Origin of the sequence: Roseimaritima multifibrata (assembly GCF_007741495.1) — a bacterium.
Lineage (GTDB): Bacteria > Planctomycetota > Planctomycetia > Pirellulales > Pirellulaceae > Roseimaritima > Roseimaritima multifibrata.
The window spans coordinates 5421114-5478784 of the sequence record NZ_CP036262.1; the positions used below are offsets into that span (position 1 = coordinate 5421114).

A 57671-nucleotide genomic window follows, 5' to 3' on the forward strand; every position below is an offset into this window, starting at 1 on the left:
GGAGCTTTTACAGGGGCAACGGACCGCAAACGGGGAAAATTCGAAGCGGCCGACGGGGGGACATTAATGCTGGATGAAGTGGGCGAAATGAGCCCCGAAATCCAAGCAAAATTCCTGCGCGTCCTCGAGGGACACCCGTTCGAAAGAGTCGGCGGCAATCAACCGATTAACGCAGACGTCCGCGTTGTTGCCGCGACAAACCGTGACTTGGAACAAGCCGTGCGCGACAAAAAATTTCGCGCCGACCTTTATTTTCGCCTCCACGTCGTCGATATCGTCGTCCCCCCGCTACGAGTGCGAGGCACGGACATTATCAAGCTTGCCGATTTCTTCCTCACACGATTTACCCACCAAATGGGACGCCGCGTCGATGGATTTACCAAAGCGGCCCAGCAACGTTTGGCACAATACGCCTGGCCTGGGAACGTTCGCGAACTGAAAAATGTGATCGAACGGGCGGTCGTCCTCTCGGCCGATACCGAAATCGATGCCCACGATCTGCTGCTGACCAACATCGAACTAACCCCATCGGACGATCCCTCCGAAACCTCTCCACCCCACTTCACCGAGGGAAGCCTGGACTCCCTTGAAGAGTTAGAGAAAAAGCACATCGTTCGAGTCCTCCAGTCGACCGGCGGCAACAAAAGCCGGGCCTCAGCGATTCTTGGAATCGAGCGGAGCACTTTGGATCGTAAGATTCGGCGGCATGAATTGACGCCGGAGCGGTGGATGGGGTGAGGCGGAGTGGCGGAGACACGGAGACACGGAGACACGGAGACACGGAGACACGGAGACACGGAGACACGGAGTGAAGGAGTGAAGGAGTGAAGGAGTGAAGGAGTGTGGGAGTGTGGTGGGGGGGCGAAATTGGGGTTTTTGGCTTTGATCGTGGAGTGATCAGATCCCTAAGTGGGGGTTCTACGGAGGCTGTGACAATTTTACCGGCTACGGACGCTATCCCCTAAGCCTTAAGATTCCTACAATTTCATTAACCTCTTACCATCGAATTATTCGATAGAACCCCTACAGATACCCCTTTAGCCCTCAGCGATCGTCGCTGTGCTGCTTTTAGGTTCCCCGAAATTCCTGCGGATCACTTTGCTGTGGATAGCTCAACCGAATCGCCTAATCACACGATCGAACAAGTCTCAGGTATCACCGTGCGTTTGGCTGGTGACTCCGGCGACGGTATGCAATTGCTTGGAACTCAACTAACCAACACCAGTGCCTTGGCAGGGAACGACGTGGCAACGTTCCCCGATTTCCCTGCTGAAATCAGGGCCCCGCGAGGGACCCGAGCCGGTGTGAGTGGTTTCCAAGTTCAATTCGCCTCTGAAGAGATTTTTACTCCGGGCGATACGCTTGACTGTTTGGTGGTGATGAACCCGGCAGCCCTTGTGACCAACCTAGGAGACCTTCGCAAAGGAGGAATCCTGGTCGTCAATGAGGACGGTTTCATCGAGAAAGAGTTCAAACTCGCCAAACTGGACAAAAACCCACTCGAGGATGAAATCCTCGAATCGACTTACCGGGTCGTGAAGGTCTCGATGACCAAACTGACCCGTGCGGCGGTAGCGGAACATGGGCTAAGCGTCAAACTGGCCGACCGTTGCAAGAACTTTTTTGCGATGGGACTCGTCTACTGGCTGTTCGGCCGATCACTGGAACCGACGCTGCGGTTTATCGAAGCCAAATTTGGCCGGTTGCCCGAAGTTGCTCAAGCGAACGAATCGGCGCTCCGCGCCGGCTGGGCGTTTGGGGAAACGACCGAAGCCTTCGGAATCAGCTACCGCGTCGACGCGGCTGAACTGAATCCTGGAACCTACAAGAACGTGATGGGCAACCAAGCCATGGCTTGGGGACTGTTGGCCGCCGCCGAACTGAGCGGCAAAGAGATGTTTTACGGCAGCTATCCGATCACGCCTGCCAGTGACATCCTGCATGAACTAACGAAATTCAAGAATTTCGGGGTTCGCACGTTCCAGGCAGAAGACGAAATCGCAGCCGTTTGTGCGACCATCGGTGCCGCCTTCGGCGGAACGATGGGCGTGACCGCCAGCAGTGGCCCCGGGATTGCCCTCAAGGCCGAAGCGATGGGGCTGGGGATGATCATGGAATTACCGATGTTGGTCGTTAACGTCCAACGCGGTGGTCCCAGTACCGGATTGCCAACGAAAACCGAACAGAGCGACCTGCTGCAGGTGATGTTTGGCCGCAACGGCGAATCACCGCTACCGATCCTCGCTCCGCAAAGCCCCGGTGACTGCTTTGCGGTCGCCGTGGAGGCATGGCGTCTGGCCGTCGAGTGCATGACCCCTGTGGTAATCCTTTCCGATGGCTACATCGCCAACGGTAGCGAGCCCTGGAAAATCCCCGATGTCGCTTCGATCGAACCGATCGTGGTCAAACATCCGGAAGGTCAGTCGGCGGACGGTGATCCGTTCATGCCATACCAGCGTGACGAGAACTTGGCTCGCCCATGGGCGATCCCCGGCACCGAAGGATTGATGCACCGCATCGGTGGTTTGGAAAAAGAAGATGGAACAGGGAACGTCAGTTACGACCCTGCCAACCATCAACACATGACCGACACCCGTGCCCAAAAAGTGGCGATGATCGCCGACCGTGTCCCCGAACAAGAACTGTTCGGCGCAGAGAGCGGCGACGTTTTGGTGGTCAGCTGGGGAGGCACCTATGGCGCCTGTCACACCGCCGTCCAACGCTGTCAGCAAGCAGGCCTATCGGTTAGCCACGCGCACGTCCGGTACCTCAACCCGCTCCCACGAAACTTGGGCACGATGCTCAAACAGTTCAAGACCGTGTTGGTCCCTGAATTGAATATGGGTCAATTGCGGATGCTGCTTCGGCACCACTATTTGGTCGACTGCATCGGAGTCAATAAAGTTCAAGGAAAACCGTTTACCGTTACCGAACTTGTCGAAGCGATTCGCGATCAGGCATGCGTCGGTAAAGATTGTACGGTGGTCGACAAGATCCTAAAAATTCGTGTCGGCTAGAACTTTTCCGCGTCGGTCAAACTCCTTTCGATTACAACGTTCCTTTGTGTAGTGGTTCACTATGAATCTTCCGGTCTTAAAAGCAGCCGATTTCGCCAGCGATCAAGACGTCCGATGGTGCCCTGGATGTGGTGATTATTCGATCCTGGCTCAGATGAAAAAAGTTCTCCCGGAACTGGGCTTTCCGCGCGAGAAAACCGTCTTCATTAGCGGAATCGGATGTAGCAGTCGTTTCCCTTACTACATGAACACCTATGGAATGCATAGCATCCATGGTCGTGCCCCAACCTTCGCGACCGGTCTAAAAACGACCCGTCCCGATTTGATGGTCTGGGTGATCACCGGTGACGGCGATGCCCTTTCGATCGGTGGCAATCACTTCATCCATGCCCTCCGGCGAAACCTGGACATCAACATTGTGTTGTTCAACAACCGGATCTATGGATTGACCAAAGGTCAGTACAGCCCCACCAGCACCGAAGGGCAGGTGACCAAGAGCACGCCGATGGGTTCGATCGATCACCCGTTGAACCCGCTAAGTGTTGCGATCGCAGCCGAAGCAACGTTTGTCGCTCGCAGCATCGATGCCCACGTCAAACACCTTGAAATGACGCTCAAGCGAGCGGCCAACCACAAGGGCGTTTCCCTGGTCGAGGTTTACCAGAACTGCAACGTCTTTAATGACGGAGCGATGTCGTACGCTCAGGACCGGAAACAACGTCCCGAGAACACGATCGAACTGGAACATGGCAAACCTCTGATCTTCGGAACCGAAAGGGACAAAGGGATTCAGATGATCGGCAACCGTTTAGAGATCGTCAAAACGGCGGACGTTGCTGTCGACGACCTCTTGATCCACGACGAAAAGACTCCCGATCCGGCATTGCACTTCATGCTTTCCAGGATGCGATACCCTGAATTCCCCGAACCGATTGGCGTCTTCCGTGACGTCCAGGGGATCCCGACCTACGATGATCAAATCAACGATCAAATCGTTCAGGCTCGAGAGAAAAAAGGGCAGGGTGACCTCCAGGCGTTGCTCAATGCTGGCGATACTTGGGAAGTCGCATAGTTCGCCGTGCAATCTCTACTAATTCATCTCTAGCGAAGGAACGAATCCATGTCACGAGGCAAAACCTACTCCAGCGTCACTCGCGCCATCGGCGATACGCCGATGATCCAAATCAATCGTTTGGCGGCCGATGTGGATGCGACTATTTTTGCCAAATGTGAATTCTTTCAGCCGCTAAACAGCGTCAAAGACCGAATCGGTGTGGCGATGATCGAAGCGGGTGAAGCGGACGGCAAGATCAATGCCGATACGCATATCATCGAACCGACCAGCGGAAATACCGGAATCGCTCTAGCTTTTGTTTGTGCCGCCAAAGGTTACAAACTGACGCTGACGATGCCCGAATCGATGTCGGTCGAACGGCGTGCATTGCTGCGAGCCCTCGGGGCAAACTTGGTTCTGACTCCGGCAGCCGAAGGGATGAACGGAGCGATCAAGACCGCTGGCGAATTGGTCGCAAGCACCGACAATGCCTTCATGCCTCAACAGTTTGAAAACCCGGCAAACCCCAGCATCCATCAAGCGACCACCGGCCCCGAAATCTGGGAAGACAGTGGACAGAACATCGATGTTTTGGTTGCAGGTGTCGGAACCGGTGGCACCCTAACCGGTGTCGCCCGGTACCTAAAAGAACGGAATCCCGATTTCAAAGCGATCGCTGTCGAACCGAAGCATTCGCCAGTCATCAGTGGTGGTTCGCCAGGCAAACACCGCATCCAAGGAATCGGTGCTGGATTCGTTCCTAAAAATCTAGACACCACGCTTGTCGATGATGTTGTCTTGGTCGAAGACGAAGATGCCTTCGAGTACGGACGCCTGCTGGCCAAGCAGGAAGGGATCATGGCGGGCATCAGTAGCGGCGCCAACATGTACGCCGCTCTGGAAATCGCCAAACGCCCTGAATACAAAGGCAAACGGATCGTCACCGTGATGTGCAGCTTGGGCGAACGCTACCTCAGCACACCGCTGTTTGGCGATCTGGGCATTTAGCGTTTGCGGAAGATTTTCATTCGGGATCAACAATCCCGAATGTGACCTCCACAGCGGACCGCGTGGGGCTTATCTTGAAGGGCTGGATTCTATGGTTAAACATCCCATCCGCTTCTTCAGAAGGCCCCTCAGATGCTGCAATCGTCTACGATACTGCTCGGCTCGCTACTCTCGATCATGGCGGTCTCCACGGTCGTTCGTGGAGACGAAGGCATGTGGCTATTCAACGCCCTCCCGCTAAAGCATCTTGAACAAAACCACCAGTTCTCGCCAACGACCGAATGGGCAGACCATCTGCGGCTCTCTTCGGTCCGCTTCAATTCAGGCGGTTCGGGCTCGTTTGTCTCCAGCGACGGTTTGGTCTTAACCAATCACCATGTCGCCAGCGACACCCTGCATAAGCTAAGCACGCCGGAACGCAACATCATTGATGCGGGGTTCCTGGCGAAACAGCCTTCGGAAGAACTCCCTGCCCCCGACTTGGAACTGAACCAGTTGGTTTCGATCGAGAACGTGACCGAGCGCGTCAATGCAGCGGTCGCCGCCGACCTCAACAGTGACGAAGCGTCCAAGGCTAGGCGGGCAATTATTTCGACGATCGAAAAAGAGTCGTTGGATTCCACCGGACTTCGCAGCGATGTGGTAACGCTGTACGGAGGCGCTCAGTACCACCTTTATCGCTACAAGAAATATACCGACGTCCGATTGGTTTGGGCTCCTGAAACCAAAGCCGCTTTCTTCGGTGGTGATGCGGACAATTTTGAGTACCCACGGTACTGCCTAGACGCCTCATTGATGCGAGTCTACGAAGACGGAAAACCAGCGAAGATCGACAATCACCTGGGCTGGAGCGACCAACCGGTTGCCAATGGGGATCTGGTCTTCGTTTCGGGAAACCCCGGACGCACACAGCGGATCTTCACCACGGCCGCGTTCAAGTTCCTGCGTGACGAACGCCTGCCATACGTGCTCGATTTCCTCCGACGTAAAGAAATCATGTTGCAGCAGTATGGGCTGGAAGGGATCGAACAAAAACGTCAGGCCCGCGACGAACTGTTCGGAATCCAGAACGCCCGGAAAGCCTACACAGGCATGCTTGCCGGCTTGCAGTCGCCTCAAACCATCCAAACCAAGCAAGCCGCAGAAGATCAACTTCTAAGTGCAGCGGCAAAGGACGAAGGCCTAAAACCGTTGACGTCGGCTTGGCAACAGATCGCCGACATCCAAATTGAAAAAGCAAAACTGCTGGGACAAAGTACCGGATTCCAGTCGCGTCTTTACGACATCGCCGAAACACTTGTGCTGATGTCGGCCGAAGACCAAAAACCGAACTCCGAACGACTCCGTGAATATGGAGAGGCCGGTCGCGAATCCCTCCTGCAGGACCTGCTCAGCGAAGCTCCGATCTATCCCGATTTGGAACGCGCCAAACTGGCCGACGAACTTGCACGATTTGTCGAACAGCGTGGCGGCGACGATCCGTTGGTTCAGCATGTCCTTAACGGGCAAAGCCCACAGGAACGTGCCAGCGAACTAATCGCCGGAACAAAACTAGCCGATGTCGCCGCGCGACAAACGTTGGTCGATGGTGACCGCACACACGTCCTGGCCAGCGACGACGCATTGATCAGTCTAGCGCTGTTGATGGAACCCGAATACCGCGCCCATCGGACACGCCGCGAAGAACTGGAAGAACAGGAGCGTCAGGCTTACACAAAGGTCAGCGAAGTAACCGCCGCAATCGATGGGACCGATACTTATCCCGATGCAACCTTCACCTTGCGACTGGCGTTTGGCACGGTCAAAGGATACCAAGAAAATGGACAAACCGTCCAACCTTGGACCGTCCTTAACGGAGCCTTCGAACATGCCGCCGAACACGAAGGGCAAGAAGATTTTGACTTGCCTGAAAGCTGGCTGGCTGCCAAGGAAAAAATCGACGGGCATACGCAACTGAATTTCATTTGCACCGCCGACATCATTGGTGGCAATAGCGGTAGCCCCGTCGTCAACCGCGAAGGTGATCTGGTCGGATTGATCTTTGACGGAAACATCCAAAGTTTGACCAGCGATTACCTCTACAGCGACGAACAAGCGCGTGCGGTCTCCGTGTCAGCCGCTGCGATTCGCGAAGTGATCCGCAACGTTTACCAGGCACCTGAACTAGCCGATTCCTTAGGCAAGTAGGCAGGTCAGAGGGCAACCTTCAAGCAATGCCTCGCGGCCCGTTCATCGTGACGCGCCGCGGGCAATCAAAAAGCTGGCACACCGTTTGCTTCTATGGTCCTTTCAGTTTTCACACGATTCGAGTGCAAGTCACCGAATCGATAGAACCTCAAAAACTGGAGTATCTAAGATGTATATTGGTGGCGGAATTCTAGGAACGGTATTGGTCATCCTGCTGATCGTTTTTCTTGCTCGTCGCGTCTAAGCGAAGGGCAGGGGCGACAACAAGGTTGGAACGTCCCAACCCGATGCGTCGGTGAGAGATAACAGACCGCTTAAGTTATCGCTTGATGACGCGTCGAGTTAGTGCTTGTCGCCTTTGGATCGGGACGCGAGAGAACGCGCCCGTCAGTCGACTTGCACGGAGTGAAAGGCGGCAATCTGCACTCCGCTTGCGACGCCATCCACGACTGGTGATTCGCCGGGTTGGTGATTCGCTGAGCTGGTAATTCGCTGAGCTGGGATTCAAGATTCGACCGCTCACTTTTACCTGTAACGAACGGCTAACGTTTGGGACGGGGGACTTTTCGTGGCGCCCCTTTTAGGCCTCGGCTTTCGGCCCGCTTGCGTCCCTTTTTCTGACGGCCGATCGTCTGGCTTGACGCTTCGACTTCCACCTCCTTCAGCGGCCGTCCGATCGCTTCTTTTAACTGCAGGACTCGGTCCCGCAATTGAGCCGCACGCTCGAAATCCAATCCTTCCGCAGCCTGCAGCATCTCTTGCTCCAGCTGTTCAACGTACTCGATGGTCACATATCGACCATCACTTTCCGCTTGAGCCTTTGCAGTTGCGACACGACGTTTGGCGGCATCTTTCTCGATCCCTGCATGAATTTTCCGCCGCACCGTTTCCGGCGTAATCCCATGTTTCTTATTGTAGGCTTGTTGGATAGCGCGTCTTCGTTCGGTTTCATCGATCGCCGCTCTCATCGAATCGGTGATCTTATCGGCATACAAGTTAACGCGTGCATTCACATTTCTTGCTGCCCGCCCGATGGTCTGCACCAAACTGGTTTCGCTGCGTAAGAATCCTTCTTTATCCGCGTCCAAGATCGCGACCAAAGAAACTTCGGGTAAATCCAACCCTTCTCGAAGCAGATTGACCCCGATCAATGCATCGAACTTGCCTTCACGCAGCTCCTGAAGCAATTCAACGCGTTCGAAGGCATTCAGTTCGCTGTGCAACCAACGGCAGCGAACGTTTTGTTCCTGCATGAATGTCGCCAAATCCTCCGCCAAACGCTTGGTCAGAGCGGTGACCAGAACACGTTCATCCTTGGCGGCTCGATCACGGATCTCTGCCAACAGGTGATTGACTTGGCCTTTCGCTGAAACGACTTCGACAATGGGATCCAATAGCCCGGTCGGTCGAATGATCTGTTCAACCACCTCGCCGCCAGCGCGTTCCAATTCATAATTCGAAGGGGTCGCTGAAACGAACACGACTTGCCCGACGCGATTCTCCCATTCCTCAAACTGCATTGGACGATTATCGAGCGCGCTGGGCAGGCGGAACCCATGATCGACCAGCGTTAGCTTTCGCGATCGGTCACCGGCGTACATGGCTCGAACCTGGGGGATCGTGACATGCGATTCATCGACCATCGTGAGAAAGTCATCGGGAAAATAGTCGTACAGCGTGTCGGGTGCCGAACCTGGTGGTTTTCCCGAAAGCGGGCGACTGTAATTTTCGATCCCCGGGCAATGTCCAACCTCCTGCATCATTTCGATATCGAAACGAGTCCTAGCGGCCAAGCGTTGGGCTTCCAGCAGTTTCCCTCGTGACTGAAACAGTTCCAGTTGCTCAGCCAGTTCCTGTTTGATCATGCCGATCGCCGCGGCGATCCGATCTTCGCTCATCACAAAGTGCTTGGCCGGATAGATGTAGACTTCATCGCAGGTATCGAAGACCTCTCCCGAAGTCGGGTTGATCATCGAAATCTGTTCGATTTCATCTCCCCACATTTCGATACGGTAGGCGAATTCTTCGTAACTAGGCCACAATTCAACACAGTCCCCACGGACGCGGAATCGGCCTCGTTCAAAAGCGACATCGTTTCGGTCGTATTGGATTTCGACCAATTTCATCAGCAACCGATCCCGCCGGGTCTGCACTCCTTTGCGGACATGGACCACCAAATCTTTGTAGTCCTGCGGGGAACCCAAACCATAAATACTACTAACCGACGCGACGATCAGCACATCGCGGCGACTGACCAACGAACTGGTGGTCGCCAACCGCAAACGATCGATCTCTTCATTGATGGAAGCATCTTTTTCGATGTAGACGTCGCGTTGGGGGATGTAGGCTTCTGGCTGATAGTAGTCGTAATAACTAACAAAATAGTGGACAGCATTCTGCGGAAAGAACTCTTTGAATTCCGAATAAAGCTGAGCCGCCAGCGTTTTGTTATGGCTAAGGATCAAGGTCGGGCGGCCCATCTGTGCGACCACATTTGCCATCGTGTACGTTTTTCCCGTACCGGTAGCCCCCAGCAGCACCTGCACCCGCTTCTTTTCCTTTAACCCACGCACCAGGGCCTTGATCGCCGCAGGCTGATCCCCCGCAGGAGGAAAGGGGCTAGCCAGGTGAAATTCTGCAGGTGGTAATTCGATTTTGGGCATACAACGCGACATTTTCGAAAAGGCATGGGGCCGAGAACCCAAATTTTAGCCCCAATCACTATATCTAGCACCCGCAACCCGCAAGACATTGACGGATTATGCAGTACAAAGCGGCTGAAATCGCGTTCGACCAGTAGGCTATTAATTTCCCTTCCTATTTATTCATCGAATAGAATGGAAAGGAAAACCAGATGGAAACGCCCCGATCTGCCTCTTTTCACTCCCTTCTGCTTAAATCGACTATGCCTTTTCTCAAGTATTGCTGCCTGGTCCTGCTGCTAACGCTGGTCTCTGCGGCTTCCAGCGAAGCGGAAATGACATCCCGAGAAAAACTATCGGTGATGCGAATCGCGACCGCCGTGAAGGAAGCAGGGGCTAGCTACCAAGCTGGCGAATACGAAACCTGTGGCGAAAAGATCACCGCCGCAGTGACCCTGATCGAAAAGGCGATGGAAACGGCCGACCAAGAGGTCTACGAAGCCTTACTGCCGCAATTCTCGAGGATTTCCCGAGCCTCCGCGTTGTTGGAACTAGAGGGGATTCGCGTCGCTTTCAAACGGCCAGAAGCCCCTTCGATGAAACCGAAGGACAAACCTGCCGCTCCCAGCACTCCCACGCCAAAACCTCCGACGCCCCCCAAACCGGCCGAGGGCGAAGTTAGTTTCGCGAACGATGTCGCCCCGATCTTGGTCCAACAATGTGGACGTTGCCACATCAATGGTTCGAAGGGAAATTTCACGCTGACCTCGTTTGCCGCACTGATGAAGGGGCCGCCCGAAGGGGTGGTTGTGTTTGCAGGCGATGTCGTGGGAAGCCGTTTGATTGAGGTAATCGAAACCGGCGACATGCCTCGAGGCAACAAAATGCCTCCTAAACAGCTGGAAACGCTAAAAGAATGGGTTCTGGCAGGCGCCAAGTTCGATGGCCCGGCGCCCGAGGCCCCACTGATGGCTTACGCCGGCAAAGCCGATCCAGCCGCAGCGGCACCCATGACCCCGAAACTGGAAACCAAACGGAGCACTGGCAGTGAAACGGTCAGTTTCGCCAACGATGTCGCCCCTCTACTGGTTGCCAACTGCAACGGGTGTCATTTGGATGCGATGCAAACCCGTGGCGGATTGCGGCTGGATACCTTCGCGCAATTGCTTCGCGGCGGAGACAGCGGATCGATCGTTACCCCGGGCAACGGCGCCAGCAGCCTGCTTGTCCAGAAACTACGCGGTGAGGTCGGAGACATCATGCCCGCGGGCGGACGTCCAAAACTGTCCGATGAATCGATTCAACTGATCAGCACCTGGATCGATGAAGGGGCCACGCTGGACGGGCTGAACGAAGACCAACCGATTCGCACGATGGCAAACTTGGCCTGGGCTAAAAATGCGACCCATGAAGAACTGATGCAGCGTCGCCAGGAGCTAGCTCAAAAAGCGTGGAACCTAGGGGCGACCCCGGCCGCACGTCAGAATACCAATGACTTCTCCTCCCCCAATTTCTACGTCCTGGGAAGCGGATCGAAAGAAACGATGGAAGAGATCGCCAAAAGTGCGGAAGCGACTTTAAAAAGCGTGAAAACCGTCGTGGATGCAACCGATGCCGGCCCCATGTACAAGGGCAAGGCAACGATTTTCGTTCTTCCCAAACGGTACGAGTATGCTGAATTTGCGAAGATGGTTGAACGCCGATCGATCCCTTCCACGTGGACCGAACACTGGCAATACAACATCATCGATGCCTACGTCCCCATGGTCGTCAATCCTGACGAGGATCCCGAAACCCTTTCCGCACGTCTGATCGCTCCACTGACCAGCCTGGCGGTCGCCTCCCAAGGGGGTGATGTCCCGCGATGGCTGGCCGAAGGAATCGGTCGAGCCAACGCAGCCAAGCTAGGAGGCCGCGACAACCCGCAAGCGGACAAGTGGCGAGAAGAGCTTCCCGAGGCGCTTGCGGTGATCGAAAAACCGGACGATTTTCTCAAAGGGCGACTCACCCCCGAAAGAACCGACCTGGTCGCCTTTGGACTGGGAAATCAAATGCTAGAACGTAACGGACGACGTCAGTTCGACCAACTGATCCGAGCTCTGAAAGAAGGAAAGCCGTTCGCGGCAGCCTTCACGGGCGCGTTTGGGGGCCCTCCCCAAGCCTACGTCGACGCCTGGCTAAGAATGCAAGCCAATTCGCCTCAACGACGCGGCCGCTATTAATCAGGACGTTCGTAATCGAATGCCGACGGAGAGATCCCCAACGGAACAGTTTGCGGCGGCTCTTCCAAGGCAGCTGGATTTAGACGCACCCCAGGACACCTAAGCAGCATGCGATGCCGCGGCAATTTCATGCTTGCGTTTTGGTGGCGCACTCACTTCACCCTCCTTTTAACGAGGGCTGAGCAATTTTGACGAGGGCTGAGCCGGCTACGACGGGCATGCCCGGCCACGAAATTGGCGCGCGGGTGACTGAAATTGCAAAAGTTAAATTGCAAGATGGCGGTCCCTACTGACGATGTTGCACCTTGCAATCCTCGTTTTTCCATTGGCGGCCTCTCATGCGGTGGGCGAAATCTCGTACGGAAATCTCGTGCCACGCAACGCAATCAAGAGAAGCCTTTGCGTCAAGCCAGCCTCGGTCTCTCGCCCCCTCCAAAACATTGAATCGCGGTCGATTACGTTAGATAACGAACCGTCGATCCAATGCCAAACTTGATATGAAGCGGGCTTGTTCCAAGAGAGAGGGAAGCCAGATTCTTTTCGCTTATTCGTTCGCCCCTTCGAGCGAGCGTGAAGTTCGGTTTCCGAATCCTACAGTTCGCGGAAGCGGATATCTTTGAATTCGACCCACATTGGTTTGCCAGCGTGCAACTGGAGGGCCAACTTGCCGTCCAGCAATGCCAGTTCGGGGCTGTCGGTGAAATCCATCGTCAGGCGGCCATTCATGAAGTGTTGCAGGTGACGCCCTTTGGCGATGATCACCACTTCATTCCAGCCGTCCAAGTTAAACAGTTCTTTAAAGCCTTCCTCGTCGATCAATGGAGTCTTGTCGACTTGCTTTCCGTCCGCAGTGACAACGGCTTTTTCGCCCACTAGGCAGACACGTCCGCGGCCCAAACCTTCGCCATAGATGAACCCCGAAACGTTTGGCAACTTGTTTTCGTTGCGAATTTCATGCTGGTAGCCACGCATCACCCACGGGTTCGGTGGGTTTCCTTCGGTGATGTGCTCCGAACGGTACTGAATTCCAGAGTTATTCGTTGCGTTACAGCGATAGCTCAATCGAAGTTCAAAATCCTTCGTCGAACCATCCTGCCAGATCAGGAACGTATTGCGATTCGCTTTGTTCTCTTCGGTCGTTTCTCCGCGAATGACTCCGTCGCGAACCGACCATAGACGCGGGTCGCCGTCCCAACCACTCAGGTCCTTGCCGTTAAACAAAGATTTCATATTTTCGGATTCTGCCGGGGCTTTTTGGACAGCATCTTCAGCGGTTGCCAGCCCGGCAACGGCACACGCAAGGGCACAGGAAAACAAGAAACGTTGAGCATTCAAAAGCATGGATATCTCCAGGTGAAACGGCTTCATAAAAACGTCACTCCGGTGGCTATCTGAGGTGACAAGGCAAACCGGGCGCAGTAACCACTGGATTATGATCTAACGCGCATCACAACTCAAACCCTGCCGTCCCAGGAAACCCCGATTTGCTGCCCGAGCGAAAGACAGGCGATTTGGCGGGAGGGCAAAACCGATAGTGAGCTCCCCGCTAAGCCATGTAGGCCGGATCGAGGAGCAATAGCGACGAAGCTCCGGCGAGCAAGAAGCCGGAAACAATGCGCCGGAGCGGCATCGCTATCGCTCTTTGATCCGGCCTACTTTCTACTTTCTAAAACCCTGCCGTCCCAGGAAACCCCGATTTGCTGCCCGAGCGAAAGACAGGCGATTTGGCGGGAGGGCAAAACCGATAGTGATATTCCCACTAAGCCATGTAGGCCGGATCGAGGAGCCATAGCGACGAAGCTCCGGCGAGCAAGAAGCCGGAAACAATGCGCCGGAAACAATAAGCCGGAGCGGCATCGCTATCGCTCTTTGATCCGGCCTACTTTCAAGCCGACGGCGATACCCAAGCTACGAAACTTTGGGAGCGGCCGGAACACGCATTTCAATGGTGGTTCCTTTGCCGACAGCCGATTCAATCTGCAGCTGACCGCCCACATCTTCCGCTCGAGCCTGCAAACTTCGCAGCCCAAAACGGCTCTGATTTTTCTCTGCGGACGTGTCAAAACCACACCCATCATCTTCGATGGTCAATAGGACGCCGCCGGGATCCTGCTTTGCGGTCACCAAAATTCGCTTGGCTTTCGCGTGCCGGATCGCGTTGCGGATCGCTTCTTGAGAAACCCGATAGAGGGCCAAAGCCAAATCCTTCTGCAGGTTGCCCGCGGCCGGCATCTGGTCAAAATCGAAATCGATGACGACCTGATGAGGCGGCAAGCCCTGTCGCACATAGTGCTGCAAAGCAGCTGTCCAACCAATTTCAGCCAATTCAGGCGGATGGCTTTCGACAATCAAGCGGCGTCCTTCCGAGGACGCCTGCGAAACGTGCTCTAGAATGGCTCGCAGTTCATCTCGCACCCCCTCCGATTCGTCTCTAGCGATCAGGCTTTCCAGACGCATCCGAGCGGCAAACAGAAAGGGGAGCAGCGCATCGTGGAGCTCGTGCGAAAACCGCTGTTCCTGTTGCTCCAACAGCGGGATCAACCGAACCAACCTTTTTTGCCAAATCCAGCAATCGCTTTTTCTTCCGTCTCGGCAATGTCGAACAAGCGGTTCAGACGAGTGATTTTGAAGACTTCCATGACATTTGGCGAAACGTCACAGAACTTCAAAGCAATTTCTTTGGACTTGCAGGTTTTGTTCAGCATGACCAATTTCGTGATCATCGCTGAAGACATGAAAGAGACCCCGCGGAAATTCAACAGCAAACGTTTGTGCGTCGCCTGAGGAACCGCTTCCTGAAGCTCTAACCCAACCTGTTCAATCCGTTGGCTGTCGAGGATTTTTCCGTCCGTAAAATAGACGACAAGGACCTCGTCCTTGGACTCAATGGTGATTGCCGACATGCGGGTCGTCTCTTCGAAAGTTACGAACCAAACCAAAGGGGTTTGGTTTCAGGAAGAATCTACAATCCCCCTAAGATAGCAACCGACGACCGGTCAAGCAATTCAATCACGCCCTTTCGATCCGGTTTAGAAATCCAAATCGTTCAAATCAGCGACCAAGCGGTCCAGATCGGTATCCGAGGTGTTCTGCTGGCCTGAATCCCCCGTCAGTTCTTTCTTAACGGAAGGCTGCGAAGCGGGGGCGGGCGGGGCAGGGGAGTCCTGGCGAGTGGCGGCAGCCGGCGGCGTTTCGGAAGTCGGCACGGACGCTTTTTTTACGGTTCCTGGAAACTGAATCGGAACCGCGACCACCTGAGCCCCCTGATGAAGCTGCACCAGAGCCTGCTCAAGGATTTCACTGTCGCTGAAATCGCTCCAACGGAAGCAGTAGATTCTCCGTCCTTCCCCGGCCGACGCTTCCTGATCATACGGGTGCGCCGCCCGTCGTCCGCCGATTCCCATCGCCTGCAATTCATCGATGGCATCGTCGGCTGAGTGGTGCGAAACCAAAACGAAATCGCGTTCTTGAGACTCAAAGACCAACCGATCCGTCCCGGAAAGGCTGCCTGAATCGAGTGGGCCAACCAAGCTGACATCAATTCCCGGAGCGGTGATCAACCGCATGACGGCATCCGCTTCCAAAGACTGACGTGCGGTCGATCCGCCCGACGATTGAGCAAGGACAACAGGTAAGCGAACGGCCATAAAACCAAAGCAACAAGTTACGAGGGGAACGATCTGGCGGGCGGAATCTAGAAGCTAAAAAACGAAAGAGTTCACCCAGCCGGTTCAGCGGATCCAACAGCCCTACGAGGCGACGAATCTTTTATTGTCGCCTTTCGCTTCGCGAAAGTTGTGCTTGCGGACGTTCTTTCGCGGAACGAAAGGCGACACTTTTCACAGCCTCAATCAGACGCTTTCAGAAACGAGCAATTCAACCGTTTTTAATTGTAACGAAGCCTCTCCTAGGCACGTACCCCTTCGCCACAGTGCCTACAGAGCGACCGATTCTACTCCTCCGACAATTCGAATTCCAACACGCCCGACTGGCCTGGGCGAAGGGTCTTTCCCTCGGTATCGATATCGACCCAGATCAGACAGTCACGATTCACCGGGTTCAGTTCAGGACTAACAAAAGAGACCTTTCCTTCCACCGCCTGCACGTCATCCCCTGTTTGAATCCGGAAGATCGCGGGGGCTCCAACGTTCAAATGCTCCAAATTCTCTTCGGGTACAAAACCGACCACACGTAACCGAGCGGCATCGACAACCCGGACCACGGGCGTCCCCGCTTCGACCCATTCGCCGACCTGCACCAACACCTCGGCGACCTGACCTTGCCGCGGCGACCGAACGGTGCGTCGTTCCAATTCCATCTCGGCAACTTTCAGTTCCTGAGCTCGTAACGACTCCGTCAATCGATCGATATTCAATTGATGCTCCGCTTGTTCGACCGATAGAACGGCTTGCTCCACTTCTAGTCGCATTTGCTCTAACTCCGATTCACTGACGGAATTTGCGACGCGCTGAACGGCTCCGACTCCGCGATCCAATTGGTTCTGAGACACACTGACGGACTTTTGAGCGAAGCGAAGATCGACATGATTCTGGCCTTCGGCTTGAGCTATTCGCCAGCGTTGAACCGCCTCGCCAAGCTTCACGTCATGCAACTGGCGGTCCAGAATGACCAGAGGCTCTCCCTGATCGACCACTTGGTTCGGCACTGCGATGACCTCCGTAACGACTCCCGAATCGAGACTGGAGACCGCGACATCGTGAATAAAGATTACCTGGGCGTTGGGGACGGATAGCGGTTCGGCTGCCAACAGCAGCCCACTCCAGCCGGTCACCGCCAGAAAACCGAAAACCGCAAAAGCAAATCGCATGGCCTGTAGCACCCGCTGGAACAACAAAAGAGAAGAAAGAGAGAATCGGCAACCTCGCAAAAACGGCACCTAGCCATCGTCACTAAGTGGCTGCTTTGCAAGGGTTTAGGAATCCAAACCAACGATTCCAAATAGCCCCACGCCATCCGCGGCGTCTCTCCCCCGGCGCCGTCCTAGCTTAGCCCGAATTGCTTGCCGTTCAAATTTTGATCCGCTCGTAGTCATCGTAAAGAGCGAACCAAGTATCCCGCAGGTTGGGCCGATGCTGCTGCCAGCGAACCTCGAACAAGGCCAACAGTTCGGCTCGCTCCGCCGGATGCTTGCAGAGCAGTTGTTCCGTAAGCCGACGCGCCAGCGAGTGCTCGACCTGCCCGGCCCACAATTCAGGCAGCCCGCAGACGCGTTGATGTGAAGTCACCAACAACCCAGCGCCACGCCAGCGAACGAATCCGACCAACGCCCAGCGAACCGGCACGGGCAGTTGCTCAAACCCATCGATCACCAGCAAAGAACCAGGGGCGGTTTGAAACGCTGCCGCGATCGACGGGGGGGATTCCCCAGCGTGCAGGGACCAGGAATCGATCGGCGAAAAGCGATCGTGCAGGCCTGCCACCAATTCTTTCAGCAGAGTCGATTTGCCGCTGCCATGGGGCCCCACAATTGCGGCTTGAGGAGATCGCTGTTGGCAGAATTTTTGCAGCAAATCAGAAGAATCCGGTCGTTCAGCCGCCGCATAAAAGGGGAGGGCACCGGGTCGAATAAAGCAGGTCGAAAAAGGATTGCTGTCGAATATTGGCTTCCGTGCTCCGCCCGTGCTAGAAATCGCCACAGGGAGGCGCCACTAACTGAAACGGATGCTGAGCCACCACTTCGCTGCCGCTGGCCGCAAAAATCCGCAACCGTACGCACCAGCGAATCCGAAGCAACTGCCCTTCGTAGCTGAGAGGGCTGTAGGGAAGCTTTGTCGAAAGAACCTGTTCGGAGCACAAATCCATCTGAGCCACATCTTGATGGGCATAGCGACGGAAATAATGAACCTTAAAATCCTCGTCCCCTTTTCCTTCGGTATACCACATCACCGAAATTTCAATTTCTTCGATCGGATCCGAGGTAGACACTTCCGCCGCCGCGGCAGACCCCTTCCAACGAGGGGGATGAATGCGCCAACGACACTCCAAGGTATCTCCCCCCACATATTGGTGGTCGTCCTTACATAGCGTCAGATTCACCGCGGGTTCCGTTTCGGAGGGTGTGCGGCTGGTTGAACGACGACGGGAAAACTTTGGCAGAACGATGGCCACGGGCGTGCTTCTCCACTAACGATCACCTTCCAGTGCACGGCGTTGTGCGAACTCCGAAAGGAGTGCATTGCAGTAGCAGGGATCTTGAGTTCGAATTCTTGTTCCCAAGGGCGTCCCAGGTCAATGGTCAGATCGTATTGATCGAGAATAATTTCCGAAAGAACTCGATTTCGGTCGACTCGGATGTCGGTTCCCTGCCGGAAAGTCGACTCTTCTTCGCAAATCAGTTCAATCTGTATTTTCCGCAACTTCATCCTACCCAGCTGAGCCGCGTACGCGCGATAGGTTCCGCCAGGCTGCAGAGGATGTTCATCGATCTCGACAATGGTCGCTCCGACCCCGGAGGTCCGCTTCAAACATTTGGCGTAATAGCGAAGCACCCAGATGCCAATCATCGCCAATGGGAAGAGCAAACCGGCCAACACCCAACGCGGCCGGTCCGACCAAAACCCCGCGATCACGACAACCAGCAGAACCATCCAAACCGCGTTCCACATCAACGCCAACGCGGCGGCGGCGGCAAGTCGTTTTCCGGGCCAGCTGGTCGTCGGCAGCCGAAAATTCAACTGCATTCCTGGGCTGTCGGTCATCCGCATCCCCGTTGGGACCGCAGGAAATTCGGCAACCGGACGCCCAATCAATTCCAGTTCTTCGGCTCGCTGCGCCAGCACACTGCGGCGTTCACTACTGGCTCCGATCTGCAAAACGCCCAGAATCAGAGCGGCACCGCCGACAACGATCATGGCGGTTGCCAAAGCCACAAAGATCCAAAACCCCAAACCGGTTGCCAGCGGAGGCCAAGGGCCTGCGACAAACCGTTGAGCCAGAGTGAGGGAAAGGATGAAAACGCCGACCAGAAACAGCGTGGCAAAAAAGGCAGCCTCCCCAACCGTGGCGGCTAAACCGCGGCCCGTCAGACGACTGCCGCGTTTTTTACTCCAAGGCTTGGGAAATCGCACTGCGTCAAATACCTAAGCGTCAGCCGGTTTTCGGCCAGGTCGATAAAAACCTAGCTCTTCCAGCGAACTATAAACCTCTTCCAAGGTCTTTTCGCCAAAGTTAGAAATCGAGAGCAGCTTTTTAGGAGTCGCTTGCAGCAAATCCTGGACGGTAAAGATGCCTGTTTCCTCTAGGCAATTTGTCGTCCGTACGGTCAACTTCATCTCGGCGATGCTCATCTGCAAACGCTCGCTGCGAAGTCGACTCAACTCTTCCGCTCGACTAAGGGGAATCCGGGTCATGGCAATTTCCTCCTGTGTTTTGCTAATACCCTGTGATCGAACCCGTTCCTCAGTGGGCAACAGACAGCCGGTTCAATCACAAGCGGAAATCATAGGCGAACCGGACCGCCTTCGCAAAGCCACTAACAGCTGACATCCGCAGAAATCGCACACGAGCTAAATCGCAGCAATGCTAGCAATTGCAAAAGGTTAATGGCGGCGAACGCGTTGGATCAACAACAGGCCAACGCCCAGCAACACGACGTTCCCTAACCAAACGGCATAGGGCGGAAGATTCCCATCCTTTGCTTCATCCAATCCAAAGATGAACAACGGATAATAGAGCAGCAGGATCGGCAGGAAGCACATCCCAAAGGTCGTCCAGTAGTCGGCTGTACGAGCGATCATCCCCAACGGGGCTCCCACGATCACAAAACAAAGGCAACTGAACCCGCCCGCCCAACGCCGCCAGGGTTCGGTCCGCAGCCGGATCAAGCGATAGCTGCCTCCGTGAATCCGCCCTTCAAGCGGCTGCACAGGATCGCGAGCAATTTCATCCCATCGAGACGTCAACAGCGAGAAACCGACCTGCGCGGCCAATTTGCCGCGGTCCTCTTCAACCTGTTTTTCGGTTTTGATCGCCTCTTTGCGCATTCGGTTCAGCGGTAGGTGGCTGGGACTGGCGTCACTGCCCCCTTCCTTTAGGACAGCGCCATCCAGAGAGATCTCGATGACATCCTCCCCTTCAAATTCGCCGCGAAAAGAATTGCCACCGATCAGCTGGCTATCAGTGACGCGCAGAATCAGCGCCATCCGCTCGGGGTCTAGTTCCAGTTGCCCTTCACGGGCCATGATTTGCGTGGGGGCACTCGATCCGCTGCCATACAGCGTGACGGTGGGACCTTCCAGGATTTTGCCATTCACGCCACAAACGGAAATCGAAAAGACTTTGTCGCGGGTGTAGGAATGCTCCGCATTCAAAACCCGGTAGGTGATTTCCTCCAGCGAATGCAAAGCGACTCGCCGCACCCCAGGTTCTCCCCAGGAAACCGCCACATCGCCAAGCCAAACCGCAGCGGGACTTAGTAAAGCCGCAAAGATAAAGGCTGGTTTCATTAACTGAACGGGAGAGACACCGATCGCTTTGACGGTCGACACTTCGCCATCGGCTGCCATCTTCCCATAGACACAACAGACCGCAAATAAGGCGGTCGCAGGGAGGGCGAACTGCAGACTGATCGGCAACACGTAAGGAAGCAGCTCCAGAACCGCCATCGGTCCCATTCCCTCACGAATCAGCTGACGCGCAACGCCGATCACCAGGATCAACATCGTCAGCGCTACCAGCGCCACGCTGAAAATCCGGATAATTTCAAACAGGATGTACCGCGTCAGACGCGTCGGCATACCAAGGTCATTCAAACGAGTCAAAAAAAGACCGAATAAGAAGCGGACACTAACAACCCAGTCCAACCGAACGCAATGGGAATTGAGCTGCCCTGTTCACAGAAAGCAAGTCTGCTGCTTCCACTTCCAGCAACCGAAACGGGGCAGCCTAGGAAGACAGGGCAACCTCATTCGCAAGCAGCAACTTGCTAGCATGCCCCAACAGTTGACTTATTCGCCCTCGGACAGACAACGTGGTTCGCATCCACCAAAACCCAAAAAGAACGGCACGTAAACCAGCGTTACCACCCCACGCGGCCGCTCAGCTTAAAACTCTGTTCAACGAGTGCGTCACCGACTCCCCCCAGAGAGAAAACAAGCGGCATTCGGCTTGGACGCGACCGGGGCGCGAGGATCGCTAGAAGTGTCAACCTATCGCGACAAAAAAACAGGCTAAAAAGAATTCCGCACCAAGTCGTCTCTCCCCTAAAAAAGACAGGTACATTCGCTCACTTTGCACGTTCCTCTAAGTACGATAAGGAACGCGAAGCAGAAGTGTTGGCTACGTTCACGTAGCAATTTCATTGTTTGGATTCCTTCGAATCCCGTCCTCCCCTATAGATACCTCTCCACCTGAACTAGAGCTTCCCCGCAAGAATGTTTAGATTCGCCCCCCCACGCTTAGTAAATTATGGATTGCGATCTTGTCTCGCCCTCTCGATTACCTACCTCCTTACGGCAAACGTGCAGGCAGGAATCCTTACGTTTGATCAAGCTCCCAACGGCTCGACTCCCACGGACAATTCAGGCTTAGGAATAAACGACGCGTACCACATCAACGGAGTCGAAGTGACCTTCGGTTTTGACACGATAGCTGACGGAACCTGGACGGCAGATACGCCTGCCATTTTCGAACAGGTCGGCGATTCAGATTCAGGCAACGGCTTTCAAAGCTACTACGCAGGAGGGGGGCACGACGTAGCACGTCCAGGAGCGTCAAGTTCACTTGGGGATTTCTTCCTTCGGCAACCAAATGCAATCGGAGCATTCCCAGAAGCGTTAGTGATCGATTACGACCAGAACATCTCCGCGCTGAGCGGTGAAATCTGGGACATCGACACCGGGTCCTTTCCGAGCTATGAACAATGGTTAGTTTCTGCATACACCGCAAGCGGAGCATTGGTTGACTCCACTCTCAGTCCGCAGGGGCTCCGTCAAACGGATATCAATTCGCTGGACGGCTTACCATGGACTTTTTCCCTTTCAGGAAACGGCATTCGTAAAGTTACGATTGAGTTTGTCGGAACCACGAGCATTGTTGGCTTGGCGTTCGACAACTTTAATCCCACTGCCGCATCAGCCGTTCCAGAACCGACTTCCTTTGCGATTCTCGGCCTAGGTGCGCTATCGCTTGTTGCTCTACGACGTCGTCGCATGGGCGTCTCATCAGGCACACCACAAGCCTCATAGAGATCGCAAACAACGAAGTTCACGTGGTCCGATACCGACCGTCATTCAGTCATCACAACAGGCTGACGCACGCATCGCGAAGAGAAATAACACCGAGGACGGAACCCAAAACAAGGGCTCTACCATGTGTTGGCACTCACTTCTTCGCGAGCGGAACATGCACGGAACAACGCCAATTGAAAGCCTGGGACGCAAGTCCCAGGAACTTGCCCCTGGCAGAACCCGCACTGGGAAGTGAAAACGTCTCGTCAGCCCCCGACTTTTCTGGCTGCCAAGATCCGCCTTCTCAAAGATTTCCATTTCCGGGATTGGCCCGGAAATAAGCAGGGCCCGCAGACCGCCGAAATCCCGATCGAAAAAGAGTTCAGTTCGTCTCTTCTTCGTCACTGGCGACAGGTAGATCTGCGTCGACTGGCGAATCGGGATTTATTTCGGCCTCGGCATCTGGTTGCTCAGGTTCCGCCAGAGCGTCGAAGAACGGCGCGGCTGGTGACAGGGTAGCATCTTGCATTTTCCCGCCGCCCTCCACGCCAACGCGGGTCTGAATGCTGGTGGATTCTTGCGGCGAAATGCGGCTAGCTGGCGACGCTTCATCGGTCAGCTGCTCTTCCGGCCCGAATGACATCGGGGGACGGGGAATCGCCACCATGGAAGACGTCGCCCGGTCCGGCGTGGGAGTTCGAGCGGAACTTGCCGGATTCCTTTCAAAGGTTTGCGGAGGTCGAGAACCAGGGCCTGGTCCTGATCGTTGCCATGACTGTGGGGCCGTGCCAGGAACCGCTGGCGATGGTGCTCCTCCGTAAGGGTCAAATGTTGGAACTGGATTCGGATTACGGGTCGTCACTGGATTGGGGTACCCGTACTGCGATTGAGCTGCACCAGGAGGCAGCATCGGGCTGAGTGGATTATATTCCCAATCAAGCGAGTCCCTTTCTCCCAGCAGCGATCGATAATGACGGTCGATGATCTTATCGCGTTGGGCCTTGCGTTCCTTCAAGACGGCGTCCGCTTCTTCTGCCGCCCGCAGGATGACTTCCAGTTGATCGAATTGCTTGGCAAGGCGTTCGTCAAATTCGACCTCCAATGCCTTCTTAAATTCCGCCAGATCTTCCGGAGCCCGCTGGTTCGCTGGCGTATTCTGGATCTTCTGTTGTAATCGCAGACGCTCCTGCTGATGTTGAAGATGATCCGAGGCTGGAACAGGCACCGTCCCAAATGGACCTGGCTGCACCATGCCACGATTCTTCCCGTCCCCCGAGGGCACCGCCAGACTGCCACTGAAAGCCCCCCCCCGATCCGCCCCTATGTTGCTGGGCGATTGGATGTTGCGTTGTACAGCAGCGTTGGCGCGATCGGCGGCCACTTGCATCGGAACAACAGTCGTTTTCGGGGTGGGTGCATAGGCACCTGCCGGGGCAACCGATTGGCCAAATCTCGAATCGTCATCCGAAGAAAACGAGTTGCTAGAACGTGTCGTTGCTGGAATGGCAACATATTGATGAGCCTGACGATTCTGGTTGTCTACCACGGAACTTTGGTAACGAACGCTCGGCTGAAGGACGCCCGACGCCAAGCCTCCCACCGCGACACCTGTCCCGAGAAGTGTCAACGCGACACAGAAAAGGCTTAATCGGCGCCATTTTTTGCGAGGCACTGCCTGATGATCCATTTTAATAATCCTTTTCCCATATTCCTAAAGAGACATTAATAACCAGATTGAAAACGATCCCCTGAGGAATCGTTTGTATCGGATACTGGCAAGCCAAGTTCAGCTCGCAGCATCGAAAGCCCTCTTTCGATTTCATTTAAATCTCTCGCAAGCAGTTTGCCGTCCCAGTCGAAATAGGAATCAAAGCTCGCCGGCGACAGATTCTCCACTTCATTTGCTTCCTGCGGCCGGCTTGCTGAATCCGTGGGTTGGACGGCCCTCATTGCATCACTCGGATCCCGCTCGACAACAGCCGAACGTCCGGAATCGCCAGCGAACCGGGCGAAACCTCCCCACACCAAAGCGAGCAGCAGAGAACTGATTGCTAACACGCTCGCTCCGGCCAACCAACGCCCTCGCGCAACCCCCTTCCGCCCACGCTGCAACCCAGCGGGCAATGACACCTGATACGGAGCCCGCGTATGGGCTAAGCAGGATCGCAGCAACTGCACCACTTCATCGGCTGTGGAAACTCGCTGATCAACGTGTGCTGCCATCAAGCGGTCGACCAATCGATCGAACCACTCGGGATAGCGTTCATTAATCTGTTGCACCGGAGCCCGCGAACCATCGCCGATAGAGTTCAGAATCTCCAGCGTCGAATCGCCGCGCACCGGTGGCCGCCCCGTGGCAAGTGAATAGAGTACCCCGCCAAGCGAATAAAGATCACTGCGATGATCAATCACGCCACCACGCGCCTGTTCGGGGCTCATGTACTGCGGAGTTCCCGCAAGCATCCCGCTGCCGGTCAACGTGGCATCATCTAAGGCTCGAGCCAAACCGAAGTCGGTGATCAGAACTCGAAAGCCCCCTTCATCCAACATCAAATTGGCCGGTTTGATGTCTCGGTGCACGATCCCTTGCAGGTGAGCGGCCGACAACCCTTCAGCGACTTGCAGTCCAATTGAAAGGACACGCTCCAGTGACAGCGGCCCCTCCGCATCGAGGTACTGCTGCAAATTCCCACCAGCGATGTAGGGCATCACCAGATAAGGGAGACTACGTTCTGCGGAGATCGCATAAATCGGGACGATATTAGGATGCACGACCGCCGCCGCGGCTTGAGCTTCACGAAAAAAGCGTTGCCGCGCCGCTCCGGTGGTCGCCAACATGGGAGAGAGCAGTTTGATTGCGAGGCTTCGTTGCAGTTGCCGATCCCGCCCCTTCAACACCACCCCCATGCCTCCTTGCCCGACGACTTGGCTGATCGGAATATCATCCAGTTCACCCAATGCCGCTTCGCCCGGGACCGCGTTACCTTCGGTTGGCTTTTGCAGCAGCGCGAGCACCCAGTGCTGCTCCTGCGGAAGCCGACCGTCCGACGGATCGGGAAGGCTTTGCGGAATCGATGTACCAGCCTTCGCGTCATCGGTTCCGTCATCCGGCCCCGTCTCCGCAATCGTTTCGCTTAACTGCGACAACACCTCCCGTGTATCGTTCCACCAATCCTGACTGCCAGCCAGTTGCTCAAGTTGGACACGACATTGACGGCAACCGGTTAGATGATCCGCGACCCGCTGTTGCTCCAGGTTGCCCAGTCGATCCTGTAGCAGGTCGACCAACCGTGTTGGATCGCAATTGAACCCACAAGCGATCATTGAGCATTCTCCCGATACGGTTCGATCAGCCGTTTGATTTTTGCCAAGGTACGGCAGCGGGCAACATAGACCGCCCCGACAGAAAGGCCCAATTCCTCAGCAACCAGTTCAGCCGCTTGCTCCTCGACAGCCGTTCGCCAGAAGGCAAGCCAAGTCGATTCGGCTACCCCTTGGCGAACCTGCTCGGACGCCCAGCGAAATTGCTCGCGTCGGGATTCAAAATCAAACAACTGCGATTCTTCGTTTCCCGAGAACCGTTCTAGCTGCAAAGATGGATCGGAGACCGCATCCGTAACGCCAGCGGAGTCCAAAGGAGAAACCCCATGTGCCTTTGCGGTTTGATGCTTGCGATTTTTCCGCAGCAGGTCGATGGTCGCGTTGCGAGCAATGGTCGATAGCCACGAGCGAAATTTCGCATTGCCATCCGGATCAAAATCCTGGATCCGGCGGCTAAGGATCAGCAAAACCTCTTGCGAAACCTCACGTGCATCTGCGTCTTGCAGCCCATATTTTGTGGCGATCACATAAATCGCACGTTCATAGATCGCACAAAATTCCGTCCACGCGGTCATATCCCGACCGTCATGCAGTCGTTGCAACAAGCTGACGCGAGTGTCGGGAAGAGGCATAAAACCAAGTGGGCAGTGAAAAGGCAGCGTCGAAGGATGGGTCCTAAAACAAGAGCTCCACTACTATTCACGTGCCGACAACTAAAACCTTACACCCGTTTTATCGTTTTTTTTCGTCCCAGGTCAGGAATCGCGTCACCTTTCAATTGAAACGTGCAACGAACACGCAAAGAAAATCTCGCTCCCCAACAAAAGGTCCCCCCCGCAAACGCGACTTTCACAGAGTCAAAGCCAACAATTACTAAATCACCAGCCTCTCCATGTCTCCATGTCTCCATGTCTCCTTGTCTCCTTGTCTCCTTCACTCCTTCACTCCTTCACTCCTTCACTCCTTCACTCCTTCACTCCTTCACTCCTTCACTCCTTCACTCCTTCACTCCTTCACTCCTTCACTCCTTCACTCCTTCACTCCTTCACTCCTCCACTCCTCCACTCTCCGCCTCCACGCATGGTTTCGCGTCGGGAATGAAACGGTAACCGGCGTCTCGGATGGTTAGCAGATGGATCGGTTCCGCGGGATTTTCTTCGATTGCTTTGCGTAGCCTGGCGATAAACTGATCGACGGCTCGGGTTTGCAACTTCCCGGTGATTTCCCAGACTTCGCGGAGCAATTCTTGGCGACTGATCACCCGATTCGGATTGCCCACAAAGTAATGCAACAACCGCAATTCTTTGGGGGTCATTTTAAGAGGGCTTCCCGCTTTGGTCACTTCGTGAGTTTCAAAGTCGACAGTGATCGCACCGAATCCTGCCTTCTTAATCGGAACCTGCCGCATCGGCTCTTCGACCGCTTCGGCAGGTCGCGCATTACTCAGCAAGTTTTTAACCCGGCTTAGCAATTCGGCCAATTCGAATGGTTTGGCCAAATACTGATTCGCTCCCACATCAAACCCTCGCGACCGATCTTCTGCCAAGGTCCTTGCCGACAGCATCAAAACGGGGACCATCGAACCGGTTTCTCGAATCGTTTCACAAACCGCATACCCACTCATTCCAGGCAGCATTAAATCCAGCACCACCAAATCGACCGCGTCCCCGGTTTTCCCCACCACTCGCAGCGCGGTAGGACCGTCTTCGACTAACGTGACGCGGTAACCTTCGGCTTCAAGGTTGTATTTAATCCCAACCCCTAGGTGTTGTTCGTCTTCCACAACAAGAATGTGATGTCGCATCGTTTGCTCTTTCTCTATCTATCAATCATCGCGTTCATTATCGGACACCGTCGCGGGAGTCAGCGACGTGACAACTCCTGGCAGAACCACTTCAAATTCGGTTCCCGACGAATCCTTTCGCCCATGAACCCGCACGGCGCCACCCAGTTTACGAACAATGTTTCGCACCAAGTAAAGCCCCAAACCTGTCCCTTGCCGTGAGCGTTCCAGCTCGCTGCCCAGTCGCACAAATCGTCCAAAGACTTTGCGGCGTTGATTGACGGGAATCCCTTTCCCATTGTCGATGACTCGCACCTCGACCAAATCGGGATCGACGGTTCTCGCCGTCACGATCACTTCGGGCGGGACGCCACCATATTTAAACGCGTTGTCCAACAGGTTGCGAAACACGATTTCCAACTGAATCTGTTTCGTCAACATCGGAATCGGTGGGACCTCTAGGCGGACGGTTTCCGGAGGCAGATGGTAGCGAATGCAGGCGACCTCTGCACAACGCTGCAACAAGTCTTCCAGCTGAAATTCCTCCTCTTCGTTGCTTAGGCTGCCCTTTTCGATCCGTCCGGTATCAAGCAGATGATTGATCAACTGATCCAATCTCTCCACATCGGCCAGCATGAAGCGATGAAAGTCCTGCCGCTGTTTTTCGTCGACGTCGCGAAGCGTCAACGTCTGCAAATACAATTTCAGAGAAGCAATCGGACTCTTCAGTTCATGGGTCACGCTATCGATGAAATTGGACTGCCGGCGATTCAAATTAATGGCTTTCACCGACAGCGTCAGGTAGGTGATCACTCCCCCAAGAACGCAGATCAGCAACACGGTACCGACGGCCAGCAACGCCCAGAAAACAGCAGCCGGAGTCTCTTTGCGAGCCGCAAAGATCGTGACGAAGATCCAGCCAATGGTCAGCAGGACCACCAGCACGATCATCGCCACGCCCAGCGTAATGGGCAATTTCAACGATCGGCGCTCGAACATTGCGACTCCCTAGATCCAACAAGAAAACAACAGAACGCCACCAGCCAACACCACCCGAAAGGGCACAGCCAACCCACCCACGAGAGCCTCGTCCAAACTTGACGGTGCCTGCGACAAACCGCAATCGGTTTGGCAATCCGTGGCCCCATTCACGACATCACTGATTTCTGGGCAGTCAATTCCTATTTTATTGCAAATTGCCCGTGACGCTGAGAGTGGTGGAGTGATAAAATCGCTAGCTTGCTTAGCTGGCATTAGCACAACCGCAGCCTGGCAGGTTGGTAATTAGTAAACGCCAGCGTAACACAGGCGAGTCGACGAGGAAGGTGGAGAGATGGGACAGGAAACAAGCACGCAACGATTCAGTAAACGAACACTCCGCCAGGTAAGCCTTGATTCCGTTCGTGCGCTGACCGGAGCATTTTACTGCCCTGATCGCTCAACCGTCGAGTCCTTTCACTGCATCGATTTCCAGCCGGAAACAGAAACGTCCTTTGGCCGGCAGTTGTGGTACTTCGATGCGATTGCCACGAACGAACACAACCGGGAACTGGTCGTCTACGGATTCCTGGAGTACAGCGAAGAATTTGGATCGATGGAAATCGTGCAAGACGGGGTATTCGAATCGATCGCGCAACGTGCACGATTTGAAACCGTCTATCACACGGCAACGCTTAAACCAACCTGGCGGCACCCCTCGCACCGCTGGCTATTCATCGGCATGACCCTAGTCGGATCGATCTGGCTAGCTTCACTCTTATTAAACAAGCTACTCGCTTCGTAGCCCCCGCGGTCACCACCGCTGCACAGGGCGATACGGTACACTGTCCCTGGTTCGTCTTTCGTCCCTAACCGGGATCGGATAGCAGCGATTTAAGATTTCCTAGAATCCGATACCTTGCGAGTGATTCCTAGGAAGTTCAGGCGAACCGGACAGCAACTTGGTTCGAAGGGGTGGCTGGGAAAAAAGCCCGAGCCGTTTTTTTGGGCGATTGCAAAGAAACCTAGACCAGGCACGAACCCCAATTGCACGCCCCCTATCGCACGGATGGTAGTTCGCACCCTCACGTTCTTTTCTCATTTCCGATTCGTCGGTTAGCCGACGGCTTTCCTTTCAACGAAGGCCTGGGCTAGCTTCCTCCCCAAACAATTGAACGGTTATGTCAGCCTCGGCCGATGATCCCATAATAGAGATCCAAGACCTGCGAAAGACCTATCGCTCGGGCCTTTTGGGAGGCAATCGACTGGAAGCCCTACAGGGAGTCTCCCTTGATGTCCGTCCTGGCGAAGTCTTTGGCCTGCTGGGGCCGAACGGTGCCGGTAAAACGACACTGATTAAAACCTTGCTGGGAATCGTCCGAAAAACGTCGGGGCAAGCAACTTTGTTCGGAGCCCCCGTGGGGACAAGTCGCTCGCGATATCGAATTGGGTATTTACCCGAAAACCTACGTGTTGAAAAACACCACACGGCTCGTTCCGCACTGCAACTTTATGGTCGCCTAAGCGGGCTATCGAATTCGGTTGTCCAGCAGCGGACCGACCCTCTCCTAGAAAAAGTAGGACTGCAAGGTCGTGACCGCGAAACGGTCCGTCGCTTCAGCAAAGGGATGTATCAACGCCTCGGTTTGGCTCAGGCCCTGCTGCATGACCCGGACCTTCTCATTCTAGATGAACCGACCGACGGGCTGGATCCTGTGGGTCGTTCTGAAATGCGCAACCTGCTGCGTCAGTTGCGTGACGAGGGGAAAACGATTTTCCTGAACAGCCATATCCTTCAAGAAGTCGAAGCGGTTTGCGACCGGGTAGCGGTCATGGCAAAAGGAACGCTCCGCGGAGTCGGATCGATCGCGGAACTAACCGCCAACCGTGAATTCATTGAATACCAGGTTCATGTCGCAGGCCCGGTCGACGCGACGTTAGCAGCCATCCCCGATTCGCTCCGCAAGAACGCTTCGGCGGTACCGCTATTGCTCCAAGATGGCAGCGATGGCTGCGAATTGAAATTGAATTGTGATATCGAAGCTGCCGGGGCAGGGGACTTAGACGCTGCGGTCGATGGGCTTCGCAAGCATGGCCTGTCGATTCGCCATGTTCAGCGAGCCAAGCAGTCCCTGGAATCCGCGTTTTTTGCTTTGGTTGATGACACCTCTGAGGAAGTTCGTTGATGGGCCCTTATCTTTCAGTAATCGCCGATTCGTTCCGAGCGGCATCTTCCTCGCGGATCCTTTGGATTGCCCTCTTTTGTGTAGGGATATTCTTGGTCGCGTTAGCGCCCCTTGGATATCGTGAAAATACGGTCGCCACAATCGGACCTTCGGAAATTGTCCGCGCCGATCGCTTGCTTCAGCGTCTGACCGACGGCCAACAGGAATCTCCTTCGCCGGAAAGCAGTATCGCCACTGCGCTCTCGCCCGAATTCAAAGCACGCCTTCAACAAGCAGCGGACACCGAATCCGCTCCCATTCGTGAAGAAGACATCGCCGAGGAACTAAACCAACTAATCGATGCTGAAACCGATCCCTGGTTCGATGAAGAAATCTGGCAAGAAACGACGCAGTTAAAAGAACTGCGCGACCTCAACGCCGAATCGACGTCGGACTTAACCGAAGCCCTGAAACGCCGCCGCTCCCGATTAAGACTTGAAGCAGGGCTGCGCGGTGAAATCCGTCCACGTCCCGAAAAAACGATTTCGATCGTCTATGCGATCTGGGAAACGCCCATCGAATGGCCACTCCCTAAAGCACTCTTTCATCAGGTCCTGGTCGGGTCAATTCTCCCGGTCACGATCAATGGGTTACTGGGATTCGTGGGGATCATCTTAGGAATCTTGGTGACCGCTCCAATGCTTCCGGAAATGTTACAACCGGGATCCCTACACCTCTTGCTAAGCAAACCCATTTCGCGGCCGCTGCTGTACCTTTCAAAGTTTGTCGGTGGCTGTGCATTCATGTTCCTTTGTGTCGGCCCTTTACTGTCAGGAGTCTGGCTTATCCTGGGCTGGCGATTTGACCTTTGGCTACCGGGATTGTTTTACTGCATCCCCGTCTACATGCTGTTGTTCATGGTCTACTACAGCGTTTCTTGCTTGGTGGCCCTCCAATGGAAATCGGCCATCGCCGCCGCGTTGCTTTCGATCGGGTTCTGGGTTGCCTGCGGGGCATTGGGTTTGGTCGGCGTCGCAATGGAAGCCGCCGTTTCGGAGCCTGCGAAAATTGAAAAGGTCGCGTACTTTTCCGATGACGACCGGGACCTTCTCATTTCAACAACCAAACCAGGCCTTATCCGCTCCTGGCAATCGTCCACCGCCCAGTGGCAAGACCTTCCACTGGAACGTTACCGCGGCGAATTTGTCTACATTTTGGGACCGATTCCGATCGGCCCCGATCACTATGCATTGGCTCGCAAGTCCGCGACGCCGATGGGTCTCAGCGGTAAAGGGGATTTAACGATCCTGGACATCAGCAACCCGGAATTGCCCAAAGCCAGACGCAGCATTGTGCTGCCGCATGGCACGACAGAGATCTTCGCAACCACCGACAACGGCATGATCGCCGCAGGGCCTGAAGGGCTTTACTTCGCGACAGCCGCAGCGGTCTTGGATACCCCCACCAAACCACCGACAGGGGGTGGATTCATGGGGCAATTGTCCAACCTACTTACTCCCAACGATGAAACCTTTCGGTCCATCCTGCCACGCAACGTTTACCTCCGCTCGCCGATGGCAGCCCAAATGCTGGAGGACGATCAGATGCTCGTATACTCCGCTGGAATCCTGTTCAGACTGGTGCGTGAATCCTCGGACGAACAACCGGATCAGTGGACCGTTGCTGCCAAACGAAACGTCGAAGGGAATGCTTCCAGCGATACCAAGATCGCGGTAAACCAATCTCAAGTTGCGCTCTACCGCAGTGATGAACCGATTCGTTTTTACGATCGCTCGGACCTTCAATTAGCCGCCGAACTGGAACTGCCCAGCAAAGAGAAATTGCACTCCATCACAGGCAACCCACAGGCCGGCACATTCCTCATCCTGCAATCCGACCAAACGCCACTGCAAATAAAGGGTGGGGCAGAACCCTCTTTTGTGTCGCTCCCGAAAAACATGGTCGACGATTCGATCGAATACTTGCAGTATGACGCCGCAGGGAACCTGTTGGTTGCCTACGACATCGATAGCCTACAGATCCTGCCACCCGACGGCGGAGCGGTCGAAGACCTTCGCCCCAATTTATCGAATTGGCGCCGTGCCAATCGATACCTCGTTCAACCGGCTCGGTACTTGATCCCACAGACGGGAGAATTACGAGCCGAAACGATCCGAGCCGCATTGCAGGGCGATACAACGCAAACGCTGGGTGAAGGCTTGTTTGCGGAAAAGACCAGCCAAAGACTGGACGTCCAGCGTCCAGTCTTCACCTGCCTAGGATTTACCGCACTGATGCTGCTGATCGGCTGCATCAAGTTTGCGCGGCAAGACTATTAAGAGGATAGAATTCAATCCTACCAGTGTTCACGTCGTATAAGGCTCCGGCCACAACGACGCGTCCCTCCTCAACGCCGCGACGAATCACTTCGCTCCGCTCGATAATCTGTTCGACGGTGCGGAGAACATTCTTCTTTGCGATGCTGTCGACGTAGTCTTCGCTTGGTTCTTCCTTGGACTGCTTCAATACCTGTAGCTCACTTGGATCTATCGAAGCGATGATCTCATCAACGATCACCGGCAGATGAGCACACCCGGTCGCCTCTTTAGCATCCTGCCCCGATGCGAGCAGACCTACCGAAGAGGTCACCGCACCACAACGCGTATGTCCCATCACCAATACCAACTTGACTCCGGCCACTCCAACACCGTATTCGATGCTTCCCAGGGTGTAGGAACCAATCACATTGCCCGCGACGCGAACACTGAAAATATCTCCCACGCCAAGGTCAAAGACAAGTTCTGCGGGGACTCGAGAATCGATGCAGCTAAGGACCGCAGCAATCGGATTTTGCCCCTTTGCGGTCGCATGGATTTGACGCCCAAAGTCGCGGTTCAGACGCTGCCCTGTCACGAATCGGCGGTTCCCTTCTTTTAGCATTTCCAGAACCTGCTCTGCCGACGCTTTGTCCTGTAGTTCACGCGTCGAATAATCGGCAAACTGAATCTCATCCTGAAGCCCATAACGGGCACGGAAACCACGCAGGCTGACACGGACGCCACGAGCTGGCGCCACGTTGCCCTTAAAGTCACGGATCATTCCCAACACATCGGGATCGATGTAATCGGTATCCGAAGCATCGATCAAGATGTGTGTGTCACGCGGAGCCTGCTGAAAGATTCGGTCCAACGCAGCACGATTCAAGAAACTAACTTGATTGGCCAATTCAACATGCAGCACGTCTCCGCCCAATCGCGACTCGACCACACGACGGATCGGACGTCTTAGATTGCTATTCAAAATGAACAACAGGCTGACCCCCAATCCAATCAGAATTCCAATCAACAGGTCGGTAGCGACAATCGCGACCAAAGTGACGATGAACGGTATGAACTGGTAACGTCCCTCGTTCCACATTTTTTTGAACAGGGCGGGGCTGGCCAATTTAAAACCGGTTACCAACAGGATCGCAGCCAAGGCTGCCAACGGAATTCGATTCAGCAACCCGGGCAATAGAACCACGCTCCCCAACAGCAAACCGCCATGGAAGATCGCTGAAAGCTTCGAATTACCACCAGCATTCACGTTCACCGAACCGCGAACAATCACCGAAGTGATCGGAAGTCCACCGATGAATCCCGAAACCATATTCCCCACCCCTTGAGCGACCAATTCGCGACTAGGAGGAGAATTGCGATGTTTGGGGTCGATCTTGTCGACCGCTTCCAAGTTCAAAAGCGTTTCCAATGAAGCGACAATCGCGATCGTGACGCCCCCTAAGTAGACCGCAGGATTGGCAAGCAGGGCGAAGTCAGGAAAGACAAAAAACCCTTTGAATTCTGCGAAACTGGAGGCGATCGGCAACTGCACCAAATGCTCGTTTGCGGCAACCCAGGACTCACTCCTCGTCTTAAATAATTCGTTCAGCACGATACCCAGGACAACGGCGACCAACGGGCCAGGCACCTGAGTCTTTTTCAGCAACGGAATTTTCTCCCACAGAACCAAAACGGCAATGCAGGCAAACCCGATGACCATCACTCCCTCGTGGATATCCCCCACAAGCGAATAGAAAACACTGCTAAACGTATTTTCGCCGTCTGTCTGCCAGAACGACATTTCGCCTTCGGGATCCGAATCATGCCCGAACAAGTGAGGAATCTGCTTCAAAATCAGCAGGACACCAATCGCGGCCAACAGTCCCCGAATCACACTGGACGGGAAGAACGCCGACAGGGCCCCCGCTTTGGCGACTCCCAAAGCAACTTGCAGCAGACCGCCGATCACGACCGCTAACAAGAACCCTTCAAAGCCAAGAGAACTAATCTGGGCCGCTACGATGGCCACCAAACCGGCGGCCGGTCCGCTAACACTGGTACTCGATCCGCTCAACACGCCAACCACAATACCGCCGACAATCCCTGCGATCAGCCCCGACATCGGATCGGCACCCGATGCCAATGCGATTCCTAAGCAAAGCGGCAGGGCGACCAGTGCCACAACCACCCCGGCAATGAGGTCTTTTCCTAGATTGGCTGGTTTGAGCATTGACTGGAGCGAATCCTCTGCAACCGCGGAGGTCTCACCTGGAGTTTCATTCGTCATCGATTTATCGCTTTCTAAGTTGCAGAGTCGTTAAGCTGCATTCGCACGTGCTGGTAGTAAAAAATCCTCTTCATTACGCTGCAAGCACTCCGCATCCTGGGCGTCGTTTCAAAGTTCTTCCGCGGTCGATGGACCGGATAACGGTCTATCCGAGGGAAAACGTCTATCAATAGATTAGCGATTCGTGAAACGGCAGACCGTTCCCGTTGGCAACCAGCAAAGACAACATGCGGGTTACCCTAAATCCTACCACTCTATGTGCAGACGATTCCTGCCATGAACCTAAAACTTCAAATGAACGCTACGGTTTTGAACCGCAGGTCTTCGACAGCCGAATTCAAGAGGCGAATTGCCTTCCCTACCAATCCGCTAGCAGCGCAGCGGGGCTCGGATTCCATTAGCAAGACGATGCCCAGTAAAAGGGCGTTGAAGCGGTAGAAAGAAAGACCCATGCCGCTTTGCAGCCTGGGTCCAAACCACTTCCCAAGGACGAATTTCCGCAACATGACAACGTCGAACTTGCTCTTCTTCGATCAACGAAGGCCGCTCGTGAATGTCTTCCGCAAGCGTCGTCTGAGTTCCTGAGGCCATCGTCAGCACGGGCGCAGGTACGAAGAACACGCCGCAAGGAACTGCGAACGCGAACATCATCAGGAGAAAGGATCGACGAATCCCAGCGAACATTAGCGGCTAAATTAGGGTCACGAAATCGTTACAGATAACCTGTACGATAGAAAACTAATCGTATTCGTCAACTAGAAAACTTGAGCAAATTCAAAGACTGCGGATTCTGTCTCAGCCGCTTCCTACCCTCTGTCCCAGGCGATGAACGCAGAAAATCGCGGCCAAGCGATCCGAATCCATCGTTTCCCTTAGGGACGCTGGCGAGATTGCAGTCGCTGCTGTTCCTGCAGAACTTTTTCCATCGGGCTTAACGCCGGAGTCCTTTGAGAAGGGAGCGATATGGGGCCCCGAACCCCGCCTGGATTCGCTTGCAGAACCGCTTCTTGCCACACATCGATCTGCATCCCGTCACGCAGGGCGTTGCCCGCAGGCAGGGGAAAAATGCCTACGCTTTTGGCTTGATAGTTGACGTCTTCTATAACGTTGGGGCTTTTTCCCGTTCGGTCGATCGCGATCGATTGCAAAAACTTTTCGTAGACGCTGATGTCGTACAAAATCGCCGGAGGAACGACCGTGATGAACTCATCCACATGGATACGCCCGGTCGAATCGGAGACCTCATAGCGTTCGATGATCTCGCCCCCCAGGTCACGCTCCAGCGATACGGGAATACTTTGGCCGGGTTGAATCGACTGCTGCGGATACGATCGCTGATTCATCAGGTCGGTTAACACGATTCTGATTTCGCTGCGATGGGAATTGAACAACTGAATGCGTGCGGGTCGGCCTGCTGGTAGGGGGCGGTATTCATGCTGCACCAAACGGACGACGGGCAAATGCAAATGGGCAGGTGGTCTTTGATAACTTGCCAACCAGAATTGAGAATTTACCTGACTGGTCGGTTCCAAACGCACCACCCCGCGAGTATTCCCCGCGAGGCTTTGCCCGGGAAAGCCGACACTGTCCAAGCGAATCGCGGCCCCCTGTCCACTCACCCGCCACAGCTGATTTGCGTCGCGTCGGCTGATCTGCAGCACCACAGGGCCGGCCAGCGCGGTAGCAGTCAACGACCACAACTTTCCATGATCTGACAATTGAATCCGAACAAGATTCTGGTTGACCGGAGTGATCACCCAAAACTGCGCCGGATCGGCGATCGGCAGGGACATTCGCACAGGGATTCCCGCAATGCCTTCCAATACCAATCCCCGCTGGTCGGCATCGGCAGTCGTCAAACGGCCTCGCTGCTGAGGCTGAACGACCGCAGCATTTGCGACAGGAAGATTCAACACCAACGGTTGAAAGCCGCCTGCTGGATTCGCTGGCGGATTGGGCGGACCTTGCGCCCCGGCGACGGATGTTAACACGATGGCCCACCCCACAAACAAACACCGGATAACCACTGTGCTAAACCGTTTCGTGATCGACTTGGGATTTGGCATGATTGGTCTCGCGATGCAAAGATTAGGGTTAGGAGCTACTTTCACCATCACTATCAAGCGAATCGACTGGACTGCCAACGCTGACGTCACTTTCATCGCTGACGCCACTTTCACTGACCTCACTCTCGCCACGCTGCGTGGGGTCCGGTAATTCCTGAACCGGTTTCGTGGCCGCTTCTTCAACCACTTCCCAAGGATTCTTCCAATCACCCCAGCACGATAAATAATCGACGTATGCCTGGCACTCCCCCGAGCGTTCCACAAGCCAACGATGGGTTTGTTCGACCAACTCGGCTTCGCGCGCCAGGTCGATCCGGCCGTTAAGAACCGAAGTCCTCAAGAAGACAAAGTAGGTATCCAGAACATCGCAGCGACAATAGTCACTGATTTCTTGCAGTTTGCCCTGATTCCACATCTCTTGGACTTGGTCTCCCTTCGTCGCCATCTTTCCAGGCTTGCCAATCAGCGTTGCTGCGAGGTCCAAGCCACCTCGGAACCAACAGGAACCGTAATTGGTGAGGATCTCGTGCAGATCCAAATGGGCGTTTGCGTTGTATCGATTTCGAGGATGCGTGTAGGACGCCCCTTTGTTGTGAAACCAATCTTTTAAATTCAATCCGTATCGAAAAGCGGCAAGCTCCATAACCGGGATATCGAAGCCTCGGCCGTTAAACGTCACCCACGTCGGATGGTGATAGTGCTCCCACCCTCGCCAAAAGTGTTGGGTCATGACATGCGAACGGAACTGCGGTTCGTCCAACGAAACCAGATCGACCATATTCAGATCGCTATCGACCTTGGCAACCACCACAGCGATTGGAATCTGAAAGGTATGCGGGATAAAATCACGTCCTTTCTGAGTTTCCCGCAGTTCTTCCTGAAAACGTTCAATCGCTTCAGCAGGTTCCAGTTCCTCCGTCGGATACTTCACCGCCGCGACAAGTTGCCCATCGGCGATGGTTTCTACATCAAACAGCAGAAATTCGATCTTCTTTGCTGTGGCCAACCGCCTATCTCCCTATCGCGTGTCGATCTGTCACAATGCTGATTCATTCAAAGTTTATTGTAGCGAGTTCCCTTCATCAGGCGTCCCCATGTCTAATCAAATCAACCGAGACCGTTTACTAGAGCGTTTCCTTGCCTACGTTGGCGTCGACACGGCCGCCAATCCCGACACGACACGTTACCCCAGCAGTGCAGGGCAGTGGGAACTTGGGAACCTTTTGACTCAGCAACTAGAAGATCTAGGAGCCGACTATCCTCACCAGGACGAACATGGCTTGGTCTGGGCCAGCGTGCCTGCAACCGATGGTGGAAACAGCCCAACGATCGCGTTGATCGCCCACTTGGATACATCGCCGGAAGCCCCCAGCGCCAACATCAGCCCTCAGGTGATCAAGAACTACGAAGGAGGCGATATCCTGCTGCCGAGCGGGCAGGTTATCCGTGTCGACCAGACTCCGGAACTGAACGACCTGATCGGTTCAACGTTGATCACAACAGACGGGACCACGCTGCTAGGGGGCGATGACAAAGCAGGCGTTGCGATCATCATGGAATTGGCTCAGCACCTGATCGAAAATCCTCATCTAGAACACGGGACGGTCCGCATCCTCTTTACCTGCGACGAAGAAATCGGCCGCGGTACCGACAAGATCAACCTTTCCAAACTCGATGCAGCGGCAGCTTATACGCTCGACGGAGGGGGTGCTGGCGACCTGGATGTGGAAACGTTCTCGGCCGATGCCGCGACGGTCACGTTCCGCGGTCACAACATTCACCCCGCAATCGCCAAAGGTCGAATGGTCAACGCGGTCCGCGCGGCCGCTTATTTCGTCGATTTACTTCCACGCGATCAACAAACCCCGGAAACCACTTCCGGTCGCGAGGGCTTTATCCATGCCCACAACATTCATGGAGGCGTTGGAAATGCCACGGTGGAATTAATCCTGCGAAGCTTCGATACCGCCGAACTTGACCTGTTTGCCGATCAAATCAGAACACTTGCCGAAACGGTTCAGGAACATTTCCCCGGGCTGCAAGTGGATGTTCAAGTCCGTTCACAGTACCGAAACCTTGCCGAGGGTTTACAACAATCCCCCGAAGTGGTGCAATTTGCCGAACAGGCTTACCAAAACCTGCAGCGAACCTATCGAAAGACCATCATTCGAGGCGGCACCGACGGTTCGCAACTGACCGAAAAGGGGCTGCCAACGCCCAACCTTTCCAGCGGCCAACACAACATCCACGCGGTTCACGAATTTGCCTGCCTTGATCAAATGGAAGATGCAATCGAACATCTTGTGGAACTACTGCGGCTGTGGAGCCAACAAGCTAAATCCTAGTCCCATGTTCAATCGCGATCATCGTTTGCAGGAACGGGACGATCCGAAACCATTTCACTCTGCCTTTCACATTTACTTTTAAATACGAATTATGCCTGACCAAGAATTAACTGCCGATTTGGTCCGCAGTCTACTGGAAACGTTCCCCGATCCCGAAACAGGTCGACCAATTGGAACGATGGGACAACTGGGCGACATTCAGGTTGAAAACAAACACGCCAAGATTGCATTAGGACTCTCCACACACTCCTACCCAATCGCTAACGAAGTCAAAGAACAGATCGCGTCGTTGGTCGCCGCCAAGATCCCCGGAACCACGGTCGACATTACCGTCCATCCACATGCCCGTCCGCCAGCTCGCTCAGGGCAGGCAGGGCTGCGCATCAAGACAGTGATCGCGGTCGGTTCTGGCAAAGGAGGCGTCGGCAAGAGCACGGTTGCAGCCTCGTTAGCGGTCACGCTGGAACTGCTGGGAGCCAAAGTGGGTCTGATGGACGCCGATGTTTATGGTCCTAGTATCCCCCACCTATTTGGGCTGACAGGGAAACCCGAACTAACTCCCAACAAGAAGATCGTCCCGATCAAATCGGGTGACCTTCCGGTGATCTCGATGGGCTTTTTTGTGGAACCAGACCAAGCGGTTATTTGGCGTGGTCCGATGCTTCATCAATCGATCAACCAGTTCCTCGGTGAAACCGACTGGGGTGAACTGGATTACTTGGTCATCGACATGCCCCCTGGGACGGGCGACGTCGCGTTGACGCTCTCACAGGGCGCAGTTCCCATCGCAGGCGCCGTCGTCGTCTGCACGCCTCAGGAGGTGGCTCTGCTGGACGCCGTGAAAGCGATCAGCATGTTCCGTACGGTTAAAATCCCGGTTGCCGGGATTGTTGAAAACATGAGCGGATTCGTTTGCCCCGACTGCCACAAGCGTTACGACATCTTTGGCTCCGGCGGCGCACGCGACAAAGCCGAAGAACTTTCGCTACCGTTCTTGGGCGAACTGCCCATCGATCCGATTCTCCGCAAAGCCGGCGACGCCGGTGAACTGGCTGCGGTGATCCGCAGCGACGCACGTGCCAGAGCTCCACTGGAAAAGGTAGCCCGCGCTTTGGTACGAAACTTTGCCCAGCAAGCGGCTCTCACGCCACCGAAGCCGTCGTTGCCAACGCTCTAGCGTCTAGCAACACACCGGCGGTCGGTTCCTTCCCGGCGCGTCACTTTTAAACGCCTGTAAGCGTATGGATTGCTTACGGCTTGGCCCGACTGGTGCACGAGCGCCTGCCTAAACGGGCACGCCCCTCTTGCTCTCGCAACGGGGCGACCGAGCCGTCAGCATGTAGTCGCGAACCGGGGGGGCAAACCTGGCAACGGAACTCACAAAGCCAACGAAAAAACCGCACCGAGTTTACCTCGATACGGTTTCAAATAATTCGACTTGATGAAGCTAAAGAGAGTGATCTCCAGCTTATTTTCGGCGAGTTGCCGTTTTCTTGCGAGGAGCAGCCTTGGAGACGCGTTTTTTAGCGGCGCGTTTCTTGGCGGTCTTCTTAGCAACTTTCTTAGTCGCTGTCCGTTTGACAGCCTTCTTCTTAGCAACTTTCTTCGTTGCGGTGCGCTTTGCAGCTTTCTTCACAACCTTTTTAACGGCACGCTTTTTAGCGACACGCTTTTTGGCTGCAGTTTTCTTTGCTGCGGTCTTCTTGGCTGCGGTTCGTTTAACAGCAGTCTTCTTAGCAACTTTTTTGGCTGCAGTTTTTGCAGCACGTTTCTTCTTGGCCATGGGTTCCTCCGCGAAAAGGAAACATGACGGGACTTTTGCGTCTTGCGAATTAGATCCAGAAGACGACGGCCACGCCCGTCAATGGAAAGGTTTAATCAATGCGTCGTGCATTCGATTACTCGTTAATCGGATACTTGACACACAGATCCCAAACAAACTTCGCGTAACTTTACGCGTTTCCGCATACTTGGCAACATCTTTTCCACAAAATCCTGGCGCGAACAGACCGACATGAAGCAACTTCAATCCGATCACAAGGCTTAAAAGTTACCACGAACGCCACTGACCAAGACGTTGAAACTCCTGCCAATTCCCCATCAGCAAAGAAGCAAAGAGGATCGCCATAAACCACTGTCCAATCATGAACCCCACGACCACCATTGCCGCGCCAACCACGATCGAAAGCCCGAGTGAGTGACGTATATTTCCACCCAACATGGCGATCACTTCACGCGCGATTCGACCACCATCCAAGGGCCATACAGGGATCAAATTAAAGAGCGCCCAGACCACGCTCGGCCAGACCAAACTATTGACCAATGTATAAAGCCCAACGTCCATAATCGGGTTCCCACCAGCGACGCCCGGGATGCTTTGCAGGAAGTCCGGAGCTTGATGAACTTCGTATCCTGCCGTTCGTGTTAAGAGGATGACGGCGGCTGCTAACAACAGCTGTGCGCCCGGTCCCGCGGCAGCAATTACTAGGTTTTCCTTAGCAGAAAGACGACTTACGGAATGGGTTGGCGAGTTCGCTGCCAACGGGATCGCTAATCCACCAAAGTGATAAAGCACGATTTGAGAGTGAATCCCGTACCGCCGAAATGCCAATGCATGGCCTAGTTCGTGGACCGTTATCGAGACCAAAACACAGGCCGACCAAATCAATAACAAGGGAAGCGTCGAAGGGGACCAGAGCCCATAAACGGACAAGAACAAGTAGTCGATGTAGTCGACAAAATTGTATCCAAAGACCGCTGTCATCAACCAAAACGTCCAGGCGATGCGTACCGGAAACTCCCCTATTCGAAAGACCAAATCGTAGGGGGAGCGATCGGGTTCACGAAGGATCATAAAGTCAACTCAAGAGGGTTTAAAAGGGTCGCTGCAACAACGGTTTTAAGTGCGTCACCGCATTGTAACGCGGCTTCTAAAATGGATCGGCAACACGATTGCTTAACCGACAAAAGATGCGACGCAAAGGCACAAAAAAAAATCGCACTTTTTTTTGCTTCACGTCTTAAAAACGACGTTTCGAACAGCCTTACCGCGTTTGGTTAGTAGCGCGCCGAAACGATTCGAACAAGTCGCGATAGATTGGAGGCGGTTGCAATCGATTGCCACTATCTTCAATACCGCGCAAACCATCACTCCGATCACGTCGTTTTAACACGCCACGATTCTCCTTCTGCAACCCGAGACTGCGCAACGCTTCTTCAAGTTCTTGTTGACTGGATGCATCGGGTTCTGCGGGTAACCGACGCGTCTGTTGCCAACGCTCTTGAAAGGCACGTAAGTCTTCTGCATCCCACTGCAATTTCTCTAACAACTCTTGATCGGGCTGGTCTCGGTTCTGTTCCAAATAATCCAAGACCATGTCGGTTGCCTGTTTCGTGTACTCCATGTCGATGGGATCGGCTTTGGGTGGCGGTGCCACCCCTTCAGGCTCCGTAGGGGACTGAGACGAAGGCGATCGGCCATCCCCGTTCGCAGCATCACTGCCGCTAGACGAAGAGGACGACTTCGTGTCACCACGCTCCGGTTCGGACGCCTTTGAAGGACTCTCAGAGCCGGTTTCAGCACCAGCTTGCCCTGCTTTTGCAGATGAATTGGCATTGGAGTCCGCAGGTTCACCCTTGCGGTCCGAATGGTTATTCGAATCGCCTGATTCGCCTTCTTGTTTACCTTCATCACTCCCTTGCTTACCAGTTTCGCTGCCTTGTTCGCCCGTTTCACTTCCTTGCTTACCCGATTCGCCACCTTGTTCACCCGCTTCACTTCCTTGCTTGCCTGATTCGCCACCTTGTTCACCCGCTTCACTTCCTTGCTTGCCTGATTCGCCACCTTGTTCGCCTGCTTCACTTCCTTGCTTGCCCGATTCGCCACCTTGTTCGCCTGCTTCACTTCCTTGCTTGCCCGATTCGCCACCTTGTTCGCCCATTTCACTTCCTTGCTTACCTGATTCGCCACCTTGTTCACCTGCTTCACTTCCTTGCTTGCCCGATTCGCCACCTTGTTCGCCCATTTCACTTCCTTGCTTGCCTGATTCGCCACCTTGTTCGCCTGCTTCACTTCCTTGCTTACCTGATTCGCCACCTTGTTCACCCGCTTCACTTCCTTGCTTACCTGATTCGCCACCTTGTTCGCCTGCTTCACTTCCTTGCTTACCTGATTCGCCACCTTGTTCACCCGCTTCACTTCCTTGCTTACCTGATTCGCCACCTTGTTCGCCTGCTTCACTTCCTTGCTTACCTGATTCGCCACCTTGTTCGCCTGCTTCACTTCCTTGCTTACCTGATTCGCCACCTTGTTCACCCGCTTCACTTCCTTGCTTGCCCGATTCACCACCTTGGTTGCCTTGGTTATTCATGCCGGAGTCTTGATCGCCAACTCCGTTGGCAGAATCACTCTTTCCATTTTCAGCCGCCTCTTTGCGCTGCTTCTCGATGTGCTCTTTGATTCGTTCAAACGCCTGTCCATCGTCCTGTGGTGGTTTCGCTCCGCTATCGCTGCTTCCGCCTGAGGATTCACCACTTCCACCTTGTTGTTTTCCCCCGTTGCTTGACGAATCGGCACTTTCGCCTTGCTGACCAGCCCCTCCTTTGGAGTCACCTGCCTCACCCTGTTCCATAGCGGATTCGCCACCGGGTTCACCGCCTGATTCCATGCCGGGCTCACCACCTGACTCGCTACCAGGCTCACCACCCGATTCCATACCAGACTCGCCGCCCGACTCGCCGCCTGACTCGCCGCCTGACTCGCCGCCTGACTCGCCGCCTGACTCGCCGCCTGACTCGCCGCCTGACTCGCCGCCTGACTCGCCGCCTGACTCGCCGCCTGACTCGCCGCCTGACTCGCCGCCTGACTCGCCGCCTGACTCGCCGCCTGACTCGCCGCCTGACTCGCCGCCTGACTCGCCGCCTGACTCGCCGCCTGACTCGCCGCCTGACTCGCCGCCTGACTCGCCGCCTGACTCGCCGCCTGACTCGCCGCCTGACTCGCCGCCTGACTCGCCACCTGACTCGCCGCCTGACTCGCCGCCTGACTCGCCGCCTGACTCGCCGCCTGACTCGCCACCTGACTCGCTGCCTGACTCGCCACCAGACTCGCCACCTTCTTCTTGAGGTTCAACAGCCGGTTTGTCATCGGGCGCGGAGAGACCATCGCCAGACTCTGCATTTGCTTGTTCGTTGGCTGGTGAGATAATTCGCAGCACAATTTCATCGCTGCGAGTCTGGTTCGGATTCGGCTTTCCCTCTTGGTTCTGTCGATTGTCTGATGCGATCGCGACGATACGGACTTCATGGCCCGGACGCAGCTTCCAATCGGAAGGTCGAAAACGCATCAACCCAACTCGCTGAGTCGGATCGCCCTGAGAACTTTGCCACAGGATGGGTTCTGCTAAACGATGGATTCCGCGGTCAATCTGCAATCGCAATTGAAGTAAACCAAAATCAGGATCGAGGGCTCGGACTTCAATCAACTGCTGAGCGTTAACGGGCAATTCCTTCGGCGACTGTTGAGGCAGCACGATAGAAACTTCCGGAGCCAAGTCGGGGTAAACTCGCACAGGGTAGACAACCGGCTGGGGGTTCTCGGTGCCCGTTTCATCCTGCACGAGCAAGCGATAACCGTCCAAGTCGACCATCCCACGTTTAGGATCCCCCATCCGCAGCCGAAAGGTGACTTGAATTTTTCGCCCATCATCTTCGATGACCAACGGCACCGTTCCCGCGGTAGCAGCAACCTTGCCATGAACATCCCGAGGATTGAATTCCAACTGACCTGAAACGACAGGGCGATTCGTCCGCGCGGTGATGGTAACTTCAGTCCCCTCCAGACCATCGATGGCCGCACTACCTCGGCTGCGCGCTGCCTGTTTCGTATAGGCAGGCGGTTGATAATGAACCGATTCGATGTTGACGACAGGAACATCATGCACGGTCACTAAATAGCCCCTGCTGGAGGCGTCGCCCGCGACCACTTTGTATTCGGTTTCACTCACCAAGCCGTAGGGTTTCCCCAGCACGGCAGAAAACCGGCTGGAATCGTCAGGATCGCGTTGCATCGGCTCGTGACGCGGCGCAAGATCGTCACTGCCCTTCCACACAACCGTTGGCTCGGTTGTGCTACCAAGCTTCGATATGGTTGCCGTAACGCTTAGGGTCTGCCCGGCCAAGACTTCCGTGTCACCTGGAGCTACCGATTCGATACGAACACGCGTCGGGGCATCGATTGATGCCATTGGCATTAGCAGTCGACCGGCCGACTGAAAAGTATTCTTCGGCGAAAGAACCGAATAGGCAGCCAGAACGGCAAGCGTCCCCGCCACCGCAATCCAAAGCCGAAAATCGGTATTCGCTTCGGCGGGCAAAACGTCTCCGTGTCCCTGCAAGCGACCTGCCGCCCGAGCTCCGATCGAACGAACCACGATACCGCGCAACCCTGGCTGAACACGATCATCACGAAGGGTCACATAACTGGTCAACGCATGTTTTAGTTCAGGCAGATCGCGTTCGATCGCATAAGCCGCATAGGTGTGATCCACTTGGCTTGAAAACAACGGGCGAACCCGAGTCCAAATCCACCAAGCTGCCGCGGCAAGCGCCACGCCGGCGAACACCAGACGGCCAACGATCCCTGGAGACCAAATCCATTGATCCATAATCGACCAAGCCAACAGCAGCCCCAAAGCCGACAAGACAAGGACCAACAGCCCTCGAATCAATTCGCTCCACCAAAGCCCACGCCGCACCTCTTCGATTCGTGCCTGAATCAAATCATCGCTGAGGCGTTTCTTCGTATTTGGGGAGGAAGCCGAAAGAGTGGCCATAATCGTAAAAAACCTTTGGATATCTACCGTGTAATCGGCCGTCAGGGACCTTTATCAGTATAGGCCCAGCATCCGCAAGCTCCTAAACGGAACCGAAAAATATCACTCAGAGGAGGGATGTAACGGTAATAGGCCCGAAAACCAGCCCAACCGTATTCGAAGTGATTGCCAACGGCTGGGCAGGCGTCCTTGGGAATGTTGCCGGCCCTCGGGGCCTTTGGGCAGCAAGAGCCTTAACAGAGGGGGGGCACCCAATTCCATCTACATTTGCATCTGCGGGCGGGTTTTCTTGCCGGTCAGCGCAAGCCGACCGGCAAATTCATTATATTCTCTACGCGATTGCCGGACGGCTCGCGCCGTTCCGCTAAGAAAGTAGCTGGCATTGGGCTTACCCCGGCGGAAACATGCAGCGGCCATTTTGCTCGTCCGCATGCTCATAAAAAACGGGCGTCTCTGGCTGCGGCTACTTTGATTCCGTCTTCTCTGCAGGAGGCGTTTCTTCGAACGGCATACTGATTAGCAATCCTGCCAAGCGGTCTTCATTGGAGGTGCGGCGTTGGACGTGACACTTCAAACACTGTGATGCCAAGCGAATCGGTCCGGCAAAACGATAACGCCCCGCTTCAGCCTCTGCGAAGTGCGGCTTCCCACTGGCGAGAACCTTCGCGGCTTGACGCTCAAACGCATCACTTGGCAGATGATCGGTATTCAACGCATCGGTATTGACAGACATCCAGCGAATCTCGATCTGGAAACTCTCTTCCATTTCCGAAAAGACATCCTCCAGAGAGTGCGAAGGAATCGCGAGCGATTCGTCTTCGTCAAATAGGTCGCGATGCATTACCTGCAACGATCCACTGATCAATTCGTGCAGAATACGCGATCGCTGTTCCACCTCAGAAAGATTCGGTGCTGGCAGGACCGCTGCGACGGTCGCTGCTGACGGCGTTTCCGTTTTGGTCGGTGGCTCTGCGACGGCCTGATTGACGAGCGCTGATGCGACTATCAGAAACAGGCCGATCGAACGAAAAGAGGTATTCATGTAAGGCGGGAGAGTTGCATGGAGGTAGGGTAGAGTGGGGGACTTATTAGTATACCCCCCGCAGTAATCCCTTTCATGCGAAAAAAGTCGCCTGAAGAAACCGTGTGCTTGGCTACACGGTTTTCGACGCCATAGGAATCGACATCCGCTGATTTGCCCACGATCGATTACGCGCTGACTGCGTATACCGAATTCGATTGTCGGACTCGATCACTTGCCACATTCTCGGGAACCGACGTTGCCACCGATCCGGTCACAGCCTTCACTTGACCTTGTGAACGCGTTTCCAGGGACGGAATGTCGCGGCACTGGCTCACGACAAGTTGCCGGCGCAACTGCCGCAATGTCTCGTGCGCTTCCTCCAATACCAAACTGGTCAGATGGGCTCCGTCGACGGCGGACAATTCCACACCGCCAGCCAACCCATCCAGTGCAGCGAGTTGGGATTCTAGTCGTCGAATCAGACGACTGGCCTGCTGTTGCGATTGCCCGGACTCTCCTGGGAGCGTCCTCAGGTCGTTGTGATGCAGCTCTGATCGCAAAATACGAATCGCCAACGGAGCCTGAATCCCAATCTGAACATTTGAGGGCGAACAGCGGAGCACTCTCACCAGCACATCGACATCTGGCAATTCAAATGCTTCTTGGGTCTTTCGAGTCAGCACTAACATCACGCAACTCCTAGAAAAGCAGAATCAGTAACGAACCAACCAGCTGTCACTATACCGCCCTGCAGAACCATATACAACCGTCCACAATATACATACGAACCCAAAACCAACGACCAGCCATTGCTCGCGGAAACGGCGTGAGAGAAGATAGGGAACCGCTCACCGACGCCCCACCGAAAAAGGAACGTAACGATCAATTTCGACTCTCCCGCGACTCCACTGAAAAACGCTTTTGGCCCACGATTCCTCGAGGATGGAACGGTTCAATTTCGCGTCTGGGCTCCCGCCTGCGATTCACTGCACCTGCGTCTTTCTCAAAATGGCACGCTGCTAAGGCTGCCGATGGAACGACAAGCGGACGGTTTCTTTGAATCGAAGGCTGCTGCCCAATCGGGAGAGCTGTACTCTTTCGAGCTTCCCAATGGTCAACACCGCCCCGACCCAGCCAGTCGTTTCCAACCCGAAGGTGTTCACGGTCCTTCGCAGCTTGTCGATGACCGGCAGTACCAGTGGGAGTGCCAGTCGTTTGCAGGAACCGCGACAGCCAACTTGGTCATTTATGAACTGCATATCGGAACGTTCACGAAAGCGGGCACGTACGAGGGAGCGATCGGACGGCTTGATGAATTGGTTGCCTTAGGAATCAACGCAATCGAATTGATGCCTTTGGCGCAGGCCGCCGGCCGGCGCAACTGGGGATATGACGGAGTCAACCTGTTCGCACCGAACCATCACTACGGAACGGCAGATCAACTACGTCAGCTGGTCGACGCTGCCCATCAGCGCGGCTTAAGCGTGATTCATGATGTGATCTACAACCATTTTGGTGCGGAAGGAAATTACCTGCACGAATTTGGCGGTTACATTTCAAAGCATCATAAAACCCCTTGGGGAGACGCCCCCAACTTCGATGAAGCGCCATGCAGACCGGCCCGCGACTGGATCCTTGCGAATGCGATCTACTGGCTTGAATCTTTTCAGATGGACGGGCTGCGACTGGATGCATTGCACTGCATGGGGGACACTTCCTCGCCACATATCGTTACGGAAATCGGGCAAACTTTTGCCGACCTTCGTTCTACGGCGACTCGTCCCTACCACTTAATTGCCGAAAGCAATATTTACGACGAAGAGTTAATCAAAGAGGTTTCGAAATCTGGCGATACGGGTCATGGCTTTGACGCGATCTGGTGCGACGATTTTCTTCACAGCGTTTCAGCCATTGTTCGCCCGGGCGAGCACATGTCCTGCCGACAATACGACCCGAAGGACGATTTACACACCCTCTTGCAGCGCGGTTATCTGTTTGCAGGCAGCCTGCATGCGGAGCCTCAACGCGTACCACCTGAGGCAGACCCGCAAAGCGTTGCACTCGAAAAACTGGTGGTATCGATTCAGAACCATGACTTCATCGGCAATCACCCAGCGGGCCTGCGTTTCCATCAACACAGTTCTCTAGAACTACACCGCGCCGCAGCCGCCCTGATGCTGACGTATCCCGCGATCCCAATGCTATTCATGGGAGAAGAATTTGCCACCGATAGCCCATTCTATTTCTTTTCCGACTTCAACGATGGCCATTTGCGCACCGCGGTCGAAGAAGGGCGTCGCCGCGAATACCCTCAGCATGATTGGAGCAACAGTCCCAGTCCGCTTTCGGTCGCGGCCGTCAATAAATCCCGGATTGGACCGGCCAGCGAGGGGGATCTGCAAACACGTCTTTGGTATCGCCAACTGATCCAGCTCCGACAGTCCTGGCAAACGCAGAACCTGCTAACGTCCGCGAACCTGAAAGCGAACTGGTCCGCCGAAGACTCGTTGGCCAAAATGACCTACCAACTAGGCGAACAAGAAGCGGTCGTCATGGTTCGGCTTCATCCTGCCGACGCAAATATCAAAGACCTAACCGTTGCCTTCGATGGAGAAGTCCTACTGAAGCAGAATGGCTCGGCCGTCTCCGGTCATGCAGGGCAATGGAACCTTGAACCTGCGGGAGTCCTGATCGGCATCCAAGCGGCTCGATAGCTGTGTACCGCTGCAGCTCCGCATCTCTTCCTCAAATTTGCTCTCCGTTTTTCATCTAGCTATGGACAATCGCATGCTCCCGAAACGAATGCTTGGCAACACAGGCATGGAAGTCACTCAACTTGGTTACGGCACGATGGGTCTACGCGGCCCGAAGACCTGGGGAGTCCGTGTTGTCGACGAAGCCGATGCGGAAGTCTTTCTGAACCTGGTCCTCGATTCAGGCATTAACTTCATCGACACGGCTCCCGATTACGGGATTGCCGAAGAGAGGATCGGACGTTATCTGTCCGACCGGCGTAGCGAATTTTACCTCGCCACCAAGTGCGGATGCGTCTTCACTCAGCATGGCGACCACCTTGAAATCGATCATGAGTGGGACACCGATGTGATCCGCCGCAACATTGACACCAGTTTGGCCCGGCTGCAAACCGACTACATCGACCTCCTCCAATTTCACGGCGGCGACGCTCAAACGCTGCAAAGCACCGGGCTGATTCGCTTGCTGGAAGAATACCGCGACCAAGGGGTGATCCGGCACTTAGGAATCTCTAGCAAACTTCCCAATCTGGAAGGCTTGATCGATCTGAAGGTCTTTGAAACGTTTCAGATACCTTATTCCTGCTTAACTCCTGAACATGGTCCCGCGATCGCAAGAGCCGCAGCGACCGGAGCAGGGATCATCATCCGTGGAGGAATTGCCCACGGTGGCCCCGACGCCGAAATCAAACGAGAGCCGCTGAATGATTTATGGACCGCCGCCAATCTGGACGCTTTGAAACCCGACGAGATGACTCGAGCAGAACTAGTCTTGCGATACACCTTGTCAAATCCTCACTGCGACACGACCATCGTCGGCACCTGCAACAAGGATCACTTGAAAGCGAACCTTGCCGCTGCCAAGGCTGGCCCATTGCCTGACACCTTGGTTCAGGCAATCAGCCAACAGGTTGCCAGCGTATTATCGACGTAGGTTCAACAGTTCGTCTAACAACTGCTGGCTAGTCGTAATGACTCGACTGTTTCCACGGTACTGCGTACTCGCCAGCACCAGCCCGACCAAGTCTTTCCCGATGTCGGTATTACTTAGTTCCAGGGCACCGCCAACAACCGTCCCGATACCGTTCTCACCGGGGGCTCCTTCGACGGGCAACCCGGTGTTGATTCCTTGGGCGTAAAGGTTTGCTCCACGCACTTCCAAACCAACGGGGTTTGCGAATCGAGCCAAGCGAATCTGTCCTAGGTCACGTGTGATCCCGTTGCTAAAGACGCCTCGCAGACCACCATCTTCACCGACCACAAAATTGTTCAAAACTCCGGGGGCACTACCATCCTGACGTGTCGCCGCCAAGCTTGCATCTTGCGATGCCAATCCCGAAACGGCACTGAAATCGAGGTCGAACTGCAGCGGTGACACACTGGGAACGCCTTGCCGGTTAACGTTCACTCGACTGTTTGTCGAAGACACAAAGTTACCGTTCCCATCGAAAGTAACCAATCCCGTTCCGACGGTAATCGCGTTACTGTCATTCACCTGGTTGCTGGCACTATCGGCATACCATCGATAGGTCGTTTGTTCATCGCTTCGGCTTTCCAACGCTGCGGTAACGCGGACGTTGATCGGAACGCCTAGCGAATCGTAGACGATAAAATCACTTGCCGCACTTTGCCCTTCCGCTTCTTGCACGGTCCCGAAAGCCATATTGGGAACCGTGACATTCCCCAATTCGTCGGTCAACCGAAATGCGGTCAGATCGATTTCCAACGCATTCAATTCACCAGTGTTACTGACAAACCGAATGGCTCCATCTTTAATCAAGCCTCCGGGGACCAGTTCACCCGATTCACCGGTAATGTTATTCTCCGATGTTGGGATTGGATTTTGAGCATCGATTTGCGAAGTCTGAACACCGGAGGCGGCCTCCACAAAGTCGATTAATTCTTGGACCGTGGTATTCTCGGTGATCGTCAGTTCTTTCGCCCCAAGCGCCCGGCCTCCCTTACGTCCTTCGTAAGAAAGCGTTCCAGCTTTGAAGATAGCCTCATACGTGGCTCCGTCGCGACGGAGCACATTGGTAAGCAACGTATTGCTGTCGATGGTCGGTCCATCACGATCCAACGTCTTGTTACCGGAAACGGTCAGATCCGTAATTTCTGCATCGGTTTTACTGTCGGTGTAGGTCTCACCGGGCGAAACCGTATCGACGAGGAAGAAATTATTCTGGTCCCCCGCAAGGTTGCGGTAAATCCGAATCGAATCGTACTCTGGAAAGCCACCCGATTCTGGAGGAACGGGAGGATCCGGAAAATCGGTCAACGTGATCCGGCCATTCGCTACGTTCCGAGGCCCAAGGATCGGACTTGGTCGGCTCTCGGGTTCACCTGCTTTGTAGTAGGTAACCATATAGGAATAGTTACCGGTCAGATTTTCGGTATCGGCTGGACGTGCCAGGTCGATCGCAGCGCTCCCATCATCGATAAAGTCTCCTCCGGACGCGGCCGATCCCAGGAAGAACAAATCGCTACCATTCGTGTCCGTTCGATAAACGTTCACGGTGGGATAGTCGCGGCCGTCGGCATCAACGGGCAGGCCATTCAAGCGAATGCTATTTCCGGCGCCAACGGTTGCGGCAATCGATCCACTCAGTACCGATTCATTTCCCGTGCTGTCGACCAGCGCCACGCGGTACTCATACGTTCCTGCAGGGACGGTTCCCGCGGCCGTCGTATCGACCGACACGCCCGAAGAAGAAGGCAAAGGAGCCGTACTGAGTGCCACGCTGGTCCCATCGGGACGAGGAACCATACCGTCCCCCAGAACCTGACTTTCAATCACCTGGCTGACCGTGGCAACGTCTCCTTCCGGAGTCAACGTACCTTCCAACGTGACGTTCTCGGTCGCTTTGGCAACACTTTCCGTTCCCAGGGGGACCTCCAGCGGAACCAACCCAGACTGCTGAATTCGGAACAGATCATCGACGCCATAGCCCAACAATCGCTGGCCGGTTGAATTCACTAATTCACCGTCCGCGTTCAGTTTGAAGATACCGTTGCGCGTGTACAGTCGTTCGCCCGAAGCGGCTTCGACCATAAAGAACCCATCCCCTTGGATTGCCAAGTCGGACGGACTGCTGCTGATTTCGATCGTCCCTTGAGCAAAGTTCTGGGCGATCTCGGCGACCTGAACGCCAAGCCCAACTTGACGCGGATTCGTTCCCCCGTTGTCGACCGTCGGTGCGGCCCCCAGGGATAGCGTTTGCAAGAATTGCGTAGCGTAGTTAACGCGAGACTCTTTGAAGCCGACGGTCTGAGAGTTGGCAAGGTTATTGCCAATGACGTCGATCTGAGTTTCCGCCGCACTTAATCCAGTAAGTGCAGTCGTTAATGCTGATGCGAGTCCCATATTTTCCTCAGTGACAGTTCCATCGAACGTCACCGGGGGGGGAGACGTAACGATTAGGCGGAGTTTATCTGGCGGATATTTTTAATATCTATCGTCTTTCCACCTACGTGAACTTTGACATTCCGGGAGTCATCTTCACCAGTTTCGATAGTTACTTTGTCGACAACCCCGCTAACTTCCGTCGAATCGTCTGCCAAAGCGTCTACTTGTTGCCCAATCAGCCCACTTGCCGTAATCAACTCTTGGTTTTGGGCAAAGCCAGCAAGCGTGTTGGTCAATTGATCGGTCGCTCCGATTTCTCGAATCTGTCCGATCTGCTGAAGCATTTCACTATTTTCCATCGGGTCCATCGGGTCCTGGTTCTGCATTTCTGTAATCAACAGCTGCAGAAACTGGTCCATATTGACATCGCTGAAGCCATCATTCTGATTGCTACTCGATAGATTCTCAGCACTCTGGACCGACGATCCGGAAGTATTGATTGCTGACATGCTGGCTTCTCAGAGCAAACGAATGGAAATCATCGGTTCGAAACAACCGATCGATGGAAGGTGGATAGTAACCAATGCTAAGAATCGGCGGCTATGGCAATTTCCCGGACGTCCGACCTCCTAGCCAACCAAATCGACGGACTTGAATTTCGCCGCGTCGATGACGCTGCGAACGGCTTTGGGCGGCGGTGGCCCATCGACGGCCGGTTGACCGCTGGACAGGTTACGAGATTGTGATGCAGCCGATTTGCCCGACGCCTGCCGCTGTTCAGAAGAGGACTGTTGTTCGGCGAAATCGCGATTCTGCGCAGCCGTTTGCTCACCGTCTAAACGAACATCAAACCGTTCGACTTGGATCCCCTGATCGGCAAGCCGCTGTTTCAGTTCAGGCAAATGCTCGTTGATCAGACTTCGGGCCAGCTCCGTTTCCGCAACAACCTGAGCGTTCATTCGCGACCCTTGCATACTCAATTGCAATTGCACGCCGCCCAATTCCTGCGGATGCAGTCGGATTCGAATCTGACCTCCGTCGACTCCAAGACGCTGAAACGCTTTGGAAACTCGCTGCACTAGCAAGGCTCGATCAGCGACACGAGGACCGTCGGCCTGTTTTGCTCCCGCGGTCCCTTTTGTTGCCGTATTCAATCGGTCCGAGGTCGCATTCGTGTTCTGGATCGCTTCCGTTTCGGCCCCGCTGGATTTCACAAGCGATGTCTTGCCCGAGGCGTCCTTCCTCCCGTTTGTGGTCGCTTGCAAAGCGGCCCCTGCGGCAGCAACCTGGGCACTGGCAATCGGCGTCGCCGCGACGACTGGAGGAGGAGCTTGCACTTCTAGATCCCCAGCGGCATCGACTGGTATTGCTCCGTTTAGAAGCCCTGACGGGATTGGCTTGCCGCTCGATTGGGCTGCAGCTGAAACTTCGTCAGGAGAGCCACTCGGTTGCGGACTCCCTTCAATCGCGCGAGCATCCGCTGGCGTTTTCTCCAGCCCTCGCTTCCCTTTCTCTCTACCTCCTTGTCGACGTCGATCCGACCCGCCATCCGGATCCACTTCGACCTTTCCAGCAAATCCTGCGGGCGATTCGCCATCGGTGCTCTCTGCCGAGGGGGCGACTTTTCCGGATTCGTCTGTAACTTCGCTGTCGGCCGTCGCGGCTAGTTCGGCCGTTTGATCCCCAGTGATCGGACCTTCGATACTCGCTTTAGAATCCGTCTCTTTTCCAAGCGTCGCCGACACGAGAGTTTCCTCTCCTGGAACCTCGGCGGACGATTCCGACGCCCGTTCAGGCGAAGCTTCCCCTTCGGGCACAAGCAACATTTCGGCGTCCACGGCCGCTTCTTTAGTGGTGGGATCCTCCGAATCGTTCGATTCGTCAGTCAATTCCTCGGCAGCGCCAACGTCTGCGTCCTCTTCAGGCTCTTGTTCCGCTTCCTGGTCGTTTGCTGTATTTGCCGCAGCGGCAATCCCGACAACGGGAGTCTCGTTTTGCGACGCGGAATCGGCGGATGGACGGACCGCAACCGAATCTTGCTCTTCGTCGTCAACATCCGATGCCTCCTCAGACGCTTCAACGGAATCGGAAGAAGGCGCAAGCGAGGAACTGGCGGAGTTCGCTGTAACCGATGTCGCACTAGCGACCACCTGGAACAATTCCGCAAACCCATCTCCAACCGATGACTGCCCGCTTCCAGAAGAGATCGCCTGCAACGACCTTGTGGAGAATGCCGACGGACCGCGCAGGCTTAACGCTTGCTGGTGGTCTAGAGAATTGGAGGTGTTCATAGTTACTTCCGATGCGACAGATCGCACCGGAGCAAAACTATTTACCCGACCGATCGATCAACGACTTTGCTGGCTCACCGTCCCCAATCATCCGAAGAATATCTGCTAGCATTTCTTCTTCAGGCTGAGAAACAAACTCCGCTAAGATATCGGATCGTTTATCGATGGGCGTAGCTTGAATAATACTTACAACATCTTCAATCCGATTATCTTCAATCATCCTCACCAATTGAATTTTCGCCTGCTCGGTATCAAGCGCTTGCAACGTTTCCGTTAGTTCTTGCATACCGTCATCCATGACGCCTTTGCGAACTTCGTCTAATTTCGCAAAAAATTCTTCGCGTCGTTCATCGAACAGTTTTTGATCTCTTTTCAATTCTGCGAACTTATCTTCAAGTTCCTTGCTGTAGCGTTTTTGAGAATCAAGGCGAAGATCCATATCCAGCCCCTCACGCGTCCGCGCCATCAGGATTTGATCGTAGGTCGGTCTTTCGGTCGATTCAGACTGTTCGACGATCATTCGCAATCGATCTCCCGTGATATCGATTCCGTTTAGGAGTGCCACAATTTGGGTGATACTGCCTGCATTGAGAGTTCCACGTCCGGCGCAAACTCCCAGCACGATTCCCTGGGTTACGATCGTCGCGATACAAATTCCAGCGAACAGGCGAATGACTAATCCCATGCTCGGGCCCCCTTATCTTCAGGTTCAGTATCGGCTCCGGAGCGTCCTCGAACCCTGCCCAATTTTTGCTGACTTGCGGCCGCTCGGGCGAATCGCAACTGAGCAATCTCATCCAATTCTGTTTGTTCGGCAGCCAATTGTGCCGCAGTCCACTGTTGATACTGTTGCTCGCGCAATCGCTCTAATCGTTTGACTTCGACATCGGCAACTTGCAACGTCTCCTGGCGGCGGTCGATCTCGGTTTGGACGATCCGAATATTGGTATCCAGCCCTTGAATTTCGGCGGCTAATTGCAAATCAAATCGTCCTTCATGCAACAGCGTATCGACGGACAACTGCGTCGAAGCGAGCCTTCGCTGTGCCTGCAACCGGCTTTCTTCACGTTGTTGCTGCAGGGCGTCGCGTTGCTGTTCCAAAATCGACTGGGCCTGAATGGCGTCGGCCACATGACCGCGAACGGCATCCCGTTCGTTTTCACGCAAGCGAAGTAAAGCCTCAAAGCGAAACGCAAATCGAGCCATGCTTAGGATCCTCCATTGGAGGATAAAAGTTGCAGATCGCAACGATTCAGGCATACCAGGTCACGGACGAACGCTCGCTTCCCTTGCTTCCACATCCCAAGAATGTGGTTGCTTGAAATTTGAAAGAGGGGAGCAGGGGCGGCGAAGACGCGAGAGCCTTTCAGTGGCAAATCCGGCATCGATTCCATTACGGCGTGCCCCCATTGGGCTGAGGCGTTTCAGCCCCTTGTTGCAACGCAGCGTTAACGCCTTTGAGTGCGTTGGCCAGCCGAACCATTTCCAGATGAGTCTGCGTCAGGCGATCCGTTTGCCCACTTTTTGCCTCTAAGGTTGCTTGGCAAATCAATTGTTTTAGCGGTTCGCGGATCGCGATCGCCTGATCCAAATGCGGATTCGATCCCGCTTTGTAGGCACCGATATTGATCAGGTCTTCGTTCCGTTTGTACTCGGCCATACTGCGCCGCAGAATCTCGGCCGCTTCACGGACCTCGGGCGAAACGACTCGGGTTTGCAAGCGGCTAAGGCTGGCCAGGATATCGATTGCCGGCCAATGGGACTGCGAAGCCAATTCACGTGACAGCACGACATGTCCGTCCAACAATCCTCGCAGCGTATCAGCGATCGGTTCGTTGGTGTCG

44 protein-coding genes (2 of these 44 cut by a window edge) are annotated in these 57671 nt (G+C 54.7%); 14 read left to right on the forward strand and 30 right to left on the reverse strand.

The genetic code is table 11. From position 1 onward, the window contains the following. The 5 genes from FF011L_RS19655 to FF011L_RS19675 form a co-directional block, all read left to right on the forward strand. Positions 1–738, forward strand: partial view of a sigma 54-interacting transcriptional regulator gene (locus tag FF011L_RS19655; protein ID WP_145353527.1) — the end only. The gene continues 1362 nt to the left of window position 1, outside the view; only the last 738 of its 2100 coding nucleotides appear in the window; its start codon lies beyond the left edge, outside the window; its stop codon occupies positions 736–738. A 365-nt stretch (positions 739–1103) separates the two neighbouring features. Next, positions 1104–3017, forward strand: coding sequence for a 2-oxoacid:acceptor oxidoreductase subunit alpha (locus FF011L_RS19660; protein ID WP_145353529.1), 1914 nt, complete (start codon positions 1104–1106; stop codon positions 3015–3017). Between the two features lie 61 nt (positions 3018–3078). Next, positions 3079–4089, forward strand: coding sequence for a 2-oxoacid:ferredoxin oxidoreductase subunit beta (locus tag FF011L_RS19665; protein ID WP_145353531.1), 1011 nt, complete (start codon positions 3079–3081; stop codon positions 4087–4089). A gap of 48 nt (positions 4090–4137) precedes the next feature. Further along, a complete protein-coding gene (gene cysK / locus FF011L_RS19670) occupies positions 4138–5079 on the forward strand; it encodes a cysteine synthase A (RefSeq protein ID WP_145353533.1) in 942 nt (313 codons plus the stop codon). Between the two features lie 132 nt (positions 5080–5211). Then, the gene (locus FF011L_RS19675) at positions 5212–7266 is read left to right on the forward strand and encodes a S46 family peptidase (protein ID WP_145353535.1); all 2055 of its coding nucleotides are present in this window, start codon (positions 5212–5214) and stop codon (positions 7264–7266) included. 542 nt (positions 7267–7808) lie between these two features. On the opposite strand, the gene uvrB is transcribed toward FF011L_RS19675, so the two are convergent. Next, the gene (uvrB, locus tag FF011L_RS19680; protein ID WP_145353537.1) at positions 7809–9929 is read right to left on the reverse strand and encodes an excinuclease ABC subunit UvrB; all 2121 of its coding nucleotides are present in this window, start codon (positions 9927–9929) and stop codon (positions 7809–7811) included. 242 nt (positions 9930–10171) lie between these two features. Between uvrB and FF011L_RS19685 the strand changes: the two genes are divergently transcribed. Continuing rightward, complete coding sequence (locus FF011L_RS19685) at positions 10172–12130, forward strand: c-type cytochrome domain-containing protein (protein WP_218932753.1); 1959 nt, start codon at positions 10172–10174, stop codon at positions 12128–12130. Between the two features lie 591 nt (positions 12131–12721). On the opposite strand, the gene FF011L_RS19690 is transcribed toward FF011L_RS19685, so the two are convergent. The 10 genes from FF011L_RS19690 to FF011L_RS19735 form a co-directional block, all read right to left on the reverse strand. Further along, on the reverse strand, positions 12722–13471 hold the full coding sequence (locus FF011L_RS19690) for a 3-keto-disaccharide hydrolase (RefSeq protein WP_246109525.1): 750 nt from the start codon (positions 13469–13471) through the stop codon (positions 12722–12724). A 567-nt stretch (positions 13472–14038) separates the two neighbouring features. Next, complete coding sequence (locus FF011L_RS19695; RefSeq protein WP_145353544.1) at positions 14039–14671, reverse strand: sensor histidine kinase; 633 nt, start codon at positions 14669–14671, stop codon at positions 14039–14041. Further along, a complete protein-coding gene (locus FF011L_RS19700; protein WP_145353545.1) occupies positions 14668–15033 on the reverse strand; it encodes an STAS domain-containing protein in 366 nt (121 codons plus the stop codon). Before FF011L_RS19700 ends, FF011L_RS19695 begins: the two co-directional genes overlap by 4 nt. Positions 15034–15159: 126 nt before the next feature. Continuing rightward, positions 15160–15777: a hypothetical protein gene (locus tag FF011L_RS19705; RefSeq protein ID WP_145353546.1), complete on the reverse strand. Its 618-nt coding sequence runs from the start codon at positions 15775–15777 to the stop codon at positions 15160–15162. 305 nt (positions 15778–16082) lie between these two features. Next, a complete protein-coding gene (locus tag FF011L_RS19710) occupies positions 16083–16958 on the reverse strand; it encodes an HlyD family secretion protein (RefSeq protein ID WP_145353548.1) in 876 nt (291 codons plus the stop codon). 199 nt (positions 16959–17157) lie between these two features. Next, positions 17158–17661 (reverse strand): P-loop NTPase family protein, encoded by a 504-nt coding sequence (locus FF011L_RS19715; protein ID WP_145353550.1) that lies wholly within the window; start codon positions 17659–17661, stop codon positions 17158–17160. Between the two features lie 112 nt (positions 17662–17773). Next, the gene (locus FF011L_RS19720; protein WP_145353552.1) at positions 17774–18076 is read right to left on the reverse strand and encodes a hypothetical protein; all 303 of its coding nucleotides are present in this window, start codon (positions 18074–18076) and stop codon (positions 17774–17776) included. Between the two features lie 107 nt (positions 18077–18183). Beyond that, entirely contained in the window at positions 18184–19218 is a 1035-nt protein-coding gene (locus FF011L_RS19725; protein WP_145353554.1) for a hypothetical protein, read from the reverse strand. A gap of 12 nt (positions 19219–19230) precedes the next feature. Further along, on the reverse strand, positions 19231–19500 hold the full coding sequence (locus FF011L_RS19730) for a DNA-directed RNA polymerase subunit alpha C-terminal domain-containing protein (protein ID WP_145353555.1): 270 nt from the start codon (positions 19498–19500) through the stop codon (positions 19231–19233). Between the two features lie 189 nt (positions 19501–19689). Continuing rightward, entirely contained in the window at positions 19690–20910 is a 1221-nt protein-coding gene (locus tag FF011L_RS19735) for an LptF/LptG family permease (RefSeq protein ID WP_246109526.1), read from the reverse strand. 651 nt (positions 20911–21561) lie between these two features. Between FF011L_RS19735 and FF011L_RS19740 the strand changes: the two genes are divergently transcribed. After that, entirely contained in the window at positions 21562–22335 is a 774-nt protein-coding gene (locus FF011L_RS19740) for a PEP-CTERM sorting domain-containing protein (RefSeq protein WP_218932754.1), read from the forward strand. 364 nt (positions 22336–22699) lie between these two features. Here FF011L_RS19740 and FF011L_RS19745 read toward each other — a convergent pair whose 3' ends face one another. The 5 genes from FF011L_RS19745 to FF011L_RS19770 all read right to left on the reverse strand — a co-directional run bounded on the left by FF011L_RS19745 (position 22700) and on the right by FF011L_RS19770 (position 28420). Further along, a complete protein-coding gene (locus tag FF011L_RS19745; protein WP_145353559.1) occupies positions 22700–24004 on the reverse strand; it encodes a hypothetical protein in 1305 nt (434 codons plus the stop codon). Between the two features lie 35 nt (positions 24005–24039). Then, the gene (locus FF011L_RS19750; protein ID WP_145353561.1) at positions 24040–25641 is read right to left on the reverse strand and encodes a serine/threonine-protein kinase; all 1602 of its coding nucleotides are present in this window, start codon (positions 25639–25641) and stop codon (positions 24040–24042) included. Then, on the reverse strand, positions 25638–26270 hold the full coding sequence (locus FF011L_RS19755; protein ID WP_145353563.1) for an RNA polymerase sigma factor: 633 nt from the start codon (positions 26268–26270) through the stop codon (positions 25638–25640). Before FF011L_RS19755 ends, FF011L_RS19750 begins: the two co-directional genes overlap by 4 nt. 413 nt (positions 26271–26683) lie before the next feature. Beyond that, complete coding sequence (locus tag FF011L_RS19765; RefSeq protein ID WP_145353567.1) at positions 26684–27442, reverse strand: response regulator transcription factor; 759 nt, start codon at positions 27440–27442, stop codon at positions 26684–26686. A 21-nt stretch (positions 27443–27463) separates the two neighbouring features. Further along, complete coding sequence (locus FF011L_RS19770) at positions 27464–28420, reverse strand: sensor histidine kinase (protein ID WP_145353569.1); 957 nt, start codon at positions 28418–28420, stop codon at positions 27464–27466. A gap of 334 nt (positions 28421–28754) precedes the next feature. On the opposite strand from FF011L_RS19770, the gene FF011L_RS19775 reads away from it, so the two are divergent. From FF011L_RS19775 to FF011L_RS19785, 3 genes are all read left to right on the forward strand, one after another. Next, positions 28755–29204, forward strand: a complete 450-nt coding sequence (locus FF011L_RS19775) for a hypothetical protein (RefSeq protein WP_145353571.1) — start codon at positions 28755–28757, stop codon at positions 29202–29204. Between the two features lie 376 nt (positions 29205–29580). Further along, positions 29581–30585, forward strand: a complete 1005-nt coding sequence (locus FF011L_RS19780) for an ABC transporter ATP-binding protein (RefSeq protein WP_145353573.1) — start codon at positions 29581–29583, stop codon at positions 30583–30585. Beyond that, positions 30585–32903: an ABC transporter permease gene (locus FF011L_RS19785; protein ID WP_145353575.1), complete on the forward strand. Its 2319-nt coding sequence runs from the start codon at positions 30585–30587 to the stop codon at positions 32901–32903. The genes FF011L_RS19780 and FF011L_RS19785 overlap by 1 nt, the downstream gene beginning before the upstream one ends. Here the strand turns inward: FF011L_RS19785 and FF011L_RS19790 are convergent. The 3 genes from FF011L_RS19790 to FF011L_RS19800 form a co-directional block, all read right to left on the reverse strand. Next, positions 32878–35169 (reverse strand): bifunctional SulP family inorganic anion transporter/carbonic anhydrase, encoded by a 2292-nt coding sequence (locus FF011L_RS19790; protein WP_145353577.1) that lies wholly within the window; start codon positions 35167–35169, stop codon positions 32878–32880. The two genes, FF011L_RS19785 and FF011L_RS19790, sit on opposite strands and share 26 nt — an antisense overlap. A gap of 872 nt (positions 35170–36041) precedes the next feature. After that, entirely contained in the window at positions 36042–37235 is a 1194-nt protein-coding gene (locus tag FF011L_RS19795; protein WP_145353579.1) for a hypothetical protein, read from the reverse strand. 28 nt (positions 37236–37263) lie between these two features. After that, positions 37264–38241, reverse strand: a complete 978-nt coding sequence (locus FF011L_RS19800) for a 3'-5' exonuclease (protein ID WP_246109527.1) — start codon at positions 38239–38241, stop codon at positions 37264–37266. Positions 38242–38329: 88 nt separating this feature from the next. Here FF011L_RS19800 and pepT point away from each other — a divergent pair, with 88 nt between their 5' ends. Together pepT and FF011L_RS19810 are read left to right on the forward strand one after the other, a co-directional pair. Then, positions 38330–39580, forward strand: a complete 1251-nt coding sequence (pepT, locus tag FF011L_RS19805) for a peptidase T (protein ID WP_145353581.1) — start codon at positions 38330–38332, stop codon at positions 39578–39580. A gap of 91 nt (positions 39581–39671) precedes the next feature. Next, the gene (locus tag FF011L_RS19810; protein ID WP_145353583.1) at positions 39672–40757 is read left to right on the forward strand and encodes an Mrp/NBP35 family ATP-binding protein; all 1086 of its coding nucleotides are present in this window, start codon (positions 39672–39674) and stop codon (positions 40755–40757) included. A gap of 291 nt (positions 40758–41048) precedes the next feature. Here FF011L_RS19810 and FF011L_RS19815 read toward each other — a convergent pair whose 3' ends face one another. The 5 genes from FF011L_RS19815 to FF011L_RS19835 form a co-directional block, all read right to left on the reverse strand. Further along, positions 41049–41363, reverse strand: coding sequence for a histidine biosynthesis protein HisIE (locus FF011L_RS19815; protein WP_145353585.1), 315 nt, complete (start codon positions 41361–41363; stop codon positions 41049–41051). A gap of 267 nt (positions 41364–41630) precedes the next feature. Beyond that, entirely contained in the window at positions 41631–42434 is an 804-nt protein-coding gene (locus FF011L_RS19820) for a site-2 protease family protein (protein ID WP_145353587.1), read from the reverse strand. A 190-nt stretch (positions 42435–42624) separates the two neighbouring features. Continuing rightward, positions 42625–46413: a putative sodium/potassium/calcium exchanger gene (locus FF011L_RS19825; RefSeq protein ID WP_145353589.1), complete on the reverse strand. Its 3789-nt coding sequence runs from the start codon at positions 46411–46413 to the stop codon at positions 42625–42627. Between the two features lie 463 nt (positions 46414–46876). Next, positions 46877–47455 carry a c-type heme family protein gene (locus FF011L_RS19830; protein WP_145353591.1) on the reverse strand — a complete coding sequence of 193 codons (579 nt, stop codon included), beginning with the start codon at positions 47453–47455 and terminating at the stop codon, positions 46877–46879. 167 nt (positions 47456–47622) lie between these two features. After that, entirely contained in the window at positions 47623–48126 is a 504-nt protein-coding gene (locus tag FF011L_RS19835; RefSeq protein ID WP_145353593.1) for a carbon storage regulator, read from the reverse strand. A gap of 219 nt (positions 48127–48345) precedes the next feature. On the opposite strand from FF011L_RS19835, the gene treZ reads away from it, so the two are divergent. After that, complete coding sequence (gene treZ / locus FF011L_RS19840; RefSeq protein WP_261342576.1) at positions 48346–50151, forward strand: malto-oligosyltrehalose trehalohydrolase; 1806 nt, start codon at positions 48346–48348, stop codon at positions 50149–50151. A gap of 73 nt (positions 50152–50224) precedes the next feature. After that, positions 50225–51124 carry an aldo/keto reductase gene (locus FF011L_RS19845; protein WP_145353597.1) on the forward strand — a complete coding sequence of 300 codons (900 nt, stop codon included), beginning with the start codon at positions 50225–50227 and terminating at the stop codon, positions 51122–51124. Here FF011L_RS19845 and FF011L_RS19850 read toward each other — a convergent pair. The 6 genes from FF011L_RS19850 to FF011L_RS19875 form a co-directional block, all read right to left on the reverse strand. Next, on the reverse strand, positions 51113–53554 hold the full coding sequence (locus tag FF011L_RS19850) for a flagellar hook-basal body complex protein (RefSeq protein ID WP_145353599.1): 2442 nt from the start codon (positions 53552–53554) through the stop codon (positions 51113–51115). The two genes, FF011L_RS19845 and FF011L_RS19850, sit on opposite strands and share 12 nt — an antisense overlap. Before the next feature lie 53 nt (positions 53555–53607). After that, positions 53608–54045, reverse strand: a complete 438-nt coding sequence (locus FF011L_RS19855) for a flagellar hook assembly protein FlgD (protein ID WP_145353602.1) — start codon at positions 54043–54045, stop codon at positions 53608–53610. Between the two features lie 120 nt (positions 54046–54165). After that, positions 54166–55827, reverse strand: a complete 1662-nt coding sequence (locus tag FF011L_RS19860) for a flagellar hook-length control protein FliK (RefSeq protein ID WP_145353603.1) — start codon at positions 55825–55827, stop codon at positions 54166–54168. Between the two features lie 37 nt (positions 55828–55864). After that, positions 55865–56512: a hypothetical protein gene (locus FF011L_RS19865; RefSeq protein ID WP_145353605.1), complete on the reverse strand. Its 648-nt coding sequence runs from the start codon at positions 56510–56512 to the stop codon at positions 55865–55867. Continuing rightward, positions 56503–57033: a flagellar export protein FliJ gene (gene fliJ / locus FF011L_RS19870; protein WP_218932756.1), complete on the reverse strand. Its 531-nt coding sequence runs from the start codon at positions 57031–57033 to the stop codon at positions 56503–56505. Before fliJ ends, FF011L_RS19865 begins: the two co-directional genes overlap by 10 nt. Positions 57034–57220: 187 nt before the next feature. Beyond that, positions 57221–57671, reverse strand: the 3' portion of a protein-coding gene (locus FF011L_RS19875) for a FliI/YscN family ATPase (RefSeq protein ID WP_218932757.1). It continues 959 nt past the right edge of the window; the window shows 451 of its 1410 coding nt (coding positions 960–1410); its start codon lies beyond the right edge, outside the window; it ends in the stop codon at positions 57221–57223.

Coding starts and splice junctions, on each gene's coding strand:
- FF011L_RS19665 (WP_145353531.1), top strand. CDS start 3,079: ATGAATCTTCCGGTCTTAAAAGCAGCCGATTTCGCCAGCGATCAAGAC.
- cysK (WP_145353533.1), top strand. CDS start 4,138: ATGTCACGAGGCAAAACCTACTCCAGCGTCACTCGCGCCATCGGCGAT.
- FF011L_RS19675 (WP_145353535.1), top strand. CDS start 5,212: ATGCTGCAATCGTCTACGATACTGCTCGGCTCGCTACTCTCGATCATG.
- uvrB (WP_145353537.1), bottom strand. CDS start 9,929: ATGCCCAAAATCGAATTACCACCTGCAGAATTTCACCTGGCTAGCCCC.
- FF011L_RS19685 (WP_218932753.1), top strand. CDS start 10,172: ATGCCTTTTCTCAAGTATTGCTGCCTGGTCCTGCTGCTAACGCTGGTC.
- FF011L_RS19690 (WP_246109525.1), bottom strand. CDS start 13,471: ATGCTTTTGAATGCTCAACGTTTCTTGTTTTCCTGTGCCCTTGCGTGT.
- FF011L_RS19700 (WP_145353545.1), bottom strand. CDS start 15,033: ATGTCGGCAATCACCATTGAGTCCAAGGACGAGGTCCTTGTCGTCTAT.
- FF011L_RS19705 (WP_145353546.1), bottom strand. CDS start 15,777: ATGGCCGTTCGCTTACCTGTTGTCCTTGCTCAATCGTCGGGCGGATCG.
- FF011L_RS19710 (WP_145353548.1), bottom strand. CDS start 16,958: ATGCGATTTGCTTTTGCGGTTTTCGGTTTTCTGGCGGTGACCGGCTGG.
- FF011L_RS19730 (WP_145353555.1), bottom strand. CDS start 19,500: ATGACCCGGATTCCCCTTAGTCGAGCGGAAGAGTTGAGTCGACTTCGC.
- FF011L_RS19745 (WP_145353559.1), bottom strand. CDS start 24,004: ATGGATCATCAGGCAGTGCCTCGCAAAAAATGGCGCCGATTAAGCCTT.
- FF011L_RS19750 (WP_145353561.1), bottom strand. CDS start 25,641: ATGATCGCTTGTGGGTTCAATTGCGATCCAACACGGTTGGTCGACCTG.
- FF011L_RS19755 (WP_145353563.1), bottom strand. CDS start 26,270: ATGCCTCTTCCCGACACTCGCGTCAGCTTGTTGCAACGACTGCATGAC.
- FF011L_RS19765 (WP_145353567.1), bottom strand. CDS start 27,442: ATGCGACATCACATTCTTGTTGTGGAAGACGAACAACACCTAGGGGTT.
- FF011L_RS19770 (WP_145353569.1), bottom strand. CDS start 28,420: ATGTTCGAGCGCCGATCGTTGAAATTGCCCATTACGCTGGGCGTGGCG.
- FF011L_RS19775 (WP_145353571.1), top strand. CDS start 28,755: ATGGGACAGGAAACAAGCACGCAACGATTCAGTAAACGAACACTCCGC.
- FF011L_RS19780 (WP_145353573.1), top strand. CDS start 29,581: ATGTCAGCCTCGGCCGATGATCCCATAATAGAGATCCAAGACCTGCGA.
- FF011L_RS19785 (WP_145353575.1), top strand. CDS start 30,585: ATGGGCCCTTATCTTTCAGTAATCGCCGATTCGTTCCGAGCGGCATCT.
- FF011L_RS19790 (WP_145353577.1), bottom strand. CDS start 35,169: ATGACGAATGAAACTCCAGGTGAGACCTCCGCGGTTGCAGAGGATTCG.
- FF011L_RS19795 (WP_145353579.1), bottom strand. CDS start 37,235: ATGCCAAATCCCAAGTCGATCACGAAACGGTTTAGCACAGTGGTTATC.
- pepT (WP_145353581.1), top strand. CDS start 38,330: ATGTCTAATCAAATCAACCGAGACCGTTTACTAGAGCGTTTCCTTGCC.
- FF011L_RS19810 (WP_145353583.1), top strand. CDS start 39,672: ATGCCTGACCAAGAATTAACTGCCGATTTGGTCCGCAGTCTACTGGAA.
- FF011L_RS19815 (WP_145353585.1), bottom strand. CDS start 41,363: ATGGCCAAGAAGAAACGTGCTGCAAAAACTGCAGCCAAAAAAGTTGCT.
- FF011L_RS19820 (WP_145353587.1), bottom strand. CDS start 42,434: ATGATCCTTCGTGAACCCGATCGCTCCCCCTACGATTTGGTCTTTCGA.
- FF011L_RS19825 (WP_145353589.1), bottom strand. CDS start 46,413: ATGGCCACTCTTTCGGCTTCCTCCCCAAATACGAAGAAACGCCTCAGC.
- FF011L_RS19830 (WP_145353591.1), bottom strand. CDS start 47,455: ATGAATACCTCTTTTCGTTCGATCGGCCTGTTTCTGATAGTCGCATCA.
- FF011L_RS19835 (WP_145353593.1), bottom strand. CDS start 48,126: ATGTTAGTGCTGACTCGAAAGACCCAAGAAGCATTTGAATTGCCAGAT.
- FF011L_RS19845 (WP_145353597.1), top strand. CDS start 50,225: ATGCTCCCGAAACGAATGCTTGGCAACACAGGCATGGAAGTCACTCAA.
- FF011L_RS19850 (WP_145353599.1), bottom strand. CDS start 53,554: ATGGGACTCGCATCAGCATTAACGACTGCACTTACTGGATTAAGTGCG.
- FF011L_RS19855 (WP_145353602.1), bottom strand. CDS start 54,045: ATGTCAGCAATCAATACTTCCGGATCGTCGGTCCAGAGTGCTGAGAAT.
- FF011L_RS19860 (WP_145353603.1), bottom strand. CDS start 55,827: ATGAACACCTCCAATTCTCTAGACCACCAGCAAGCGTTAAGCCTGCGC.
- FF011L_RS19865 (WP_145353605.1), bottom strand. CDS start 56,512: ATGGGATTAGTCATTCGCCTGTTCGCTGGAATTTGTATCGCGACGATC.
- fliJ (WP_218932756.1), bottom strand. CDS start 57,033: ATGGCTCGATTTGCGTTTCGCTTTGAGGCTTTACTTCGCTTGCGTGAA.